The following is a 57671-nucleotide window of genomic DNA, read 5'->3' as shown; positions in this document are numbered from 1 at the left end:
TTCGCGTGTTAAGCAGGCGCAAAAAGAAGGTGCCACGGTGGGCGACATCGCGGCCGGTTTGTCCTATTCCGTCATTAAGAATGCCCTGTTCAAGGTCATTAAGCTGCGCGATCCCAAGGAGATCGGAAGCCAGGTGATCGTCCAGGGCGGCACCTTTATGTCCGATGCCACGCTGCGCGCGTTTGAGCAGCTCACCGGCGTTCACGCCGTGCGTCCCGACATCGCCGGCTGCATGGGCGCCTATGGTGCGGCCTTGCTCGCCCGCGATCGCGCTGGCGCCGACGGCACCTCGACCATCCTTTCGGCCGAGGACATCGCGCACCTCACTGTGACGCAAAAGCACGTCCGCTGCGGTCGCTGCTCCAACAACTGCCAGCTCACCGTCAATGACTTTGGCGGCGGTAGGCGCTTCATTACCGGCAACCGCTGCGAGAAGGGCGCCGGCCACAAAAAGCAAAAGACCGAGGCCCCTAACCTCTTCAAAAAGAAAAACGAGTTGCTCTTTAATCGCGAGGTGCTGAGCCCCGACGAGGCCCCGCGCGGCACCGTGGGTATCCCGCGCGCACTCAACATGTACGAGAACTATCCCTTCTGGCACGCGTTCTTTACGCGCTTGGGCTTTAGCGTGCAGCTGTCCGACCAGTCGAGCAAGAAGACCTACCAGGCGGGCATCGAGTCCATGCCGTCCGAGAGCGTGTGCTATCCGGCCAAGATGAGCCACGGCCACGTGATGAACCTTATCGACCGCGATGTCGACTTTATCTGGATGCCGTGCGTTCGCTGGGAGCGCAAGGAGGATCCGACGGCTGGCAATTGCTATAACTGCCCCATCGTCATGAGCTACCCCACGGCGCTGGCGCTCAACATCGACGAGATCCGTGAGCAGAACATCGAGTTCCTGTACCCGTTTGTGCCCTATCACGACAAGACCGAGCTCAAGCGCCGCTTGTACCAGGTGCTTGCCGTCGACCGCGTGGCCGATTCGCAAGCCGGTCGCGGTCGCGTGCGCGGTCCCAAGATCACGCGCTCCGAGGTCGATGCCGCCGTCAACGCTGCCTTTGAGGCCGATGCGCGTTTCCACGAGGACATCCAGACCATGGGCGAGGAGACCCTTAAGTGGGTCGAGGACCATGGCGGTCACGGCATCGTGCTCGCCGGTCGCCCCTACCACAACGACCCCGAGATCAACCACGCCCTGCCCGAGCTTATCTCGAGCTTTGGCTTTGCGGTCTTTACCGAGGATTCGCTTGCGCATCTCGTGAAGCCCGAGCGCCCCATCCGCGTCGTCGACCAGTGGATGTACCACAGCCGCCTGTACGCCGTCGCCCGTTTTGTGACGATGCGCAACGACCTGGACCTGATCCAGCTCAACTCCTTCGGCTGCGGCCTGGACGCCCTGACCACCGATCAGGTACAGGAGATCCTGGAGGCCAGCGGCAAGATCTACACCGTGCTCAAGATCGACGAGGTGTCCAACCTGGGCGCCGCGCGCATCCGCATCCGCTCGCTCATGGCCGCGCTTAAGGACCAGGAGGCCGAGCGCTTGGCCGAGGCCGCGGCCGCGGGCGAGACCTACGAGCAGGGCGATGCCGCGCCGGTGGCTCCCTCCACGGATGCCCCCGCATTCGCGAGCCGCAAGTACACGTTCGAGGCTCAGCGCGAGAGCGCATCGACCGCGTGGCCCAAGGTGCCCTTTACCGAGCAGATGCGCGAGGAGGGCTACACCATCCTGTGCCCGCAGATGGCGCCGATCCACTTTGACCTGGTCAAAGAGGTGTTCCGCGGTGCCGGCTACAACTTGGAGCTGCTGCCCTCGACCGATCACGACGCCGTCGAGGCCGGCCTGCGCTATGTGAACAATGACATTTGCTATCCATCCATTTTGGTGACCGGCCAGATTATGGAGGCCATCGAGAGCGGCCGGTACGACCTGTCCAAGACGGCCGTGGTTATCAGCCAGACCGGCGGCGGCTGCCGTGCCACTAACTACATCGCACTCATCCGCAAGGCCCTGCGCGAGAGCGGCCACCCCGAGATTCCGGTAATCTCGCTTTCGGCGGTGGCGCTCGGTGAGGACAACCCCGGCTTTAAGATTACGCCGGCGCTGCTTAAGCAGGCAGTCTACGCGGTGCTCTTTGGCGACGTGATGATGCAGATGCTTTATCGCTGTCGTCCATACGAGGCTACGCCCGGTGCCGCCAACGCACTCTACGAGGAGTACATGGCGCGCGCCCGCAAGCTGGCGCCCAAGTTCAACCGCCACAACTACACCAAGCTGTGCCGCGAGGCCATCCGCGCGTTTGACACCATGCCGCTCGTGGGTGAGGGCACCAAGCCGCGCGTGGGCGTGGTCGGCGAGATCTTGGTCAAGTTCCACCCCACAGCCAACAACCACGTGGTCGACGTTATCGAGCGCGAGGGCTGCGAGGCCGTGGTGCCGGGCCTGCTCGACTTCTTCCTGTACTCCATGAGCAACGCCGAGCTGCAGAAGGATGAGCTCGGAAGCTCTGCAACCACGCGCGCTGGTATGCAGGCGCTCATCAAGCTCGTGGACTGGATGCGTACGCCGGTGGAGGAGCTGCTCCAAAAGTCCCGCCGCTTTGAGGCGCCCGAGCGCATCGGCACCATGGCGGACAAGGCCCGTACGGTGCTTTCGGTTTGCAACAACATGGGCGAAGGCTGGCTGCTCACGGCCGAGATGCTCGACCTGATTGACCATGGCGCGCCCAACATCATCTGCACGCAGCCCTTTGCGTGCCTGCCTAACCACGTGGTGGGCAAGGCCGTGATCAAGGAGCTGCGCCGTCAGCACCCCGAGAGCAACATTGTCGCAGTGGACTACGACCCCGGCGCGTCCGAGGTCAACCAGCTCAACCGCATTAAGCTCATGATCAGCGTGGCCAAGGAAAACATGCGCGCCGGTAAGGGCTTTAAGCTCGAGAAGGTGGCGCCGCTCGCGATGGACGAGGTCACCGGCCAGATGCGTGACCATGATGGCTGCGTGAGCTGTGGCTCGGCCAGCGAGGAGGCCGTTGCATCGGTCGCCAAGCGTCTGGGACGCGGCATTAAGAAGTAGTTGGCCTGCCTATGTGCTAGATATGAGACAAACGGGTGGTAGTCGTGCCGGCTACCACCCGTTTTTGCTGGACATACGCTGCGTAAACGCCCCAACTATCACCTCTTCCGAATGCGACGTCTCAGTGGCACCAAAAATCGCTCTTGGAACCCTAAGATAATGAACATATGTAGCCGTTCGCCGCAAATTACCGTCCGTTTATGGAACCCACCCCCAGCGCGCGTCATCCTTACGGTTGAATAAATACACATCCATGGAATTACGTAAGAGAGGACTGTTCCTATGAGCTACAAGACCGTTTGTGTTGCCGGTGGCGGCGTGTTGGGAAGCCAGATTGCCTTTCAGGCTGCCTACTGCGGCTTCGATGTGACGATCTGGCTGCGCAGCGAGGGCAGCATCGGCCGCACTCAGCCCAAGATCGATCATGTGCGCGAGGAGTACATCGCGGCTATCGAGGGCATGGCGGACGGCACGGGCGAGTGGTGTGCCGGTATCGCCGATAGCGACCAGCCCTTCGACAAGGAGGCGGCGCTCGCCGCCGTCGAGCGTGCCTACTCCACACTCAAGCTAGAGCTCGATCTTGCCAAGGCAGTGGCCGACGCCGATCTGGTTATCGAGTCGATGGCCGAGGACACCCAGGCAAAGATCGACTTCTACAAGAAGCTCGCCCCGGTTCTCCCGCAAAAGACCGTTGTCGTGACGAACTCCTCCACGCTGCTGCCGAGCACCTTTGCCAAGTACACCGGCCGCCCCGAGAAGTACCTGTCGCTGCACTTTGCCAACTCCATCTGGAAGAACAACATGACCGAGGTCATGGCTCAGGACCAGACCGACAAGCGCTATTTCGATGAGCTCGTCGACTTTGCCAGCGATATCCGTATGCTTGCCCTGCCCGTCAACAAGGAAAAGAACGGCTATCTGCTCAATTCCATGCTGGTGCCGTGGCTGCTTTCGGGCCTTGATCTGTACGTCTCGGGCGTCAGCGACCCCAAGAGCATCGACCTCGCATGGACGCGCGGCACTGGCGCGCCCAAGGGCCCGTTCCGCGTGTTCGACACCGTGGGCATCCAGACGGCCTATAACATCGTCATGCAGTATCAGAAGGTGCCGGGCTTGGTGAGCCCGCTGCTCAAAAAGATGATGATGCCCTACAACTTTAAGGCCATGGCATCCGTCCTCAAGCAGATGCTCGACGAAGGCAAGTTGGGCGAAAGCTCGGGCGAGGGCTTCTTCAAGTACTAAAAAGATTCCTCGGCAACATTGAGAAACGTATCATTTGCAGCGTCAGTGCGCCGCAGCGCCGCTCGGCAACGGGACAATCCGCTTTATGCGCCAACGCGAACTTGTCGACTTTGCCGTGGACTGGATCGAGCACCATCGCGGCCGCCCCGATTGATCACTTGGGAGCGGAAGGGTTGCGGATTCCCTTCGCGCTCCGCGTTTCCGTATCGCTACAAGCTTAAACTTGCATTAAGGGGCGTTTGTTAAACTGCGAGTCATAATTAGACAGGGCTGGGCAAACGCCGTGGTATATGAGGGAACAACAATGGTATTCAAAGACGGTAACGATATGGAATTGAGTGACAAGGGCAGCAGGCTGTTTTCGCGTCGAGCGGCTCTTGCGGGTGCGGCGGGCACGCTGGCGCTTGCCGGGACAGGGCTCATGGGCTGCTCGGTCGGCGGGGCCGGCACGGGCGCCGCATCTACTGCGAGCAACGAGCTCACTGACGAGCAAAAGAAACTCCACAAGCAGATTGTCGCGACCTACGACGTCGAGAAGCAGGCGGCCATCAAGGAGCGGCTCGATGCCGAGTACGCTGACGGCGGCTACAACGAGACCACTCCGTTTATCGCGCAGGATCCCTTTGGCACCGATACCCTGAGCTGCTACGTTCGCTTTGCGACAACGGATTCCGTAACCGTCTCCTACAAGGTCGCCGGTCGCAAAAAGACTGGTGACACGCCCAAGGTCGCCGCGTTTTCCCATACGCCCCACGGCGGCGATGCGCCGGCCACGGAACACGAGTTCAAGGTCATCGGCCTCATTCCCAACCACAAAAACACGGTAACCATCACTTGCACGGCACAAGATGGTATCAGCCGCACCTCGACGTTCACGGTCAAGACGCCGGCTCTCAAAGGCGAGGAAGAAGAGCAGCTCGTCGTCACGTCGGGGGAGTCCAATACGCCGCTTGCCGATGGTCTCTTTGCCATCTTGGGCAACGACTCGTCCAAGCTCGACTTTATGTACCTCTACGACAACGACGGCCAGATTCGCGGCGAGGTGCCGATTGTCGGCTACCGCAGCCACCGCCTGCTGTTCCCGGGCGACGGTAGCATGATCATGAGCGTCTCGACTACCAAGATGGCCCAGATCAACGCCATCGGCCAGGTGGTAAACGTCTGGAGCACGGGCGACTACGAGCTACACCACGACTACGCTTTCGATGACGATGGCAACCTGCTGGTGCTGGCGAGTCACGCCGGCTCCGAAGCCGATTTGGACGTCGATCGCGCGGCTGCCAAAAAAGATAAGGATGATCGCGTTAATGTAGAGGACCTCATCATTAAGGTCGACATAACAACAGGTGACGTCTCTCTCGTCGTGGACCTGGGCGATATATTCCCCGACCTCAAGGCAAGTGCCAAGGTTGCCTCGGACGGCGACCTGGATTGGATTCACATCAACACGATCCAGTGGCTCGGCGGCGGCACCGTTTTGCTCAGCTCGCGCGAGACCTCAACGGTCATCAAGCTCACGGATATCTACGGTACGCCTACGGTCGATTGGCTTATGGGCTCGCCAGAGTTTTGGGCCGGCTCGGGCTTTGAGGACAAGTTGCTGCAGGCTCAAGGCGATTTTTCGCTCAACGCAGGCCAGCATAGTGTGACCTATCTGCCAAACGACGAGACGACCGCGACTGGTCGCTACCAGGTGCTGCTATACGACAACAACTTTGGTGTTGCCGAGAGCTATCCCAAGTTCGACTGGGGCCAGCTGGGCGCTGCGGTAGTGACCGACTACAGCAAGGGAACGCATTCGTTTGGGCGCATTTTTACGGTGGACGAGACCGCGCGCACCTACGAGCTTGTGGACCAGATCGCAGTACCGTTCTCAGGTTACGTAAGTAGTGCGCAGCGCGTCGGCGATTCGAATAGCATGCTCGTGGCATCGGGCATAGCCAAGACCTTTGCCGAGTACGATCGCTATGGACTGCCCATTGCCACGTACGAGATGGAAGCCGAGAAGTACATCTACCGCGTGTACAAGTACGAGCTGTAGCGCTGCGCTTGGCTGTGCCTGTGCTCCGTGGCTGCGCGCGCTCGTACCGGGCCTACCTCGCGTTCCGCATCACTTCACGTCAAACTCCACGCGATCGAGTTCGGGCACGTTGAGGTCGATGAGCTTGCGGGCAACACGGCGGTCGTGCGCCCCGAGCGTCTCGCTTGTCGTTACGCGAGCGACAGTCTGGCGCTCGACAACGCCCTCCTTGTCGCCCTCGGTAGCCGAGGTCTCGACGGCGACGGTGTAATCCTTAAAGCCCGGCAGCACCGCCGCAAGTTCGCGCGTGGTTTCAGTGACGCCGTAGCCGTCTTGCACGCCGGCCTGCGCCGAGCCAATAGACCCCGCCGTCATAATAATGCAGGGGATGGCAAAGATCACCGTGCCCACGATGATGCGGCGGCGCACCTTGCGCGATAGCTCGTTGACCTCGGCGTTTTCTTCAGCAGTCACAATACCGTCGCCGTTCAGGTCGCGCTTGAGCGGCACGCGCAAAAGAAGCAGCACGGCTTCGGCAGCCAGTGCGATAAAGACCACGTTGATGCCAAACTCATAAAGCGCCGAGAGAAACAGTGACCCGCTTGCAATGGCGATGCCATAGCCCGCCGCGCACAGGGGCGGCATGAGCGCGGTCGCCACGGCCACGCCGGCGATAAGCGTGGCAGGTTCCTGGTCACGCGAGTTGCCCAGCCCGCCCGCAAAGCCGCCCGCGAGCGCGACGGCAAGGTCCCACACAGTGGGCGTCGAGTTGTCGATGATGGCGGCCGTGGTGGTGCCAAGGGGCGAGAGCTTAAAATACAGCGTGGACGTGATCAGACAAAAGGCCATCTGTAGCGCGAGGCCGGCGACGGCCTCGACGGCAATCTCGCGGTCAAGCGTGGCGATGCCATATGCCATGGCAAGGACCGAGCCCATGAGTGGGCAGATGAGCATGGCGCCCACGATGGCAATGTCCGAGTCGATATCGAGGCCGATGCTCGCGATGAGCATGGCGATGATGAGGATGCATAAGTGCGAGCCGGTCAGCCGCGCCCCGTTTACAAAGCGCTTGCGAATCACGTGATAGGGCGCGCGACCCTCGCGAATGTTGAATGCGCGCTTTAGGAAGCGGCCGGTGTTCTCCAGGGCCTCACTATGGGCAGGTCGAATGCCGTGGCGCCGGTGATGGCGTTTGCGTAGTCGCTTGATCTGTTGTTTGTCGAGTTCCATGTCCACCTCGTATTGCCGCAGGAACGCGGGTGCGCTCGCAGCATGTACTCTACACCGTGGCGGGCGGGGCGGTCATCTTGACGTGAAACTTGGACGAGCAGGTAAGGGGGACGTCAAATGCGGTTGCGGCCGAGTGTTTCGACAGATACAGAGCGCGGGGCCGGATGGTCTCCGACCCTGCGCTCTGTACGGGTACGTTGTTGTTGGGTTTAGCCCAGCAGACTCAGGCCGACGGAGACAAACGCCAGGATAACGCCAACGACAGACTCGCCTCCCAACAGGCCGCTGGCGACGACCAGGCCCTGCTCCTGGAAGGCAGCATCCTTGGCAGCCTTCTCTTTGCCCGAAAGACCGGCGGCGTCGCGGTGTGCGGCCCACTTGTCGTAGGCGAGCTTGACGCAGGAGCCCAAGAAGGCCGTGAGCGACATGTAGAACGGCAGGTACACGCCCAGACCGATCATCATGGCCGGAATGCCGAGCCAATACATGACGATGCCGGCGATAAAACCGCCTGCGAACCACGGCACACTCGGGATGCCCGAGACCATGGTGGCGACTACGCTTGCCTGCGCGGCCACAAAGCTCTTGTCGGGACCAAAGGCGTCCGGACCATAGGCGGTGACGAGCGCGACCATGACGGCGGCAGCGACCAGTGCGCCCACGATGCCGCCGATGGCCTGGCCGATCCACTGTGCGCGCGGGTTGGTGCCCAGCACGGCGCCGGCCTTAAAGTCGTTCATGACGTCGCCCGCAAGGCCGCACGCCACGGCCACGATGCCGGCGATAAAGAACAGCTTGACCTGCGCAAGCTGCGCGAAGGCCGCTACGATGAGCATGACGATGAGGCCAAAGATCTCCATGGGGTCGATACCCGTCTGGCCGCAGCTCTGCGCACTCATGATGGTGGTGACAAAGGTGAACAGCGTGACGATGACGGCTGGGACGGCACCCAGGTCGAGCGCGACGGCGATGATCACGGCGATGGAGGCGGTACCCAGGCCGATGATGCCGGCGTCGAGCTTAAGCGAGCCCGAGATGAGCGACTGCTCGTCGGTGTCGGTGGAGCTGTCGGCGGCAAGACCGCGGACGATACCGCCGACCTGCGGCAGGATGTCTTTAAGGACGACGGCGACGCCAAAGCCCATCATAAGGCCCATACCTAAGGACTTGACGATACCCTGCGCGATCACAATATCGAACAGGCCGGCAGCGGTGCCGCCGACGATAATGCCAAAGTTGCCCAGCAGCGCGCCGGCAAACCAGAAGGCGACGGGGGCAAAGCCCACTAAAAAGCCGATGGACAGCAACATGGGCGAGTTGTAGATGGCAAAGGTCACGCCGGGGATATTGAGCGTGCACAGCATGCTGGGCACCACGCCCAGGGCGTCGCGCAGCACGCTATAGATGCCTGCGATGGCCATGGAGCCAAAGAGCTGCTTGCCGGTCTTGCCGCCGGCCTCGGTAGCACGCAGGGTCTGGGCTGCGGCGTTGCCGGTGGGAAACTCCAGCGCGGCGTCCACGATAAAGTGACGGTGGATGAGCGCCGTTGCCAGAAGGCCCAAGATGGTGCCGGCGAGCGCCACGATAAACATGTCGAGCCAGCTGATCTGGTCGGCATAGCCCAGCATCCAGGCGCCCGGGATGGTAAACGCCAGGCCGCCGGCGACCATGGCACCCGCGGACATGATAGTGTGGGTAACGTTGGCCTCGTTGAGGCTGGCATTGCCCATGAGCTTAAGGAAGAACAGCGAGATGACGGCAGCGAAAATGATCGGCCAGGGGAGGGCGCCCATCTTGAGGGCCGTGTAGGCCGAGCTTGCCGTGATAATCACGCAGCCAAGGACGCCGATGACGACGCCGCGCAGCGTGAGTTGACCGCGCATAGAAGTGCGGTTCGAGGGATTGCCCATATAGAACTCCTTTGCGTATATCCGCTTCCCCCGCAAGCGCCGCTACGGATACGGCGCGGGAAGTCGGGTTACCACGGGCCGCCGCGTGAGCTCGCGCACGACCGCGCATCAGTATAGCGGCAAGGTAGTCATTTTGGGACGGGGCTATTTTAGCTACCCTTTGACAGTCGACGAATTATCTGGGATTGGGGCAAATATCAACCGACATATTGGGGTAGCTAAAATAGCCCCGTCCCAAAATGACTACCTGGGATGGCTGGTTCGGGTAGGCGATATACTGCTGGGCAGACGAAAGGAGCGCCGACGATGCTTAATGGGTGCGCATATATATTGACGGTCGACGTGGGCAACACGTTCATTCGCTTTGGTCTGTTTGCCGAGGATTCGGCCGCGGCGCAGGAATGCCCGCTTGCGACGTGCGAGATCACGACGCCGCCGAGCATTACGGCCGATGAGGCGCGCATGAGGCTCGCGCGGGTCATGGGCGCACTGGCAGCCGATGCGGGCATGCCTGGTGTGCTCGTTCCCGCGGCAGCAGTGCTGAGCTGCGTGGTGCCGGCGCTCGAGCGCCCGTGGAAGGCGGCACTTTCCCGTACCTGCACGGGGCGCGTGCTCACCGTGGGGCCGGGACTTAAGACCGGCATGCCCGTGCACTACGACGACCCGGCCGAGATCGGTCCCGATCGCATCGCCGACGCCGTGGCGGCCCGTGCCGTCTACGGCTCTCCGTGCATCGTGATCGACCTGGGCACTACGACCAATATCGAGGTCATCGATGCGCGCGGAACCTTTGTCGGCGGTGTTATCGCGCCGGGGCTGGCGCTCGGCGCTCGCTCGCTCTCGGCCGCTGCGGCGCGCCTGCCGCAAGTCGAGCCCTCGGCACCCACGCATGTGATCGGTCGCAACACGCGCGAGGCCATGCGCTCGGGCGTGGTCTTGGGCGAGGTGGCCCGTATCGACGGCATGCTCGACATGGTGCTTGCCGAGATGCGCTCGACCAAGGCGGCAGGCGAGGGCAGCGTGCCCATTGTCATCACCGGCGACGATGCCGAGGCGCTCGCGGCGCTGGTCGGCCACAGCCTGACGGTAGACGACGCGCTGACGCTGCGGGGTCTCGCCGAGCTGTACCGCATCAACCAAAAGCCTCGCCGCGCATAAAGCCAAGGACGTCGGCGCCGGGAGGAAACAGCCCCACCTTTCACCTGCTACAATGGGCCAAACTATTTCGATTTCGGAGGTGTCTGCCATGTCGGACGATCTTCATCAAACCGCGTCGGGCAAGCGCCGCGACGTTATTAGCTGGGACGAGTTCTTTATGAGCGTGGCCATCGCCGCGCAGCGCCGCAGCAAGGATCCCAATACGCAGGTGGGCGCGTGCATCGCCAGCACCAACCACCGCATTCTTTCGGTGGGCTACAACGGTACGCCCTCGGCGCTCAACGACGACTTTTTCCCGTGGGGCACGAGCGATGACCCGCTGCAGGACAAGCATAACTACGTAGTTCATGCCGAGGCCAACGCCGTGCTCAACTACCGCGGCTCTCTCAAGGACCTTGAGGGTTCCACGGTCTACGTCACACTGTTCCCGTGCCACGACTGTGCCAAAATCCTGGCGCAGGTAGGTGTGGGCGAGGTTGTCTATCTGGACAATAAGTACGCCGACACCGACGACGGCCGCATCAGTCGCCGCATTCTCGACTCCTGTGGCATTAGCTTCCGCCAGGTTATCGTCGATGTCCACATTGGTACCGGGGAACAAACGCAGCAGTAGCGGCAGCGTGTACGAGCGCCGGGCGTTGGCAAAAGCGGCTAATTAAGCCCCGTCCCAAATTGACTGCTCGTGAAAGTCGTGTCCGCGCGCATGGACGGCTCGCGAGCGGGTACATGGCTGTAGTAACATAGCTCTGTCCGCGGGCGCGCCCGCGTTATTGTGAGAAAGGAGCCCCTGTGGCTGTTAACGAAGAGCTGCTTAAGAAGGTTCTTGAAGAGATTCGCCCCAACCTGCAGGCCGACGGCGGCGACATGGAGTATATGGGCGTTGATGACGAGGGCGTCGTCAAGCTGGAGCTCCAGGGCGCCTGCGCCGGTTGCCCCATGAGCGCTCTGACGCTTTCCATGGGCGTCGAGCGTATCCTCAAGGAGCACGTGCCCGGCGTTACGCGTGTCGAGCAGGTCAATGCCTCCGGCGAGGCCGAGGATCTGTACGACGAGTATGCGCCGTTCTGAGAAGCGAAAGCTGCGGGCGATGTGCTCCGCATAGACGTCATGCCCAAACGTGCGGCTGCGAGCGAAAGGCCCGCGGCCGCATTTGTATGTAGGGAACAGGGGGACCGATATGCTCAACGACCTCTACCATATGCTTGATCCTGTCGCCATTTCGGCGGGGCCCATCACCATCTACTGGTACGGCTTGGCCTATGTGGTCGGAGCTCTGCTCACGGCGGTCGTCATGTACCGCACGCAGCGTCGTTGGGGTTTTGACATTACGGTCGACGACCTGATGAGTGTCGTGGTTGGTGTGGTCTTTGGCCTCATCATTGGCGCCCGTCTGTTCTACGTCATCTTTTACGGTGACGGCTACTACTGGGCGCATCCGCTCGAGATCTTTGCCACCAACGAAGGCGGCATGAGTTTCCATGGCGGCCTGGTGGGCGGCATCATCGGCGGCGTGCTCGTGTGCCGCATGTACAAGCTCGACGCCTGGACCATCGCCGACCTTGCCGTTATCGGTGCTCCGCTGGCCCTGTGCCTGGGGCGCTGCGCCAACTTTGTCAACGGCGAGCTGTGGGGCAAGCCGACCGATCTGCCCTGGGGCGTGATCTTTGGCGGCACCGCGGGCGATATGCCGCGCCATCCATCCCAGCTCTACGAGGCATTTCTCGAGGGCATTGTGCTCTTTTGCATTCTGCAGGTGCTCAGCCGCAAAAAACCGCTGCTGCCCCAGGGTACGTTTATGGGCGTGTTCGTGATGGGGTACGGCATTGTCCGCTTTTTCGTTGAGTTCGTGCGCGTGCCCGATGCCCAGCTGGGCTATCTGCTGGGCGGCGTCATCACCATGGGCCAGCTGCTGAGTCTGCCGCTCGTGATTGCGGGCCTGGCGCTCATCATTTTTGCCCTCCGTCGCAACCGTCCCCAGCGCATCTATCTCGACGCCTAACCATCACATACCACCACAAAGGGGACAGGCGCCTTTGTGGCGGTTTTGCCAGGCAACGATGACAGAACCGTAACGTTTCCCCAGATAAAACCTGCCAAAATAAACCTGTCCCTTTTTGGCAGGTTTCTAGAAAGGCTTTTCGGACTGTGAAGGATTCCGATCTCTCCACAACGGCTGCACGCGACGCCGCCCGCATCGTTTGGTTTAAGCGCTATCCCGCCAAGCAGACGCTCGTCGCATTTTTGCTCGCCCTGCTGGCGACCACGGCGTTTTCCATCGATCCCGCCCCGGTGTCGAGCAACGCGGTCCTGGCGATCGATCCCAAGGCGACGGGCATGCTTTACGTGTGCTACGAGGTACTCCTCTCATTTGCCGGCCATACCGACGCTGTGATGCTGCTCGCGCTGGCCTGCCTGCTCACGCTGCCGTTTCGCTATGTGTTCTTTGGCCGCGGTGACGCTTGGCGCCCCTCGGTCGTGCTGCCGTCGCTGTTCTTTGCCGTCTGCATGGTGTTCGGCCGCAGTTACGACCTCACCGATTCGGCCGAGATTGTGCTGGGCGACAAGGCGCGCGTTATCTGCGCCTGGATTGGCGGCGCGGGCTGGATGCTTCTGGCGATTGTGTCCTTCTATCTGGCTTTTGAGTTTTTGGATTGGTTGAGTTCCCGCCGCATTCCGTTTTCGGAGGCGCATTTTGGCCGCGTGTGGCGTGTTACCCACGCCGTGCTCTCGGTCCATCCTTTTGTTGGGCCGTTTCTTGTACTCATGATTGTCTGGGCGCCCACGCTTATCGCCTCGCTGCCCGGCCTCTTTATGGGAGATACGGGCGCGCAGATTCGCCAATGGTTCAACTACCCCAATGGCACGAGCGACTACCTGCGCCTGCTTAACCCCAACGTGCTGCTCAACGGCCATCATCCGGTGGTGCACACGGCCATCATCGGCTCGTGTGTGCAACTGGGGTTTTCGCTATTCAATAGCGCCAATGCGGGTCTAGCCATCTACACCTGCGCCCAATTTGTCATCACGGCCGCCTGCGTGGCCTATTCCATATCGTCGCTGCGCAAGCTGGGCGTGAGCCTGCCGGTCCGCGGCGTCATCTTGCTGTTCTTTGCGTTTATGCCGATGTTCTCCAACTACGCGGCGCTGCTGACCAAAGACGTACTGTTTGCCGATGCGTTTCTGGTACTGCTCGTTCAGACCGTCAAGCTCGTGGCATGTGGCCTGCCCCGTCGTGATGTCAATGCCGAGCGTGCGGGCGAGCGCACGCCTGTGCTCTTTGCGCGCCACGACTGGCTGTTGCTCGTGCTGGGCGCCATGGGTTCCACGTTTTTGCGCAATGGCGGCCTGGTCTTTCCGTTGGCGGCCTGCGTGATCGCGGCGGCGTTTTGCGCCTGGGACGCGCATGTGGCCCGTCGCGTGGTCAAACAGTCTGGCGTCGCACCCTCATGCGCCACGCCGCGCTTCCGCTGGGCCGGCGTTCTCGCGGTGCTCGTGCTCTGCCTTGCCTCCAACATGTACTTTACCAAGGTCTTTATGCCCGCGCACGATATCACGCCGGGCTCCAAGCGCGAGATCCTCTCGATTCCGTTTCAACAGACGGCGCGCTTCGTCCAAAAGCACGACGGCCTTAATTCGGGCGTTAACCCCAAGGTCAAAGACGACGGCACGATTGAGGAAGCTCCCTGCGACGGTCTGGTGACCGATAAGGAACGCGCTGCGATCGATCGGGTGCTCAAGTACGAGAATCTGGGCCGCCGCTACAACCCCGACAAGTCGGATGCCGTAAAAAACTGTTTTAACGAGTACGCCTCACAGGAGGACATCAAGGCCTATTTTGAGGTGTGGGCCCAGATGTTCAAAAAGGATCCCGAGTGCTATATCTCGGCGCTCATCAATAACTACTACGGCTACTTTTATCCGAGTGCCCGCGATGCGTGGGTCTACAGCACGGCGCGCAGTGCCGAGATCATGGCGAAGCCCGATAACCTCAAGTACTTCGACTTCCATCCGGTCGATAGCAAGGTTGTGCGCTGGTGCGACCACCTGATCAACCTGTATCGCGTGGCAGTACAACGCATCCCGTTTATCTCGCTCACCATGAGCTCGGCCACCTATGTGTGGATCATGATCGCTGTGGTGGTCTATCTGCTACGTCGTCATTCGTGGCGCGGGCTGGCCATTTGGGTGCCGCTGCTGGGCGTGCTCGCCGTGTGCCTGATCGGTCCCTGCAACGGCTCGACCTACATGCGCTACCTGTATCCAGTCATCGCCTGCATGCCCTTTGCCATCGGCGCCACCATCACCCGCAGCGACCTCCTCTGGTCCTAACTTGGTGCAAAGGGGACAGGTTACTTTGCACCAAGGGGGGCTGCATCATCACGACGCCTTCATTTTGGGGTTTATCTCGCAGGCCACTAGGTATATCATAACGACGTTTGTTTATATTGCCCGAGCATCTGCGCTGGGCTTTAGGTCGAAACCGATAGGAGACACGTATGTCCGGACACTCTAAGTGGGCCACAACCAAGCATCGTAAGGGCGCGCAGGACGCCAAGCGTTCCGCCCTCTTCTCCAAGCTGAGCCGCAACATCACCGTTGCCGCCCGTCTCGGCGGCGACCCGCTGCCCGAGAACAACGCCAGCCTCGCCGCTGCCGTTGCCAAGGCTAAGGCTCAGTCCATGCCCAAGGACAAGATCAAGTCCGCTATCGACAAGGCCTTCGGTTCGGGTGCCGATGCCGCCGTCTACGAGAACATCGTGTACGAGGGCTATGGTCCCGCCGGCGTTGCCGTCTACGTCGACTGCCTGACCGATAACCGCAACCGTACCGCCGCCGATGTCCGTTCCGCCTTCTCCCACGCTGGCGGCAACCTGGGCACCTCCGGCTCCGTCGCCTTCCAGTTTGAGCGCAAGGGCCAGATCGTCGTCGCCAAGGAGATCCTGGACGAGAACGCCAAGAAGGAGACCATGATCGCCAACGGTGCTGCCGGTGACGAGGAAGAGTTCATGATGGCTATCGCCGAGGCCGGTGGCGACGACTACGAGGACGCCGGCGAGGAGTGGATCGTTTGGACCGCCGCCAACGACGTCATGGCTGTTTCCAAGGCGCTCGAGGAGCAGGGCATCCAGGTCAAGGGCTCCGAGACCACTATGGTTCCGAACACCCCGACCGAGGTCTCCGGTGCCGACGCCAAGAAGGTCCAGCGCCTCATCGACCGTCTCGAGGAGCTCGACGACGTTCAGGATGTTTACAGCACCATGGACATGACCGACGAGGTCATCGCTGCCCTCGAGGAGGAGTAGCGCCTGCACGGGTTAAGCTGTGCATATCTGGGCATAATGAAGCGAGCATACAAGCCTCGTGGAATAGATGAGCCGGATCCGCGTGCGTATGGCACCGGACCCGGCTCTTTTATAATGATGCGAATCGTTTTGCATTCTGTGGACCGAAACCTGAAGGGAGCGCGCGTGCGCGTACTCAAACGAGCCCTAGCAATCGTGTACCTTGCCGCCGCCATCGTGGCGCTGGGCACGCTTGTCTGCCAGTTCTGGGGACCGTATACGTATCGCTTTATGCTGCTGTTGCGTGACACCATGCCTCGCGTCGTCGTTACGGTGTGCGCCGCCATCGTGGCACTTGGCGTGCTCATCGGGTTTTTCCGCCTGATGTTCGCGCGTCGCGAGCCGTCCTGCGTACATCCGGCGGGGGAGCGCAACATCGAGGTCACCCTCGCAGCGCTTTCCTCGTGCGCTCGCGCTGCGGCAGAGCGCGACGACCGTGTGATGGTCGAGCATGTCGAGGCGCGCGTGCAGGGTTCCGACGAATCGCTCGTCCGTTTTAAGGTCGACGCCATCGCGCTCGATGACCGGGACGTGGCCTCCCTTGCAACCGCGATGCAGCAACGTATCGAGGAGGCCTGCGACACCATGCTCGGCACGCCGGGCACGACCGCGCGCGTCCGTTTTTTGCCGTCCAAGACTACCGTCCAGACCGTGGAGGTTTCCGGTGAGTGATACCAATCAAGACAAGACCGTCCGCACCCCGCGCCTGACGATCGACCAGAACGCTACGCCGGCAGGCGAGTCCGCCGACACCAAGCCCGAGGCCGGCGAGCACCACGACAGCGCCGCCAGCGACTTTGACGAGGCCATGGGTCTCATCAAGGGTACGGGGGCGGCCATCTGGAGCTATGCCGTCCGTCATCCCAACACCACGCTCGGAGCCGTCGCTGGTTTTGTGCTCGCCGTGCTGGTGCTCACGCTCGGCCTGTGGGACACACTCGTCATCGCATTCTTTGTGCTGATCGGCGCCGTGATTGGCCAGATCCGTGACGGCGAGAACGGGATCGTCAACTTCTTCGGCCGTCTGTTTAGCGGCCGCTAGTATGTATTCGACCGCCGCGTGTGCGGTGGGCATAAGGAGGAACCATGGCTTTTAACACGAAGGTCGATGTGGCCGATACCGAGCTCGAGGCAGACGAGACCGTCGCCGCCGAGGCTGAGGACGTAACGCTCGAGGACGGGGCGCTCGTCGAGGCCGAGCCCGCCGACGATGCGGACGAGGATGACGAGGAAGCGGACGAGTCCGAGGATTCGCTGACCTATTCCAACGGTGTGATCGAGAAGATCGTCGCCATGGCCACCCGCGAGGTGCCGCACGTCCTGGGCATGAAGGGCAACCTTATGCACTTTGTTCAGGAGCAGTTTGGTGCCGAGAACCTGACCAAGGGCGTGACGGTCGAGGTCACCGATGACAACCGCGTGGTCGTCAACATTTCCGTCATTATCGAGTACGGTGCCTACGCACCCGCGATTTTCGACGACGTTAAGGCGCGCGTGACCGAGCGTCTGGCCGCGATGACCGGCCTTGAGGTGGCAGGCGTCAACCTGCGCATCGAGGATGTCATCACCCCCGAGGAGTACGAGCACCGCACCAGCCAGCACGAGTAACCTACCAAATAGGGACAGGTTTGTTTCGATCGGTTTTACCTGCGAAAACGCTAAACGGTCGACCGCGCAAGCAAAAGTGCGGTCGACCGTTTTCTATATGCCCTCGATGTAGTCATACCGCTCGTCTAACTAGGGGTTGCAATCTTCGCGCTCCGCGTTACCCTAATGGGCGCATTGTTTCCAAATTGTTAACGAGGGGTTGCCGTAATGGCTGACGAGCACGAAACAGAAAGCAAGGCATGGGCGATTGAGGCCGCCGCGGCAGAGGCGGCATCGCGTGCCGCCGAGGAGGTGCATCGTCCTCCCGTGGTGCCGATGGAGCGCGTGGTCGATCGCGCCGATATCGAGCGCGGCGAGCGTGCCGGCCAAAAGCGCAGCCAGGAGCCGGGCTTCCCGCGCTTTTTCGCCGAGCTCAATCTGGGCCTGATCCTTACGGCCTTTGCCATCGTTGCGTTTAAAACCCCTAATCATTTTGCCTTCGGCGGAACCTCGGGCGTGTCGGTCATTCTTTCCACGCTGTTCCCGACTCTGCCCGTCGGCGTCTTTATGTGGATCATCAATGCGGTTCTCGTCGTCTTGGGCTTTATCTTTTTGGAGCGCAAGGCAATCCTTTGGAGCGTTTTTGCCTCGTTTGCGCTTTCGGCCTACGTCTCGCTGTTTGAGCTCTTCATTCCGACGGATGTTTCGATGACGGGAGATATGTGGCTCGACCTGTGCTTTGCCGTGATTTTGCCGGCGCTGGGCAGTGCCATTGTTTTTGACATTGGCGCCTCGACGGGCGGCACCGATATCCTTGCCATGATCCTCAAGCGTCGTACGACGCTCGAGATTGGTCGCGCCTTGCTACTGGTCGATATCGGCATCGTGACCATCGCGGCCTTTTTGTACGGTCCGCGCGTTGGCCTGTACTGCGTGCTCGGCCTGTTTGCCAAGACGCTTGTGGTCGACAAGGCCATCGAGAGCATTCACTTGCGCAAGGTCTGTACGATTATTTGCGCCGAACCGCGCAAAGTCGAGGAGTTTATCGTCAAGCATCTCAACCGCACGGCAACGATCAGCCGCGGCTACGGTGCCTTCTCGGGCAATTGCGTCACAGTGATCATGAGCGTGCTGAGCCGTCGCGAAGCAGTGCAACTGCGCCGTTATACCCGCGATATCGATCCAGATGCGTTTATCACGATCGTTGACAGCTCCGAGATCGTGGGCAAGGGCTTCCGCGGCACGAACTAGCGCGGATATACCCTTCGAACCATTGAATAAAGCCGCCTACGTTTCAAATCGGTCATCTTGGGGTATTTGTCCCCACATTGGGCGATAATGTTGCCAAAGACGTCGTTTGCGATCCAGGTAATTCGCTCTAGATACGAAGGGATGATTTCGATGTTCTGTTCGCAGTGTGGTGCCCCTATGGGCGATAACGACAAGTTCTGCGGCGTGTGCGGTGCCCCTAATGCCGGTGCTGCAGCCTCCGCTCCTCAGGGTCAGCCTCAGCAATTTGTCCCCCAGCCTTCCATGAACGTGCCCAAGGGCTGTGTGGCTCAGGCGTTCCAAGACATGACCAAGACTCCGGGCGTGCTGCAGCGCGTGTGCCAGATTGCTTTTTTGCCGGCGCTTATCTGTGTCGTGTCGGTGCTCGTGCTGTTCATTCCCGTTATCGGCGGTATTGCAGCTGCCATCGGCTTTTTGGCCGCCTGCGTGGCGAGTGTGTGCGGTTCGGGCTTTGGCATCGAGTGGGGTCGCGACCTGTCGCTTAAGATCGATGACGGCATGGATCGTCCGTTGATGCGTTCCACATCGTTTGGCCTCGGGGTCTTTTCGAGTGTTATTTCGGTCGTGCTCGAGATTATCGCTGCCATTCCCGTTATTGGCGTAGTGCTTTCGCTGGTGGAGAGCGTGGTAATTGGCGCGGCGGGCTCGTATTCGCATTACGGCTCTTATGCGCTCGAGACTGCGCTGTTTGGCTCGCTTGGCCTGCTTGTCCTGGCTATGATTGCCACGGCGGTCTTGGGAGTCTTTTTTAAGATGTTCGCCGATATTGCCGTGATGCACTTTGCGGTGACCGGTCGCGTCGAGAGCGCGTTTTCGCTCGACAAGGTCTGGGCGGCCTTTAAGAACAATAAGACCAAGCTGTTTTGCGCTTCATTCCTTCCCGAGTTTTTGACGGGCCTGGTTGCCAACGTTGTCACATGGATCTTGACGGCGGTCTTTGGCGCTATTGCCTCTGTCGGTATGTATAGCTACTACTATCGTCCTACGGGTATTGAGGCAATTGTTACCGGCGGTGGCATCTCACTCGTGCTGTTCCTGGTGCTGATCGCTTTCGTCACCGTATTTCTAACGGTCTTTGGCAAGATGCTCAAGCACCGTGCCGTTGGCTATTGGGTCGCACGTTATGCAAGCGAGTGGGCCGACGAGGATAAGGACGACGTCCTGACGTTTGTATTGCCCTTCGAGAAGAAGTCCGCTCCTTCGGGTTACAGCGCTCCGGATGTCGCGCCTGAGCCCGAGCCTGAGTCTGCCCCGGGATCTGCGCCGGAGTCCGAGCCCACGACGGAGTCCGAGCCCACGACGGAGCCCGCGCCAAGCTCCGACGAGGACCCGCAAGACGAGTAGCCCTGTCACCTGCCATTTGGGGACGGGGTGGAAATGGTAGAAATAGTGCTTGACGAATGAGCGGGGGCGGACGTGTCGAAACGTCCGCCCCCGCTTTGACATCGCGATGTGGCTACGGCTGCGAGATGGTCGCGATTCGACTACTCGTTGTGCTTCTCCTCGTGGCGAGCGGCGGCACGGGCATCGTGAATGCCCTTGATGGCGGCATGGCGGGCGGTGCGGGCGTCGTGCATGGCGTCGCGGGCCTCGGCGGCCGTTGCCTTGGCAGAGCGTAGCTTGGCTGCCAGATCGGGATTGGTCTCGGCAACCGCGGCGATAGCGGGGCCGTCGAGCTCCTCTTGCGTGGGCTCGGCCAAAAAGTCGATGGCATACTGAGCGGCTACCATGGAGCCCTTGGCGAGCACGCTCTCGTCGATCTTATAGAAGCAGGAGTGCTGGGCGTACGTGGCGCCGATCTGGGGATTGCGCGTGCCCACAAAGGCAAGCACACCCGGTACACGGCGCAGGTACTCCGAAAAATCCTCGCCCGAAAGCGTGCCGCGATAATGGCCTTCGCTGGCTGCACCCAGACACTTGACCACGGCCTGACGACAACGCTCACTCGAGGCGACGTCGTTTTCGACCTTGTAGTTGGCGATGGTGTAGTCGGTAAGTTCAGCCTCGGCGCCCAGGGCCGCCGCAGTGTGCTCTACGATGCGACGCATGAGCTCGGGCATTTCCTCGTGCGTCGAATCGCCATAGGTGCGCACCGTGCCGGCGAGGTAGGCGGTACCGGCGATAACGTTGCGCGCGGTGCCGCCGTGCAGCTCGCCGACGGTAATGACGGCCGGCTCGTAGGGGCTGATCTCGCGCGAAACGATGGTCTGCAGGGCGTTGACGATCTCGGCCGCCACCATGACGGCGTCGTGGCCGCGCTGGGGCATGGCGCCGTGGCACGAGGTGCCGCGGACATCAATGCGGAACCAGTCGGTATTGGCCATGCGCGGACCGGGCTCGCAGCTTACGGTGCCGGCGTCGACCTCACTCCAGATGTGTGCGGCGTAGGCGCCATCGACGCCGTCGAGCACACCCGTGCCGATCATGAGTTTGGCGCCTTGGCCGTTTTCCTCACTGGGTTGGAAGACGATGCGGACCTCGCCGTGGATGTCGTCGGTCATATGGCGCAGGATCTGTAGCGTGCCGAGCATCATGGCAATGTGGCAGTCGTGGCCGCAGGCGTGCATGCAGCCCTCGTTGACGCTGGCGAACTCCTCGCCGGTCTGCTCGGTGACGGGTAGGGCGTCGATATCCGCGCGCAGCAGGATGCGGCGGCGCGGCGTGCCGTCCTCGCGGTAGGCGTCGGGTGCGGTGCCGCGAAGGGTCGCCACCAGGCCCGTCTTAAGCGGGCGCTCGTAGGGGATATTCATGGCGTCGAGCTGGTTGGCGATGTCGGAAGTCGTGCGCTCTTCGGCGAGGCTCAGCTCCGGGTGCTTATGGAAGTGCCGGCGCTGCTTGATGATGTAGGGCTCAAACTCGGCGGCGATATCTTGGATGGCTGCGGTGACGTCATCAGCCGCGCGGGCCTCGGTCGCTGCCATAATCTGCTGTGCCTTGGTCTTCGTCATGGTCGATTTGCTCCTTGCTGGTTTATCGCAAAATCGTACAGGCTCTTTCCAGTATGCCACCTGCCACTTGGGGACGGGGCAGAAATGGTAGAAATGGATACCTCCGTAACCTTGACAGGTCCAAATTGCTTGTGCACGCAGCCTTGGATGCGGCTTTCAAGCTTGAAATCTACCATTTCTACCCCGTCCCCAAGGGGCAGGCGGGGCCGTTGGGGTTGGGAAAGGTGCCGTTTACCGCTTGACGTTTTGCAGCTGTGGCGGTGGAGTACACTCGGGGGTGTTGAATTTCCTGCCAGAGATGGGGATGCCCATGCAACATATCGATCGGATTATCCGCTCTAAGAACGTCTTTACCTCGCAAGATGGCATCGATACCGCCCGTGAGCTGGCGATTGCCATCGCAGGCGACCGTATCGTCGCAGTCGGCAAGCCCGATGACGTGATCGCCGCCGCGCCTGCCGCCACGCCGGTTATCGACTACGGCGAGCAGTTTGTCTGCCCCGGTTTCCATGACGCTCATCTGCACTTCTTTCATACCTCGGTCGGTTCCTCGCCGTATATGCTCATGGATGGGGGCACGTCCGAGGTGGCGCTGGTACAGCACGCGCTCGAGTTTTCCCAGGATCTGCCCGACGACGCTTGGGTTGTGACGCAGGGCTGGCGCGACTACCGTTGGGACCCGCCCGAGCATCCTACCAAGGCGTCGCTCGATGCGGTATTTCCCGATCGTCCCTGCGTTATGTACTCGGGCGACGGCCACACGCTGTGGCTCAACAGTCGCGCTCTCGAGGCGCTCGGCGTCACGCGCGATAGCGAGCCGCCAGCGGGCGGCAGCTACGACAAGGACGCAAACGGTGAGCTCACGGGCATTGCTCACGAGGCGGCTGCCATGCAGCTGTTGCCGCGCTGCCTTGAGTGGCTGGGCGAAGATCGCATCGCAAGCGCTTACGCCGATCAAATGAGGCGCATGGCCGAGCAGGGCATCACCTCGATCTGCGACATGTCGCTCATGCCCATGCCGGGCTGCGATTTTATCCGCGACGACGTCTACGACAAACTGCAGACAGCCGGCAAGCTGGGCATTCGTGCCCATCTGTTCCCCACGCTGCTGGATGACCAGTCGCGTCTAGAAGAGCTGCAGGCACGTTACGCGAACAACGCACTGCTTTCGGCGCCGGGCTTTAAGCAGTTCTTTGACGGCGTGTCGAGCGAACATACGGCATATCTCACCGAGCCCTATACCAATCCGCGCTTCCCGGGCGACCAAGGCCGTCTGACGGTTTCCGCCGAGCGCATGCGCAAGCTGGTTCTGGCGGCTGCGGAGCGCGGCCGCGCCGTGCGCATCCACGTTATCGGCGACGGTGCGATTCATGCCGCGCTGGATATCTTCGAGGAAGCCGCCGGTCTGTACGGCCTGCCCCAGCACGGCCACAACACGCTCGAGCACCTGGAGAACCTCCTGCCCGAGGACATCGACCGCCTGCGCAAGCTCAACGTCGTCGCCTCGAGCCAGCCCTGCCACATTACGCTCGACCCGGGTGGACCGGAGCGCGATTTGGGCTTGGAGCGCAGCCGCATCATGTGGCCGTTCGCAACCTATAAGCAGCGCGGCATTCGCCAAGCCTTCGGTACCGACAGCCCCATCACGCCCGTTACCAGCATGGACGTGCTCTACACGGCTATCACGCGCCAGGACCCCAAAAGCCACTGGCCCGAGGGCGGCTGGTTGCCGAGCGAGCGCATCGACGCGGCAACGGCTTTGCGCAACTACACCTTGGGCAGCGCCTATGCAGCAGGCGACGAGCAAAACCTCGGCAGCTTGGAGCCCGGCAAGTATGCTGACCTGGTAGTCCTGGACCAAAACCCGCTCACTGTTGACCCCCAAGAGCTTCAGGCCACCAACGTTCAGGCCACCTACCTGGCAGGTAACGTAATCTACGAGCGCTGATGCTCATGCCGTGTCGTTAAACGCGGCCCGGGCGACTTATTTTGGGATGGCGCTCGAGCCACGTCTGCATATCGGTGGGGACTCGTTATGAGCGTCCCTGCTCTGTCGGATTTGTGCGTGGGGTGGAGGCGCTGCTGCCTCGCGCGTTCAAATTGGACATTTGCAATGCTGCCTCATGGTGTTTTGCATACTTCCCATTACAGATTGCATAAAAAGGTTGGGATGTTCTTTCTGGCCCTGATGTACCCCCGCCTGGGCCGTGCAAAAAACGGAGTATTCAGCACTGCGAGCTCTGCCGGCGCCGTTGCGGTTGGGTAATGTCATGGGGATTGACGTCATTTTGGCGTCCGGGCAGGCACGAGGCATGCCTTTATGCCCTGATGGGGTCTGCCTGCCGACCCAAATCGCCGGTCGAAGGCGTCCTTGGGACCAATAAGATGTGTCTGGCGCGTATACAGCCATCCTGGTCTGCTGAATACTCCCAAAAATGCACGGTGCTCCCCAGGGGACCCGTGCGTGCAGCGAAAGCCATGCCCATGTTCCCATCTGCATCGCCATTTTGCTGCACTGACGTTTCTGAATGCCGCGCCCGAACTAGTTAACTTGGCTCCCGTGTGGCGCCGGAGGGGCGGGATATAAGGTTTATCGCGAGTTCCGCACGAGCCGAAGGCCACTTAATGTGGCCTTCGTGCGAGCAGGACTGCCCGAGCAGGAAACCTTATGCCCCGCCCCTCCGGCGCCACACGGGAGCTGCGCACAAGTTATCCCCCCGGCATTCAGAAAATCTAAGTGCCAAAAAATAAGATTTTTTGACTCTGTGTTGTATAACCCGCCATTCGTGGGTACCATTCAACGCGTACGCAAACAAATAGGGTTAATTCGCGTGGCATAACCACGCGGCCCAAAAAGGAGGAGACAAGCATGTCGTCTTTGAAGCCGCTTGCAGATCGTGTTCTGGTCAAGCCCGACGAGGCCGAGCAGAAGACCGCTTCTGGTCTGTATATCGCCAGCAACGCTCAGGAGAAGCCGCAGCGCGGCACCGTCATTGCCGTTGGCGCTGGCAAGGTCAACGACAAGGGTGAGCGCATCCCCATGGACGTCAAGGAAGGCGACGTTGTCATCTACGGCAAGTTCGGTGGCAACGAGGTTAAGGTCGACGGCGAGAAGTATCTGCTGATGCGCGCCGACGACATTTACGCCGTCGTCGAGGCCTAGTCTCATCAGGCTCTCTGATTCGTCTTTGAACGCGGTCGCCGCATAGGACTCGGAAGCGGCGACGTGAGTCACATTTCTTTTGGAGGATTACCTACCATGGCAAAGAACATTACGTTCAATACCGATGCCCGCGCTAAGCTCGCCAAGGGCGTCAACACTCTGGCCGATGCCGTTACCGTCACCATGGGCCCCAAGGGCCGCTATGTCGCCCTGCAGCGCACGTTCGGTGCCCCGACCATCACCAACGACGGCGTTTCCGTCGCCAAGGAGATCGAGCTCGAGGACAACATCGAGAACATGGGTGCGCAGCTGGTGAAGGAGGTCGCCACCAAGACCAACGACACCGTGGGTGACGGCACCACCACCGCAACCCTGCTCGCTCAGGCCATCGTTAACGACGGTCTTCGCAACGTCGCCGCTGGCGCCAACCCGCTGGCCATCCGTCGCGGCATCGACAAGGCCGTCAACGCCGCCGTCGCCGAGATGAAGAAGCAGGCCAAGCCGGTCGAGACCAAGGAGCAGATTGCTTCCGTCGGTACCATCTCCGCCGGTGACCCCGAGGTCGGCGAGAAGATCGCCGAGGCCATGGAAGTCGTGGGCAAGGACGGCGTCATCACCGTCGAGGATTCCCAGACGTTCGACATCACCATCGACACCGTCGAGGGCATGCAGTTCGATAAGGGCTACGTCTCCGCTTACTTCGTCACGGACAACGACCGCATGGAGGCCGTGATGAAGGATCCGTACATCCTCATCACCGACCAGAAGATCTCCAGCGTCCAGGACATCATGCCTGTTCTCGAGGCTGTCCAGCGCGCTGGCCGTGGCCTGCTCATCATCGCTGAGGACATCGACGGCGAGGCTCTGCCCACCCTCGTCCTCAACAAGATCCGCGGCGCCCTCAACGTCTGCGCCGTCAAGGCTCCGGGCTACGGCGATCGCCGCAAGCGCATTCTCGAGGACATCGCCGTCCTCACCGGTGGTCAGGCTGCTCTGGACGAGCTGGGCGTGAAGGTCGCTGACATCACCGCCGATATGCTCGGTACCGCTAAGTCCGTCACCATCTCCAAGGACAACACCGTCATCGTCGGCGGCGCTGGCTCCAAGGAGGCCATCGACGCCCGTATTGCTCAGATCAAGGGCGAGATGGAGAACACCACCTCTGACTTCGACCGCGAGAAGCTCCAGGAGCGCCTGGCCAAGCTCTCCGGTGGCGTTGCTGTCATCAAGGTCGGCGCTGCCACCGAGTCCGAGCTCAAGGAGATCAAGCATCGCGTCGAGGACGCCCTGCAGGCAACCCGCGCTGCTGTCGAGGAGGGCATTGTCGCTGGCGGCGGTGTCGCCTTCATGGACGCTGTGCCTGCGCTCGATGCAGTCGAGATCGACGACCCCGAGGAGAAGATCGGCGTCGACATCGTCAAGAAGGCTCTGACCGCTCCGGTCGCAACCATTGCCAAGAACGCTGGCTTTGAGGGCGCTGTCGTGGTCGACAAGGTCGCCGAGCTGCCCGCTGGCCAGGGTCTCAACTCTGCCAGCGGCGAGTGGGGCGACATGATCGAGATGGGCGTCCTCGACCCCGTCAAGGTCAGCCGCGTCACCCTGCAGAACGCTGCTTCTGTCGCCAGCCTGATCCTCATCACCGAGGCCACGGTTTCCGATGTGCCCAAGAACACTCAGCTTGAGGATGCTATCGCTGCTGCTACCGCTGGTCAGCAGGGCGGCGGTATGTACTAAGGCCGACAAGGTCTAGAACTCCCACCGGGAATCCCGGGGGCGTGACGGGGTTTCTCTCCGGAACGTCCTCGGACATGCAAAGAGGCTCCGCATCGCGCTTCGCGCTGCGGAGCCTCTTTGCGTCCTGCGGAATGTTCCGGAGAGAAACCCCGTCACGCCCCCCGGATCCCCTGCGTTTACGGCCTTGAAGTCGGCTCGCGGAGAAGGACGTGGTTGTTGGGGATACGTATCCCGGACGCTGTTTCGCGGCTTTGCCGCGAAAAGCGCGTTACTTTGGGGAGGGTGGGGAACGTGGTTATTGCGGCAACTGATCCCCACCACAAATTACCTTTGGCGTACTTGCGCGAAAGCCTGCCCGTGCTAGACTTGGAATTGCTGTTTCAGGGCGGGGTGAAATTCCCCACTGGCGGTAAATCGGACGGTGCCAGAGGGGCGCCGTGGCGCAGGCGAGGTACCTGCGTCCGAGCCGATGAGTCCGCGACCCGTGCGTGCGTTGGTTCGCATGTCGGCTGAACTGGTGAGATCCCAGTACCAACGGTTAGAGTCCGGATGAAAGAGGCAGGTGATCTTATGTCTGAACAGTCGCAGCATATCCATTTTGAGAACACGAATAGGTGGAGCACCAAACAGCTCGTTACCATGGCGCTGATGTGCGCCTTGGGCGCCCTGTTTATGTACGTGCAGCTGCCCATCCTTCCTTCGGCGCCGTTTTTGACCTACGACCCGTCGCTGGTGCCGGCGATGGTGTGCGGGTTTGCGTATGGTCCCGGCGCCGGTACTGCTGTTGCCGCTATGGCTATCGTTATTCACGCGCTCACCACGGGTGACTGGGTCGGTGCGCTTATGAACCTGGTTGCCACGCTGGGCTACATTCTGCCCGCGGCTATCGTCTACCAGAAGATGCATACCTATAAGGGTGCCGTGATTGGCCTGGTGTTCGGCGTCATTGCCGCTACGGCGCTGTCTATGGTTGCAAACCTTACCATTGGCGTATGGTTCTGGTATGGCTCGGTCGATGCGATCGCTCCGCTCATGGTTCCTGCCGTGCTGCCGTTCAACCTTATCAAGACCGTGCTCAACTCGGTGCTCACGCTTGCAGTGTACAAGGCGGTCTCCAACCTCATCACGCCTAAAAAGAACCAGGTCAAAGGCCGCGCATGATTGATTGTCGAGGCGTTTCCTTTAGCTATGACGGTGTCACGCCGGCGCTCGACGGTATCGATCTGAACATCGAGGATGGCGAGTTTTTCTGCATCCTCGGCGGCAATGGGTCGGGCAAGTCGACGTTTGCCAAGCATCTGAATGCGCTGCTGCAGCCCGATGCAGGAACGGTGCGTATCAACGGCATGGACGCGTCCGATCCCGAGCTGGTCTACGACATCCGCTCGACTGCGGGCATGGTGTTCCAGAATCCCGACGACCAGATTGTGGCGACGCTTGTCGAGGACGATGTTGCGTTTGGTCCCGAAAACCTTGGCGTGCCATCGGCGCAAATTGCGCAGCGCGTACGCGAGGCGCTGAAGGGTGTGGGCCTGGTGGGCTTTGAGCGCCACGAGACCCATGCACTTTCGGGCGGCCAAAAGCAGCGCGTGGCGCTTGCCGGCGTGCTCGCCATGGAACCGCGCGTGCTCATATTGGACGAGGCTTCCTCGATGCTCGATCCGCGTGGACGTAAGGGCCTCATGAAGGTTTGCCGCGCGTTGCACGATCGCGGCATGACCATCGTGATGATTACGCACTTTATGGAAGAGGCCGCCGAGGCCGATCGTGTCGCGGTGTTTCGGGCGGGGCGCGTTGCCATGCTCGGTGCGCCCGAGGAAATCTTGACGCGGGCGGACGAACTTGCCCAGCTCAACCTGGATATGCCGGCGTCGTGCTGTCTAGGTAGGGCACTCCGCGCGAAGGGCGTACCCGTTTGCGCGCAGGTGCGTGAGGCGGATATGGTCGCCGAGATTGCACAGGTTTATGCTGAGCGGAGCGGGGCGGACGTCGCTGGGCGGCCCTCCGCATCCGATTCTCGTGTGCTTGACCATGCATCCTCTGCAGCCGACGGGATGGTCGCGTCGGAACCCGTCATCGAGATTTCGCACCTCTCGCATAGTTGGTCGCTGAGCGCCCGCGAGCGCCGCCGATGGCGCAAGCGCTCGACCACTGTGGGCGCATCGGGCAAACAGGCTCTTTGGGGCAACGATCCAAACAGCCCCTGGGCGCTACGTGATGTTTCGCTGACGGTGCGTCGCGGCGAGTTTCTGGGCCTGGCGGGTCATACCGGCTCGGGTAAATCAACGCTGGTTCAGCATCTCAACGGGCTGATTCGTCCACAGGAGGGGAGCGTTTGCGCACTGGGGCTCGACCTATCAAGCAAGAAAGGCGCCGCCGCGGTTAAGGCCAAGGTCGGCGTGGTGTTTCAGTATCCCGAGCGCCAGCTATTTGCCGAGACCGTGGCGCAGGACGTGGCGTTTGGCCCGCGCAACCTTGGCCTGCCGCAAGACGAGGTTGTTCGCCGTGTCACAACATCGCTTGCGCGCGTGGGCCTCGACCTTGCCGCGATAGGCGACAAGAGCCCCTTTGAGCTTTCGGGCGGTCAGCAGCGCCGCGTGGCGTTTGCCGGCGTGCTCGCCATGGAGCCCGAGGTCCTGGTGCTCGACGAGCCCATGGCGGGGCTCGATCCGGCTGCGCGCAGGGATTTCCTGGAGCTCATCGATCGGCTCCATCGTGAGGGCCTGACCGTTGTCATGGTTTCGCACAGCATGGATGACCTGGCAAATTGTTGTGACCGTATCGTTGTGATGAACGAGGGCGCGGTGTTTGCCGATGGAACGCCCGCACAGGTTTTTGCGCACGCGAACGAGCTCAAATCGATCGGTTTGGGCGTTCCCGCTGCGCAGCGCATGGCATTGTCGCTCGTGCAAGCCGGTGTGCCGCTCCGCTGCGACAAGCTTTATACGGTTGAGTCGCTGGCCGACGAGCTGTCCGGCATGCTGCTAGGCTGCGCGGACGGACCTTTGAGGGCGTCGCGTCAGGCTGGTTTCAAGATGGCCACGCAAGAGGAGGGCTGCTAATGGAGGCATTCTCATTTGGCAGCTACTATCCGGGGGAAAGCGCAGTGCATCGCCTGGATCCGCGCACTAAGTTGCTCCTAGGTTTCGCATTTCTGATCACTGCGCTCACCGTCGGCAGCTTCCGCGGGCTGGTTCCGGTCGAAATTTTTGTCGTGCTGGTCTATGTCGCGGCCCGGGTTCCGTTGCGTCGGGTCCTATCGTCGATGGCACCACTGCTGGCGATTGTCGTGGTGGTCGCGGTGCTCAACCTGTTTTCCGATCAGAGTGGCCGCATTTTGTGGCAGTTTGGCTTTTTGCAGGTGAGCGAGGGCTCGCTGCGTTCTGCGACGTTTATGGCGTGTCGTCTGACGATGATGATGGCCGGCATGAGCGCCATTACGCTCACCACGCCGACGCTCGACCTCACCGCGGGTTTTGAGCGCCTGCTCGCACCATTCGCGCGCGTGGGGCTTCCGGCGCACGAGCTCGGCATGATTATGGGTATCGCACTGCGGTTTATGCCACAATTTGCCACCGAGATGAAACAGACGGCCGATGCACAGGCAAGCCGTGGCGCGCGCGTGACGGGCGGTCCGCTCGGTGGCGTGCGCATGCTCGGCAGTGTGGCGATTCCGCTGTTTGCTGGCGTGTTCCGTCATGCCGAGACGCTTTCGGCCGCCATGGATGCGCGCTGCTATCACGGCGAGCGGGGACGCACGCGTCTGCATGCGCTTACGTTTGGCCGCGGGGATGCACTGGCCGCGGTGGCGATGGCGCTGCTGGTGGCATGCGTTGTCGTTATCAATCTTCAACTCGTCTAAGCTCGATTCGAGCGCAAGAAAGGGGTCTCTATGACCGACATCGATCGCACGGCTCAGCTCGAACGCGTCTGCTCGTATCTCAGGCGCATTCCGGCGTGGTATCTTGCCACGACCGATGCAAACGACGGGCATCAGCCCCGCGTGAGGCCGTTTTCGTTTGCCATGGTCGATAACGACAAGCTGTGGTTTTGCACGTCGCGCGACAAGGACGTGTGGGCGGAGTTGAGCAAGAATCCCAAGTTTGAGGTGTCGGGCTGGAAGCCGGGGGAGTGCTGGATCGTGTTAACTGGCGAGGCCGCACTCGAGGACGATGCATTCGTGAGTGACAAGGTGCGCCAGACGGGCTTTAAGCACATGGTGGGCATTGGCGAGCAACACGATAGTGCCAACGATGACCGCCTTGCGTTCTTCTCGGTCCGCAACATCGCCGCGCGGTTCTGCGATATCGACGGCAGCGAAGAGCTCCTCGAGCTTTAATTTCCCAAATTGGCTGCCCATTCCAAAAAGACTGGTCAGATGACAGGAGGAAACGTGGACGGATTGAATACGGTGCTGGAGTATCTGACGTCGGTGCCGGCGTGGTACCTAGCGACGAGCGTGGACGGGCAGCCGCATGTGCGTCCGTTCTCGTTTGCGCAGATTCAGGACGGCAAACTGTGGTTTGTAACGGCGCGCACCAAAGATGTGTGGCAAGAGCTGCTGCAAAACCAGCGCTTTGAGGCCACGAGTTGGTGGCCGGGCCATGGTTGGTTGATCCTGCGCGGACGTGCGGGTCTGGACGACCGGGCTTCGGATGAAATGCGCGAGGCCGGGTGGAAGCATCTTGAGCGCTTGAGCGAGCACTATGAGGGGCCTAACGATCCCACGCTTGTCTTCTTTAGCGTCGAGGACCCCGAGGCTTTTATCTGCAATCACGACGAATGGGTTCCGGTCGAGCTCTAGGCTGCTCTGGGCGACCCTTAAGTTTGGTATTCCGTATAAGGTGGGCTCCGCATTGGCCAGCAGTATGATGCGCTGCGGCTAATGCAGAGCTCGCTTATTTTTTGTCAATTCTTTCAAGCGAATGTGTCGGGTATGCTTCAATGCATGAAGACACAAATTATTTGCGTAAATATGCATTCTCGGGTGCTAAAGTTTCAACCTACCTCATAACGACGGCTGCGGAATGCGCAACGACGCATAAGACCGCAGACAAGGAGTCCGATATGTCTTTAAAGGTTGGAATCGTCGGCGCGGCTGGATATGCCGGCGCCGAGCTTATTCGCCTCGTGCTCGGCCATCCCGAGTTTGAACTTGTTGCCATTACGTCCAACGCCGATGCCGGCCAGCTGCTGTCCGCGGTGTATCCGAGCTTTGCTGGCGTGAGCGATCTGGTTTTCACCACGCATGACGCCCCTGAACTCAAGAGCTGCGATGCGGTATTTCTCGCCGTGCCGCACACGGCTGCCATGGCACAGGTGCCCGCTCTGCTTGCGTCGGGTGTCTCTTGCTTTGATCTTTCGGCCGATTACCGTCTGAGCGACGCGTCCGTCTTTGAGACATGGTATGCCGCCGAGCACACGAGCCCCGAGTTGCTTAAAACACGTGCCTTCGGTCTGCCCGAGTTGTTCTGCCAGGACTTAGAGACCGCTGCATCCGACCACGCCGACGGCAAGCCCGTACTGGTCGCCTGCGCCGGTTGCTATCCCACCGCAACGAGTCTTGCTGCCGCGCCTGCCGTGCGTGCGGGCTGGGTGGCCCAGAGCGGCCCCGTAGTCGTCGACGCCATCAGTGGCGTGACGGGTGCCGGTAAGTCGTGCAACACCCGCACCCATTTTTGCAGCGCGGACGAGAATCTGGAGGCCTATGGCGTAGGAAAACATCGCCATACGCCAGAAATCGAGCAAATTCTGGGCCTTACCGATCGCGTCGTCTTTACTCCGCACCTGGCACCGCTCAAGCGCGGCCTGCTCTCTACGGTGACGCTGCCGCTCGCAACGCAGGCTCTCGAAGCGCTGACTCTTGAGGATGCCGTCGACCATTACAAGAAGTTCTACGCCGGTCGTACCTTTGTGCGCGTGCTCGATGCCGGCCAGCAGCCCAAGACGGCTTCGGTTGTCGGTACCAATGCCGCCCAGATCGGCCTTGCGCTCAACAAGCGTGCGGGCGTGCTGGTGGCGACGGGCGCCATCGACAATTTGTGCAAGGGCGCTGCGGGCCAGGCGGTCCAGTGCGCCAACATCGTCTTTGGTTTTGACGAGCGACGAGGCTTGCCCACAGTGGCGTGCCCGGTGTAGCACATTCGATTATTAACGATTTGGTAGTCGGGTATCGAGTTTGGCGCCACTTTTAAGCTGGTCTCATGATTGTGGCTGGCATGGCGCACCAACCGATGCCCATTTTTTGTTTGACATAAGGAGTCGTAAAGACGATGAATGCTGAGCAGTTCGATATCAAGATTCGTGCCGTAGAGGGCGGCGTAACGGCGGCAGCCGGCTTTAAGGCGGCGGGCATCCATGCCGGATTCCGCAAGAATCCCGAGCGCCTGGATTACGCGCTCGTTGTGCCCGATAAACCCTGTCCCGGGGCCGGCGTGTTTACGACTAACCGCTTTTGTGCGGCGCCCGTGCAGGTGAGCCGTGCCAACCTGGGCGGTACGGACAAGGGCTATGGCATCATCGCCGGTGTTTCAATCAACTCCGGCAACGCGAACGCCGCCACGGGCGAGACCGGCCTTGCCTGTGCGCGTGAGACGTGCAATATCGCCTCGCAGGTCATTGGCTGTGAACCCCAACAGATTTTAGTTGCCTCCACGGGCGTGATCGGACAGATTCTGCCGATCGACACGTTTGAGACGGCAATTCCGTCCGCCTACGAGGCACTCTCTGCCCATGGCGGCGCCGATGCAGCCCGTGCCATCATGACGACCGATACGCATTCCAAGGAGTATGCCGTTCGCTACAGCAGCGAGGCCGCGGGGCACGCAGGCAATACCTATACGGTGGGCGGCATGTGCAAGGGATCGGGCATGATCATGCCCAATATGGCCACCATGATCGCGGTCATTACTACCGATGCCCCCGTCGAGTCGGCGGCGCTCCACACCCTACTGCTCTCGACCGTTAAACAGACCTTTAATAAAGTGACGGTCGATTCCGATACCTCGACCAACGACACCTGTATCATGCTGGCTTCTGGCGCTGCCGCCGTGGATGCCGAGGCCATCGTCGAGGGCACTGACGCCTTTGACGAGCTGGCCTTTGCCGTGCACGAGGTGTGCGAGAGCCTGGCACGTAACATCGCGGCCGATGGCGAGGGTGCGTCAAAGCTCGTGACGGTTAACGTCACCGGCGCCGCCAACGACGAGGAAGCCGATATCGCCGCCCGTGCCGTCGCCAACTCGCCGCTCGTCAAGACCTGCATCGCTGGCCACGACTGCAATTGGGGTCGCGTTGCCATGGCGCTCGGCAAGTGCGGCGTAAAGTTTAATCAGGAAGACGTTTCCATCGACATGATGGGCATGCCCGTCTGCCGCGATGGCCTGACTGTTCCTTTTGACGAGGACGAGGCCCTGCGACGTTTTGAGGCGCCCGAGATCGTGATTTCGGCCGACCTGGGCGCAGGCGACGCGGCAACGACCGTGTGGACCTGTGACCTCACGCACGAGTACATCTCAATCAATGGTGACTACCGCTCCTAGACTCCAGGCACGCTGCGCATCTCGCCGCGATTGCGGGCAGCGGAGCACAGCGCGATAACGATACGAAAGACGAGGTAGATTATGAAATTCGCACGCGATTGTCGTTCGGGCGAATCCAACGAAGCAACTGCGCAGCTGCTGTTCGAAGCGCTGCCGTGGATTAAAAACCTGACCGGCAAGACGGTCGTTATCAAGTATGGCGGGGCCGCCATGGTAGACGAGCAACTGCGTCGCGACGTGATGAGCGACATCGTTTTGCTCAAGATTATCGGCATGCGCCCCGTCATCGTGCATGGCGGCGGTAAAGCCATCAACGAGGCGCTGAGCCATTACGATATGCCCGTCGAGTTTAAGAACGGCCAGCGCGTGACCACGCCGGCGACCATGGATATCGTGCGCGAGGTGCTGGGCGGCAAGGTTAACCAAGAGCTGGTGGCGGCAATCAACCACCACGGTAACTTGGCCGTGGGCGTATCGGGCAGCGACGCCGGCACGCTCATCGCCGAGCCGCTCGACCCCGAGCTCGGACGCGTGGGCAAAGTGACGCATGTCAACACCGACTACATCGAGAACTTGCTCGATAGCGAGTATATTCCCGTCATCGCTACCGTCGCGGCGGGGGAGGACGGTGGCTTCTTCAATATCAACGCCGACACCGCCGCCGGTGCCGTTGCGGCGGCGCTCCACGCGCACAAGGCGATCTTTTTGACCGACGTCGACGGCCTGTACAAGGACTTTAGCGATAAAGACTCGCTCATCTCCAACCTAACGCTCGACGAGGTTAATGAGATGCTCTACGGTGGCGAGGTCGATAAGGGCATGATTCCCAAACTGCGCGCGGCCGTCGATGCGCTTGTCGGCGGCGTATTTCGCGCTCACATCATTAACGGTACCACGCCGCATTCGCTGCTCCTGGAGCTGCTGACCGATGCCGGCGTCGGCACCGTGATCCACTCTACCGAGACGGCCTACGAATTTGATACGCACCCGCACCCGCTTTCGACCTTTGCGGCGCGCCTGACCGAGAACCTCGACGAGGTCGAGAAGCTCCAGACGGTCTAGCTGGTTAGAAATCGTCACACCGTTACACCCACAGTCCGCGCCACCTGGCGCTTAACGAAAGGCATCTCATGTCACTTGCAGCTCAACAATCGCTCGAATCCCACTACGTTATGCAAACCTTTGGCCGCTCGCCGGTCGAGTTTGTCGAGGGCCACGGCATGAAGCTCACCGGCGACGATGGTCGCGAATATCTCGATTTTCTTGCAGGTATTGGCGTATGCAGCCTAGGCCACGGCAATCCGGCGGTGCTCTCGGCGCTCGAGGCCCAGGCCAAGAAGCTCCTGCATGTCTCCAACTACTTCTACATTGAGCAGCGCGGCCAGGTCGCGGCGTTGCTGTCCAAGCTCGCCAACGACGATGCGGACGGTGCGCGCGTGCTTGCCGACGCGATTGCCGCTGGCGACGAGACCACGGCGGCGGCGCTTGGCGCTCCGACTGCGGGCGAGCAGGTGTGGGAGACGTTCTTTGCCAATTCCGGTGCCGAGGCCAACGAGGGCTCTATGAAGCTCGCGCGTCTGTATGCCAAACGTGCTGGCAACGGTGGCAACACCATCGTGTGTATGCGCGGCGGATTTCATGGTCGTACGCTCGAGACCATTGCGGCGACCATGCAGGATTGGCTGCAGGACAGTTTCCGCCCGCTGCCGGGTGGCTTTGTGGCATGCACACCCAACGATGTAGATGAACTGCACGCAATCTTTAAGCAGCTGGGAAGCGAGATTTGCGCTGTGATGCTCGAGCCGATCCAGGGCGAAAGCGGTGTGCATCCCATGACCGAGGAGTTTATGGCTGCGGCACGCGACTTGGCACACGAGGTGGGTGCCGTGCTTATCGCCGACGAGGTCCAGTGTGGTATTTTCCGCTCCGGCAAGCCGTTCGCGTTCCAGACTTATGGTGTGGAGCCCGATATCATGAGTCTTGCCAAGGGCATCGCCGACGGCGTGCCCATGGGTGCCGTGGTGGCAAAGAAAGAAATCGCTGACATCTTTAAGCCCGGCGACCATGGTTCGACCTTCGGCGGCAGCTGCTTGGCCATCGCGGCGTGTGCCGCGACGCTCTCCGCGCTTGTGCGCGGTGACTACGCATACCATGCCGCCAAGGTGGGTACCTATATGGAGGCAAGGCTCGCCAAGCTGCCGCATGTTACCGAGGTGCGCGGTCGCGGCCTAATGCTCGGCTGCGATTTGGACGATGCTGCGGGTGATGCGCACGACGTTGTGGCTCGCGCATTGGTGGCTGGTGCGGTGATTAACGCTACGGGTGCACATACACTGCGCTTCTTGCCGCCGCTCGTGTGCGAGGAAGCCGACGTGGACAGCTTAATCGAGATCCTGGCGGGTGTTTTTGCTTAGCGTCATCAGGCATAGCAATTTGAAGCGGGTTCCAGACCGTCACGTGCCGTTTGGCGCACGATTGGGCGAACTGGAGCCCGTTTTGCTATCGATTTGCCATGGCTGGGATAGGCCGTGTGCATAAAAGAAAGGCCCCCATCGCTGGGAGCCTTTTCAATCAAGTGGTGGGCGATGAGGGATGTCCGCGTGCGGCTGGCGCCGCCCGCGCCCCGCTTCGTCGCTCCGCTCCTCGCGTGCTGCGCTGGAAAACGCTTCGCGTTTCCTCAGCTCCGCACCCTTGCGGGTTCGAATCCCATGCACCGGGCGCAAACAAAAACGGTCCCCTTGCGAGGACCGTTTCCAATTCAGTGGTGGGCGATGAGGGATTCGAACCCCCAGCCTTGTGCGTGTAAAGCACCTGCGCTAACCGTTGCGCCAATCGCCCGCGGGAATTGAGTATAGCGGAAACCCTGCGGGGTTCACCGCTAATTCATAACGAAATCTAAGCGGCGACTTCGGTGCCCTTGTTCTCGTCGATAAAGAAGCGCTTGTACCAAATGAGGAACGTCAGCGTGGTATAGATCTTGCGCTGGTTGAGCGCGCGGCCCTCAAAGTGATCGTCGAGCAGCTTCATGAGCGCATCGGTGTCAAAGAAATCGGCAGCCCACGGTGCGGTGAAGTACTCCTTGACGTAGTCGTAGTACTTCTGCTCGCGCAGCCAGAACTTAACTGGCACCGGGAAGCCAACCTTCTTGCGTGTTGCCCACTCATCGGGCAGCGTGCGATTGGCGGCGTGGCGCAGGACAAGCTTGCAGCCCTCTTCGTTGACACGGTAGTTGGCGGGAATATGCTCGGCGAACTCCATGACCTTTTTGTCCAGGAACGGAACGCGGAGCTCCAGGGAGTGCGCCATGCACATCTTGTCTGCCTTGAGCAGAATGTCGCCCGGAAGCCACATGTTCATATCCAGATATTGCTTCTTAGAGAGCTCGCAGCAGTCGGGGACCTGCTTGTAGTACTCTGCGCACATTTCGGAGGCGTTCTTGCCGGTGTCGTAAGCTGGCTTGAGAACCTCGTCAACCTCGGACGGGTCGAACACCTTTGCCTGGCCCACGTACCAGCGCTCGGGGACCTCGGCGCACTTGGTCAGGAAGTTGTGACCCTTAAAGTAGGGGAGATGCTGAACGAGCGAGCCCAGGGCACGGCGCACGCCGAGCGGCACGCGCTTCTTGAAGGATCGCATCTCGGGGGTGTCCTCGTACCACTCGTAGCCGGCAAACAGCTCGTCGGCGCCCTCGCCCGAAAGGACGACGGTAACTTCCTCGGCGGCCATCTGTGCCAGATAGTACAGCGGTACGCTGGAGAGGTTCGATTGCGGCTCGTCCATGTGGTACTGGATATCGGGTAGCGCGTCGAAGAACTCGTCGGCGGTGATCATCTTGCGCACGTTCTTAATGCCAAGCTTGTCGGAAAGCTCGGCGGCGTAGTTGGTCTCGTTGAAGTTCTTGTAGTCAAAGCCGACGGAATACGTGGTGTCGGGCATGAGGCAGGCGGCAATGTAGCTGGAGTCGACGCCGCCGGAGAGGAATGAGCCAACTTTAACATCGGCGATGCGGTGCGCGGCAACGCTCTCGTGCACGACCTTGTCGCACTCGTCCACGTACTCCTCGAAGCTCTTGGAGTTGTCATCGGTAAAGTCGCAGCTCCAGTAGCGCTTGATGTCCATAGTGTTGGTCGTAAGGTCGTACGTAAAGCAATGCGCGGGGGCAAGCTTGAACACGCCCTTAAAGAACGTCTCCTCCGTGGCAGGGAACTGCAGCGTGAGGTAGGGACGCAGCGCGTCGCGGTTGACGGCCTTCTCAAACTTGGGGTGGTCCAGGAAGCTCTTGATCTCGGAGCCAAACAGCAGCGAGCCGTCGGAGGCCCGGTAGTAATAGAACGGCTTGATGCCAAAGATGTCACGGGCGCCGAAGAGCTTGTTCCTGTTCTGGTCGTGAATCACGAACGCATACATGCCGCGCAGGCGGTTGACCAGGTCCTCGCCCCACTCCTCGTAGCCGTGCACCAGGACCTCGGTGTCGGCGTTGCAGTGGAAGACGTAGCCGGCAGCCTCGAGCTCGGCGCGAAGCTCCTGGAAGTTGTAGATCTCGCCGTTGAAGACGATGGTGACCTTGCCGTCATCGCTCGACATGGGCTGAGCGCCAGCCTCGGAAAGGTCGAGAATCGAAAGACGGCGGAAGCCGAGGGCGACGTTATCGACGATGTGCTGGCCACCCATATCCGGCCCGCGATGGATGATGCGATTCATCATGGCCGTGAGAACCAGCTCACTCTGTTCATCTGTACCGGTAAAACCGACAAAACCGCACATGCAAGATCCTTTCTGCTGACGGCTTAGGTGCGCTGCCGCAAGGTTTGCAGCAGTCGATATCAATCAATCCTTACTATCATGCCAATCTTTTGCTTCGTGATGGGGCATAAGCGCCGAGGGGACCGAAAAACCACGGCCCGCACGTTGGGTGAAGCGGCGGGCCGTGACTGCGACGATTACTGTGTGCGAGAGCGCGAGAGGGGCTAGCGCTTGCCGCGCTTGGCAAGGCGGTGCTCTACCTTGGCGACGACGTGGATGAGCGGAATCGTCACAACCAGATAGTAGAGTGCGGCGCAAATGTAGGGTGTGATGTTGCCCGTGGTGGCCGTGAGGTTTTTGGAGAACAGCATGAGTTCCATGACGCCGACGCTCGAAAGCAGCGACGTGTCCTTGTAGAGCATGACAAACTCACTGGTCATCCCCGCATCGCGCGCATTTGTAGGGCGGGGGTTTTGTTATTTCGAATTAACCGTGCGCTGGTCCTTGCAAGTTTTTAGGGTGCTGAGACACTCGCAAGGTCAGGTGGCATATTAGGATGGTTGATAATACAGGGGCGCGACCGGATTCATCTGGGACGGTTTTTGCTCTTTTAAGGTTAGGTTTAGCGAGAAAGGTCGTTATATGTCGGGTACGACGAAGGAGAAGCTGGCTTTGATGCGCTATGTGGAGCTGCTCGAGGCCGAGGCCCTTGTTGTTTCCAAGCCGGATACTCTTTGCGACCAGCGCATCGAGTTTGCGACCGACGACTCGCGCCAGGTACGTCCGGGCACATTGTTTGTCTGCAAGGGCCGTGCGTTCAAGCCCGAGTATCTGGTCTCGGCGATTGCCGAAGGCGCCGTGGCGTACGTGTCCGAGGTTGATTACGACGTCGATATTCCCGCTGTGATCGTCAACGATATCCGCCGTACGCTCGCTGTGGTGGCGGACGCCTATTACGGTCATCCCTCGGGCAAGGTGAAGGTCTGCGCTTTTACGGGCACCAAGGGCAAGTCGACCTGCAGCTTTTATCTGCGTGGCATTCTCGCCAACGAGGCTAAGCTCACGGGCCGTCATCGACCAGCCCTCAACACGGGTATCGAGTTCGATGACGGTATCGAGGCCGGTCCTTCTAAGCTAACGACCCCCGAGTCCTTCCTTTTGCAGTCGCGTATCGCACATGCCGCCGAGGCGGGCGCTCCGTGGCTGGTCATGGAGGCGTCGAGCCAGGGCCTCAAATACGAGCGTACGGGCAAGATTGACTTTGAAGTGGGCGCCTTTACCAATATCGGTGAGGACCATATCTCGCCGATCGAGCACCCCACGCTCGAGGATTACTTTGCCAGCAAGCTCAAGATTTTTTCGCAGAGCCGCTTTGCCGTGGTCAACCTCGATATGGACCACGTCGACCGCGTGCTCGAGGCGGCGTCCCGCTGCGAGCGCACGGTGACGTTCTCGCTGACCGATGGACGCGCCGACGTGCGTGCGTTGGCCATTCGCAACGGCGATTGCGGCGTGATCGCCACGGTCCGCACGCCGCGCTTTACGCGTGACATCGTGATCCCCACGCCCGTCAAGTTCAACGTGTCCAATGCGCTTGCCGCTATTGCCTGCGCCGAGGCCCTCGGCATTTCCGAAGAGGGCATCGTCCATGGCTTTGAGGGCGTCTTTGTTCCCGGTCGCATGGAGCTCTATCCGTCTGCATCGGGCAAGATTTTGGGCGTCGTTGACTATGCGCACAACGGCATGAGCCTCGAGACGCTTTTGCGCGACCTGCGCGAGAACTATCCCGAGCGCGAGCTGGCGGTTGTCTTTGGTGCAACGGGAGGCAAGGGTGTCGATCGCCGTACTACGATGGGTATCGCTGCCGGCAAATACGCCGATCGCATCGTGATTACCGAGGATGACCCGGGCCCCGAGGACGTCGAGGACATCTGCGCCGAGATTGCGCGCAATGTCCAGGCGCAGGGAAACGATAACTGGCAGATCGTGTGCGACCGCGCCGCCGCTATCGAGACGGCCGTGCGCGAGACCGACCGCCCCGCTGTGGTTATCGTGACCGGCAAGGGCGAGGAGGAGTGCATGCTGCGCAAGAACGGACCCGAGCCCTGCGAGCGTGATGGCTCGGTTCTCAAGCGCATCCTTGCGGCGTACGACGCCTAAGCGCCGCTGCCTTTAGGATGGCGTTTGCGAATCATCGACGCCCGATGATGCGGTGCCTCTCAAGCGTGTTCACCTTAGGGAAAACGCGGTACCAAGATTAAGTCTTTTCTACGTAATAAATGGAGTGACCATGTCCCACAACACCCTGCCGACCGTTGCCGAGCTTTCGGGCGAGATGCGCGAGCGCCTTGCCAAGGTCAAGTACGTCTTTACCGATCTGGACGCCACGATGCTCGCGCCCGGCTCGTGCGTGCTGCGCGACAACGACGGCAATCCCTCGACCAAGCTCGTCGAGGCCGTCGTGGCGCTTGCCCGCGCTGGCATCCAGGTAATTCCCACCTCGGGTCGCAACCGCACCATGATCCACGAAGATGCCCGCGTGCTCGGCCTCAACTCCTACATTGGCGAGATGGGTGGCCTGGTCATGTACGACCTCAAGGCCAACGACTGGGAGTATCTGACCGGCGACATGCCTTACGACCCCGCCTGCGGCCTTACGCCGCACCAGGTGATTGAGCAGACCGGCGTGTGCGAGAAGATTCTCGCTCGCTGGCCGCACAAGATCGAGTACCACAACGACATGTCGACTGGCTATAAGTACCGCGAGGTTACCGTCGGCATGCGCGGCGATATTCCCGATGACGAGGCGCAGGCCATCCTCGACGAGGCCGGCTGCGGTCTGGTCTGGGCCTGCAACGGCCACTTGACTCATCTGTCCAAGCCGACGACCCTCGAGCTCGATCGCGTCGAGGACGGTCGTGCCTTTAACATCAATCCGTCGGGTCTCGACAAGGGCGTGGCGGTCGCGCGTTTCTGCGAGCATCTGGGCATCGAGCGCGACGAGACGCTGGCACTCGGCGATTCCGAGTCTGATTTCTACATGGCCGACCACGTGGGCACGTTCTGCCTGGTCGAGAACGGTCTGACCAGCGCCGGCGCGTCCGAGTTTCTTGCGTCCTGCGATAACGCCTTTGTCACACGTGGCAGGATCGTTGACGGCTGGGCGGCGACGGCGGAGCTGCTCGTCGCGGCCCGTTCATAGCGCGGTGCCGTTACGCTTGGCCATATCTTTTCGAGAGAGAATCTGGTGAGGTAATGTCCGATATCGAGAATCTGGCCGGTGATACGCGCCCCATCGGCGTGTTCGACTCGGGCCTGGGCGGCTTGACGGTTGCGCGCGCGATTGCGACGGCGCTTCCGCACGAGTCCGTCTACTACTTTGGCGATACCAAGCGCTGCCCTTACGGCACCCGCACCGAGGACGAGGTGCGCTCGTTTGCGCTACAGGCGGGGCGATGGCTTTCGAGACACGACGTCAAGATCATGGTCATCGCCTGTAATACGGCGACGGCAGCGGCGCTTCGTCTGGCTCAGCAGGTGCTCGATGCCCCCGTGATTGGCGTAATTGCGCCGGGCGCGCGTGCCGCCATCAACAGCACCCGCACGCGCCGTGTGGGCGTGCTCGCCACCAACCTCACCATCCGCTCGGGCGCCTACACGCGCGCCATCCAGGACTTGGATGCCGGCGTGGACGTGTATGGCTGCCCTGCCTCGAGCTTTGTCGAGGTTGTCGAGCACGAGCTCGCCTCGGGTGCGCATCTGCAGGAGCAGTGGCTCGAGAACGAGGATATTTTTGATACGCCAGCCGTTCGCGCGCTGGTCAACGCCACAGTCGAGCCACTGCACGATCGTGGCATCGATACCGTGGTGCTCGGCTGTACGCACTTTCCGTTGCTGGTGGGCCCCATCCGTCATGCGTTGGGGCCCGGGGTGCGCGTGGTGAGCTCCGCCGAGGAGACCACCCGCGAGCTGACCGATATCCTCACGCGCCGTGAGCAGCTGGCGGGCAACACCGCCGAGCCGCAGCATCGCTTTGCCACCACGTCCGACAACATTGCCGAGTTTGCGGTGGCGGGCAGCTTTATCTTTGGCCAGCCGCTCAAAAGCATCGAGCATGTCGATATCGACGAACTCGGTTAGGCACGCAATGTCGCCGGAGTCTTCGCCACTCTTTTGCCGAAAGGATAGTTCCATGGAATATATGCAGGTCAACCGCGCCAACGGCCGCGCCGCAAACGAGCTGCGTCCCGTTAAGCTCACTCGCGGCGTCATGAAGCACGCCTACGGCTCGTGCCTGGCAGAGTTTGGCGACACGCGCGTGCTGTGCGCCGCCACCATCGAGGAGGGCGTTCCGGGCTGGCGCAAGGGCGCCAAGGCCGGTTGGGTAACGGCGGAATATGCGATGCTGCCGGCGTCGACCGGCAAGCGCTGCAAGCGCGAACATGCCAACCGCAAGGGCCGTTCCATGGAGATCGAGCGCTTGATCGGCCGCAGCCTGCGCACCGTTGTCAACATGAAGGCGCTCGGCGAGTACACCGTTACCGTTGACTGCGATGTGATCCAGGCCGATGGCGGCACGCGTACGGCGAGCATCACCGGCGCCTGGGTGGCGCTGCACGACGCCCTTGCCATGTGGGTCGAGGCGGGCAAGCTCGAGCGCATTCCGCTTACCGGTCAGGTTGCCGCTATTTCCATGGGCGTCGTCGACGGCAACACCCTGCTCGACTTGGATTATTCCGAGGACAGCCACGCCGAGGTCGACATGAACCTCGTCGCCACCGACTCCGGCGAGATGATCGAGCTCCAGGGTACCGGCGAGCAGGCGCCCTTCGACCGCAAGCGTCTCAACGCCCTGCTCGATCTGGGCGACAAGGGCATCGCCGAGCTCATCGAGCTTCAGCGTCAAGCCCTCGCCTAACCTGCCAAAAGGGGATGTTGATTTTGGCAGGTTTAATCTGCGAAAACGCCGAAGTATAAGACTGCCGTTGATTGAGAGGGGAGAGGCCGAGGCCCTCGTCGTCCTCTACACGGCATTGCTATAAGAGACAAGGAGGCCAGCTATGGCACTTGAGAAGATTGACATCGACACCCTCGACCCGGCGGCGACCATTGTTGTGGCCACGGGTAACGCCCATAAGCTCACCGAGATCGAGGCCATTTTGGGCAAGGTCATGCCCGAGGTGCGCTTTGTGGCGCTCGGCCAGCTGGGCGATTTTGAGGACCCCGAGGAAAACGGCACGACGTTTTTGGAGAACGCCATCATCAAGGCGCAGGCTGCGGTCGAGGAGACGGGCCTTATGGCCATCGCCGACGATTCCGGCTTGGTCGTCGATGCGCTGGACGGCGAGCCGGGTGTGTATAGCGCGCGTTATGCGGGCGTACACGGCGATGATGCCGCCAACAATGCCAAACTTCTCGTTAATCTGGAAGGCGTGGCAGACGAGGATCGCACCGCACGCTTTATGAGTGTCGTTGCGCTCATCGACCAAGACGGCCTGGTCACCTATGGCGAGGGCGCCTGCGAGGGCGTTATCGCACACGAGGGCCGCGGCGACCACGGCTTTGGCTACGACCCGCTGTTCCTGCCGGTCGATACGCCGGGCAAGACTATGGCCGAGCTCACAGCGGACGAGAAGAACGCCATCAGCCATCGTTTCCATGCACTCGAGCACCTGTCCGCCAAACTCACGGGCGAGGAGTAGGCCGTGCGTGCGGTGGTGCAGCGCGTGCTCAACGCCGGTGTGACGGTCGACGGCGAGTGCGTGGGCCGCATTGGGCGCGGCTATCTGGTATTGCTGGGCGTGGGCCATGGCGATACGCGTGCCGAGGCCGATAAACTATGGGGCAAGCTCCGCGGGCTGCGTATCAACGAGGACGAGAACGGCAAGACTAACTTGGCGCTTGCCGATGTCGACGGCGAGGTGCTCGTGGTGTCGCAGTTTACGCTGTTTGCCGATTGCCGCCACGGCCGTCGTCCGTCGTTTACGGATGCTGGCGCGCCCGATGTCGCCAACGAGCTTTATGAGTACTTTCTGACGCTCGTCGCCCAGGACGTCGACCACGTGGCGCACGGCATCTTTGGCGCCGACATGAAAGTCGACCTGGTCAACGACGGCCCGTTCACCATTGTCCTCGATACCGACAATCTGTAAGTAGCCTAATTAGCTACTTGCGTGGGGTTGTAACAGGGTGCTATAGTATTAGAGTTTTGTCTATCTTAGGGGTATTATCCCCTTTTTGAATTGCACCTTCTGGAGGCCCTGTTCATGGAAGAGATGGAAGTCAATTACGTCGACGACATCCACGAGAAGCTGACCGATATGGTGGGCGATCGCGTCAAGGTGAAGGCCAACATGGGCCGTACCCGCGTTGTCGAGCGCATGGGTACCATCAAGAGCGTCCACCCGGCTGTCTTTATCGTCGAGGTTGACGAGCGCCGCGGCCGCAAGTCGCGTCAGTCCTACCAGTACATCGACGTCCTTACCGGTCAGGTTGAACTGTTCGACCCCGAGAGCGGCGAGCACATCTTTACTCCGCTCGGCAACCAGCTCGAGGAGCATTAACGGTGACCGATCGGTCCCTCATCCTTACTGCGCCGGCAAAGATTAACCTCTACCTGGGGGTTCATACCGAGCGCGATACCCGCGGCTACCACAAAGTCGATTCCCTGATGGCAGCTGTCGGCCTAGCCGATACCGTGACGGTCACGCCGGCGCAGGCGTTGACCGTCCAGACGGTTCCGGCATCAGATTTTCCCATGCAAAAGAATACTGCCTACCGCACCGCCGTCGCCATGGCCGATCATTTCGGGCGCGAGGCAAATGTGTGCGTGACGATTGAGAAGCGCATCCCGCTGTGCGCCGGCCTGGGCGGCCCCTCGACGGATGCCGCGGCGGTTATCGTTGCCCTGGCTGAGCTGTGGGGCATCGACCGCACTGATCCTGCGCTGGATGAGATTGCGCGTGGCATCGGCGCCGACGTGCCGTTCTTTTTGCATACGAGCCCCGCATTCTACGTGGGTGGGGGAGACGTTCTGGCAACTGAGTACCCCGCGCTTCCTGTGACGCCCGTTGTGCTGGTCAAGCCGCGGGAGGCGAGCGTTTCTACAATTGAGGCCTATCGACGTTTTGACGAGGCCCCGGTGCCCGCGACTGCGCCCGGTGCCATTGCATCGGCTCTTAGCGTGAGTGATGCAAAGATGGCGTATTCGCTCATCCATAACAACTTGGGCGTCATTTCTGCTTTGATGGAGCCGCAGATCCAGGCGGTTCTCGACTGGCTGAGCGAACAGGAGGGAACCGTTGCCGTGGACGTGTGCGGGTCGGGTGCCTGCTCGTTTGCCATTTGCGACACCGCCGCCACGGCCGAAAGGCTTGTCGACGCCGCCCAGCAAAATGGCTGGTGGTCCTGCGCGACTGAGCTTATTCCCAAAACGGTTCAAATCGACGCGCCAAAGAAATAAAAATTTCTCTAGCACGCAGCGAAAATCTTTGTTACTATAGTCGAGCTAACGGGTTGTGGCTCAGTTTGGTAGAGCACTGCGTTCGGGACGCAGGGGTCGCTGGTTCAAATCCAGTCAACCCGACCAGAGCATGAGGAGGGACCGCTTCTTGCGGTCCCTTTTTTTAGCTATTGTTGTGATACCGCGATACCCGCGGTATACTCATTCGAGCTTGTCTCGCTGTTTTGTGGAGGTCTACATGTTTGGACTGAGGGCTCCTGAGCTCATCATTATTCTCGTCGTTGTCCTGATTATCTTCGGGCCCAAGAACCTGCCGAAGCTCGGCAAGTCCCTCGGCTCTACCGTCAAGAATATCCGCGAGGGTATGGAGGGCGACGATAAGGACGAGACCAAGCAGGCCGAGGACGTTGTGGTCGAGGAGTCCGAGGAGGACAAGAAGATCGCAGAGCTCGAGGCCCAGCTCGCCGCCGCCAAGAAAAAGAAGGCAGAGGACGGCGACGCGGACGCAGAGTAGTCCCATCCCTTTGGGGTGAGCACCTGACCGGCTTGCCCGCAGGCTAGCCGGTCTTTTTCGTTATGTTGACAGTTGATTGTTACATCATAGTTGGGGAGATATCCGTATGGACGCAAGCCAGATCGTACTGACCGCTGAGGGCCGCCAGAAGCTCGTCGAGGAGCTCGCTTGGCGTGAGGGCGATTACGCCAAGGAGATCGTCGAGGACATCAAGGAAGCCCGCGCGTTTGGCGACCTTTCGGAGAACTCCGAGTACGATGCCGCCAAGGACAAGCAGGCTCAGAATGCTGCCCGCATTGCCGAGATTCAGGCTATTCTCGCCAACGCTCAGGTTGCTGCCACCACGGGCGATCTGACCGTCTCCATCGGTTCCACCGTTTCGCTGATTGATCCCAACGGTGAGGTCATGGAAGTCACGCTCGTCGGTACCACCGAGACCAACTCGCTCGAGCACAAGATCTCCAACGAGTCCCCGGTCGGCCACGCCATCATCGGCCACGGCGAGGGCGACTCCGTCGAGGTCGTTACGCCTTCCGGCAAGACACGCGTCTACACCATCGCCAAGATCGCACGCTAGACCACGGTCCCGCGTAAAGGTATGTTTTCGCTCCCTGGGACCGAATCCTGGGGAGCGTTTTAGTTTGAGGAGCTAACTTATGGCAGAGAACCAGAACGCCGCCGAGCAGGCATCGACGCTCAACGACGAGCGCGCCACGCGCCTGGCCAAGCGCGCCGCCCTGTTCGAGGCGGGCCAGAACCCCTATCCCGAGCACTCCGAGATCGAGGACTACGTTGCCGACATCGAGGCTAAGTATGCCGATCTTGCCGATGGCGAAGACACCGAGGACGTCGTGAAGATCGGCGGCCGCGTGGTCGCCAAGCGTGGTCAGGGCAAGATCATGTTCATCGTCGTGCGCGACGCAACGGCCGAGATTCAGCTGTTCTGCCGCATCAACGACATGGATGAGGCAGCCTGGAATACGCTCAAGGCCCTCGACCTTGGCGATATCCTGGGTGTGACCGGTGTGGTTGTGCGTACTCAGCGCGGCCAGCTCTCCGTCGCCCCTAAGAGCGCGACCCTGCTCTCCAAGGCCGTTCGCCCGCTGCCCGAGAAGTTCCACGGTCTCTCCGACAAGGAGACCCGCTATCGTCAGCGCTATGTCGACCTGATCGCCAACGACGATGTCCGCGAGACCTTCCGCAAGCGCTCGCAGATCCTCTCCACCTTCCGTCGCTTTATGGAGTCCGACGGCTACATGGAGGTCGAGACCCCCATCCTGCAGACCATTCAGGGTGGCGCTACGGCTAAGCCGTTCATCACGCACTTTAACGCTCTCGATCAGGAGTGCTACCTGCGCATTGCTACCGAGCTGCACCTCAAGCGCTGCATCGTCGGTGGCTTTGAGCGCGTCTTCGAGATCGGTCGTATCTTCCGTAACGAGGGCATGGACCTCACCCACAACCCCGAGTTCACCACGATGGAGGCCTACCGTGCCTTCTCCGATCTCGAGGGTATGAAGGCGCTCGCCCAGGGCGTCATCAAGGCTGCCAACAAGGCCATCGGCAACCCCGAGGTCATCGAGTACCAGGGTCAGACCATCGATCTTTCCGGTGAGTGGGCAAGCCGCCCCATGACTGATATTGTCTCTGACGTGCTCGGCAAGAAGGTCACCATCGACACGCCTGTCGAGGAGCTTGCTGCCGCCGCGCGCGAGAAGGGCCTGGAGATCAAGCCCGAGTGGACTGCCGGCAAGATCATCGCCGAGATTTACGATGAGCTGGGCGAGGACACCATCGTCAACCCGACCTTCGTGTGCGATTACCCCATTGAGGTCAGCCCGCTCGCCAAGCGTTTTGAGGACGATCCGCGTCTGACCCACCGCTTTGAGCTGGTCATCGCCGGCCACGAGTACGCCAACGCATTCTCCGAGCTCAACGACCCGGTCGACCAGGCTGAGCGCTTTGCCGCCCAGATGGCCGAGAAGGCCGGCGGCGACGATGAGGCCATGGAGTATGACGAGGACTACGTGCGCGCCCTCGAGTACGGTATGCCTCCCGCGGGCGGCATTGGCATCGGTATCGACCGCGTGGTCATGCTGCTCACCAACCAGGCTTCCATCCGCGATGTCCTGCTGTTCCCGCACATGAAGCCCGAGAAGGGTTTCCAGTCCGGTGCCGCTGCCGCCAAGGCTGCCGAGGCCGGCAACGCCGCGAGCCCGTTCGTTAAGTCGCTCAAGCCCACGCTCGATTACTCCAAGATCGCCGTTGAGCCGCTGTTTGAGGAGTTCGTCGATTTCGATACCTTCTCCAAGAGCGATTTCCGCGCTGTGAAGGTCAAGGCATGCGAGGCCGTCAAGAAGTCCAAGAAGCTGCTGAACTTTACGCTCGACGACGGTACCGGTGCCGACCGCACCATCCTCTCCGGCATCCACGAATACTATGAGCCCGAGGACCTGGTCGGCAAGACCCTGCTTGCCATCACCAACCTGCCACCGCGCAAGATGATGGGCATCCCCAGCTGCGGCATGCTCATCAGTGCCATCCACGAGGAGGAGGGCGAGGAGCGCCTCAACCTGATCCAGCTCGACGCCTCCATTCCCGCCGGCGCAAAGATGTACTAATTGGTTCCGCCGTTCTACCGAACGGCGGACCAGCCGACGCTGCGCGCCGCCCAGGGCGACAATTTGTCATTCAAAAGGCAAGGCATGACCAGAAGGTCTATGCCTTGCCTTTTTCATGCCAACTTGTTCGCCCTGGACGTCGCTCGCTGGCGTTGCCAATACATCGACGTTGTCGGAGTGGTCATTGGGGACGTTCATAAACGACTAGTCATTCAAGAACGTCCCCAATGACTACCCAATGGCTATTGCACGCATGGCTCGCATGACAGCCGTCTCTTTTATGTTTCCTTTAGCCGTCGCTGTCTAGGATGGGGGTTAGTCGATAGGAAGGGAGCACCGGGATGGACGATGCGAGCGAGCGCGCAATCGAAGAGGACATGCTCGATCAGTTCAATTACTTTGATGATGAGGACGAGGAGCTGATCGACCGTCGCGAGCCAGCGCCGCTTGATTCCTTTGATCTGGTCGATGAAGAGACTGATGAGGTTGAGGACGAATCAACGGAGTCCCCACAGTCTTCGCGCCTTAACTCGCTGCTTTCGAGAGCCCCCATGCACCACGGCGTTCGTGCCGGCGCGCTCTATATGAAAACTGACTGGCACCAGATCGTGACGGCAGGCGATGAACTTGCCGTCGATGCGCCGCTCACCGATAAATCATCCATCGTCTGCCGCACCGGTATGCTTATGCTCGCGAGTGGAACGGGTGCCTGGCGCGTACGCGATACCATGAATCGAGTCGCCGCCGTACTCGGTGTCACCATCCATGTTGACTTAAGTCTCCTGTCGTTTGAGTGTACTTGCATCGAAGATGGCCACTGCTTTAACGAGGTCGTCAGTCTGCCGACAACCGGCGTCAACACCCATCGCATTTGGATGATGGAGAGTTTCCTCAAGGAAATCGAGACCTATGGTCGTCGCTTCACGGTGCACGAGTATCACGAGATGCTCAAGACCGTTGAGAGTTCAAAACCTGATTACGCGCCCTGGCAACAGGGCCTTGCGGCAGCCTGCGCCTGTGGCGCCTTTGTCTTTTTACTTGGTGGCGGTCCCATTGAGATGGCATGCGCGTTCGTGGGCGCGGGCGTCGGCAACTTTGCCCGCTCCCATATTCTCAAGCAAGGCCTTGGTCAGTTCAGCGCTTTGACGCTCGGTGTCGCACTGGCCTGTATCTCATATTTGCTGGCATTGCTCGGCCTCGCCCAGGTTGTTCCGGGTGCAATGTCGCACCAAGAAGGCTATATCGGCGCCATGCTCTTTGTGATTCCTGGCTTTCCGCTTATTACGGCAGGTCTCGACATCGCTAAGCTCGACATGCGAAGCGGTATCGAGCGTCTTTCGTATGCTGTGTCGATTATTGTGATGGCGACCCTCGTAGGTTGGATGGTTGCCGAGTGTGTGGGACTGGCGCCGGACGACTTTGCCCCATTGGGCCTTTCGCCGCTTGCCCTTACGCTCCTGCGCGTGGTGATGAGCTTCGTTGGCGTATTCGGCTTCTCGGTGATGTTCAACAGCCCGGTAAAGATGGCCGCGGCAGCTGGGTTGATCGGCGCCGTGTCCAATACCCTGCGTCTGACCCTTGTCGATGCGCCGACGATGATTCCCTTCCTGGGCCTCAGCACGGGAATGCCTCTCGAGGCAGCAGCGTTTATCGGCGCGCTGGTATCGGGTCTGCTGGCAAGCTTGGCCGAAGTCAAGCTCACCTACCCGCGCATCGCCCTCACGGTGCCTTCGATTGTCATTATGGTGCCCGGTCTGTATCTCTATCGCTCTATGTATTACATGTGCACCTTCGACACAGTCAATATGCTCGGCTGGTTTGTGCGCGCAGTGCTCATCGTAGCGTTTCTGCCCGTTGGGCTGGGTGTGGCGCGTACGCTCACCGACCCTCGCTGGCGCTACACCAGCTAATTGGTACAAGGGGGACAGGTTACTTTGCACCAAATGAGTTGCGGTGAAATAGGGACTGAATTGCTGCTTAAAGGGTCAAAACAGTCCGTATTCCACTGCAACTTATGGGGTCGGGGGATTATCGGTGCCCTGCATCTTCATAAACTCAACGCTTACGAAGCGTTTGCTGTTCGTGTTAGGGTAGTTCCACCACATAAGTAGTCGCAGACGCACGTACCACGGGCGGGCGAGATGAAGTCCCAGTAACTCCATCTCGCCCGCCCGTTTTTGTTGGCGGCGCCGCGGCGCAACACAGAAAGGACCATGCCCTTTATGCCTATCAATAAACGAGAGAGCCTGCTGTTTACCTTTATCATGTGCTTTTGCATGGTGCTCTGGATGAGCATCTACAACGTTGCCTTGCAGCATAGGGCCATCAACGGCGAGGTCATTGCCGCCGCGTGGCTCGGCTTCCCCGTTGCCTACATTTTTGCCATGTGCTGCGACTGGTTTGTTGCCAGCCCCCTTGCCAAGGGTTTCGCTTTTAAATTCCTGGTCACGCCGGGGTTGCTCGCTTTGTCTTCCGACGCGCCTTCCCCATGGGAACCGTCTTTGAAGAGCAGCATATGGAGCTCGTACGTATGCCGGGCGCTCCCGCTGCCGATGTCGACGATGACGATGCCGAGAGCATGGACGCCGAGCCCGCCTCTAGGCAAGAGCCTCTAACCTAGAGCGCCCGCCGCACCCGGCGATTCCTTTTTTGTAGACGTTGTCGTATGGCTGCACGCGGAAAAGGCCACAGCGGTTAACATATACTCCATATGGGTAAAGAGACCAAAGCGCCGCCACGAGTGGCGCTTTGCGTTTGAAAAACTAGCTCGTCTAAGAGGAACTAGCATGTTGGACCGTTTTACCGATCGCGCGCGCAAGGTCATGTCCATGGCCAAGCAGGAGGCGCTCGATCTTCACTCAAATAAGGTGGGTACCGAGCATCTGCTGCTCGCGCTCGCCAAGGAGGACGAAGGCATTGCCGCCGAGGCACTGCGCTCACTCGATATCTCCTACGATGACATCATGGACACGCTCAAGGAGGTCCAGACCACCGTTCCCGAGCCCAGCGAGGAGACCGAGGCAGCTAAGCTCGCTTTTACGCCGCTCGTCATCAGCGTGATGGAGCGTTCCTTCCGCGTGGCGCGCGAGAACAACCAGACCTATGTGTCGACCGAGCACCTGCTCATCGGTATCGTCGAAGAGGGCAACGGCATGGCCATGGACATTCTCATGCGCCTGGGTGTTTCGTCCGCTTCCATTAAAAAAGCCATCGAGAAGCTTACCGCCAAGGATCAAGACAAGAAGCGCCCGCTCGCCGGTGCCGGTGCCGGGCGTCCCGGTGCAGGCCTGCCGTTCTTTAGCGGCTCGGACGCCTCACAGCAAAAGGGGGACGGCACCGACACGCTCAAGCAGTTCGCCACCAACCTTACGCAGAAGGCGCGCGACGGCGAGCTCGACCCGGTGATCGGTCGCGAAAAGGAAGTCCAGCGCATGATGGAGATCCTTTCGCGCCGCACCAAGAACAACCCGCTTATCTTGGGTGACCCCGGCGTGGGCAAGACGGCCATCGTCGAGGGCCTGGCGCAGCAGATCGCTGCCGGCAACGTGCCCGAGAACCTTATGAACCAGAACATCTGGACGCTCGACCTGCCGGGTCTTGTCGCGGGCGCCAAGTATCGCGGTGAGTTTGAGGAGCGTCTCAAGAACGTGATCCAGGAGGCAACCGAAGCCGACGACGTCATCCTGTTTATCGACGAGATGCACACCATCATCGGTGCCGGTTCTGCCGAGGGATCCATCGATGCAAGCTCCATGCTCAAGCCCGTGCTCGCGCGCGGCGCTTTCCAGATCATCGGTGCCACCACGGCCGAGGAGTTCCGCAAGTACCTCACCAAGGACCCGGCCTTCGAGCGCCGCTTCCAGACCATCGATGTTGAGGAGCCAAGCGTCGAGGACACGGTCAAGATCCTGACCGCGCTCAAGCCGCGCTACGAGGAGCACCACCACGTGCGCTATACGCAGGGTGCCATCGAGGCTGCCGCGAACCTCTCCAACCGCTACATCCAGGATCGCTTCCTGCCCGATAAGGCCATCGACCTCATCGACGAGGCCGGCGCCCGCGCCCGCATTGCCGCCAACCGTGCGCCTGAGCCGGTGCGCGAGGCCGAGCATCGCGTGGAGGAGCTCAAGGCTGCCGCGCAGGAGGCCACCGAGGGCGACGACATGAACAAGGCCGCCGAGATTACCGAGCAGCAGAAGGCTGCCGAGATTGAGCTCGCCGAGGCCAAGGCAGCTTGGACGGCCGAGCTCGACGCCAGCCCGCTCACCATCGATGTCGCCCAGGTTGCCGACATCGTGTCCGTGACCTCGGGCGTGCCGGTGTCTTCGCTCACCGAGAGCGAAAGCCGTCGTCTGTTGCAGACCGAAAGCGTGCTCAAGACCCGCATTATCGGCCAGGATGAAGCTGTCGAGGCCGTGGCCAAGGCAGTGCGCCGCAGCCGCTCGCCGCTCAAGGACCCGCGTCGTCCCGGCGGCAGCTTCATCTTCTTGGGTCCTACCGGCACAGGCAAGACCGAGCTCGCCAAGACGCTCGCCGAGTACCTCTTTGGCAGCAAGGACGCGCTCATCAGCTTCGACATGTCGGAGTTTGGCAGCGAGTTCGAGGTCTCCAAGCTTATCGGTAGCCCCCCGGGCTACGTGGGCCACGACGAGGGCGGTCAGCTCACCAAGGCCGTTCGCCGTCACCCGTACTCGGTCGTGCTGTTCGACGAGATCGAGAAGGCGCACCCCGATATCTTCAACATCTTGCTGCAGGTGCTTGAGGAGGGTCGCCTGACCGATAGCCAGGGCAAGACGGTCGATTTCCGCAACACCGTGATCATCATGACGTCCAACGTGGGCGCCCGCGAGATTGCGCAGGATGCGAGCGTTGGCTTTGGCACCACCGGTGAGCAGGGTCTTACCTCGAGCGAGATTAAGGGCCGTGCGATGGGCGAACTCAAGCGCCTGTTCCGCCCCGAGCTGCTCAACCGTATCGATGACATCGTGGTGTTTCAGAAGCTTTCGGGCGAGAACCTGACCAAGATCGCTCACCTGCTGGTGGACGACTTGCGTCAGCGCCTGATTGCCAACGGCATGAACATCAAACTCACCGATGCGGCCTACGACAAGATCGTAGCCGAGGGTACCGACCTCACCAACGGCGCACGTCCGCTGCGCCGCGCCATCCAAAAGCTCATCGAGGATCCGCTGTCCGAGGAGCTGCTGGCCGGCGAGTGGGGCAGCGGCGATACCGTCCTATGCGACGTGGCCGACGGCAAGTTCGTCTTTAGCCACGGTACGGGCGAGATTCCAGCGCCGCGTCCGGCAGGTGCGCTTGGGGGCGATACCGCTCCGGAAGCGCCGCACACCGGAAACGCCGCGCCTGTGAGCAGTGGCGTAAGCTCGGGCCCCGGCGGCATGATGCAAGCCGGTTCCGGCGCGCTGTAGGGCGTGACAAAACCTTGTGTCCACGAGGGCGTTCCAAAGGAGCGCCCTTTTTTCTGTTGGAAAGGCCCTCGTTCAAAGTAAATCTCATTAAACATACCAACGGTGTATGCATAAGCGTTGATCAAGCGTTGAAGTTGGTTGAAGGGTCCAACGTCCCTTCGGCGCGGTCCGTCTACCTGCTTTATCTTAATAAAGTGGCGTTTCTCCGCCGTTAGCCGATGATGCGAGAGCGCTCGGCGTTTTCGACTGGTTTATGCAAACGAAGTCTGGGAATATACAAGGCGCATGTCTTATTGTCTAACCAGTTGCGCCAAGGAGGCACCATGGACTACAAGATCACCGGCTATGAGCCCGCCCAGCTGTTCCATTTCTTTGAGGAGGTCAGCGCGATCCCCCGTGGGTCTGGCAACGAGAAGGGCATCAGCGATTTCCTGGTTGCGTTTGCCAAGGAGCGCGGCCTCGATGTGTACCAGGACGAGGTCTACAACGTCATCATTCGCAAGCCCGCATCTGCCGGTGCCGAGAATGCCCCGACCGTAATGCTTCAGGGCCACATCGATATGGTGTGCGACAAATTGGGCTCCGTTGAGCACGACTTTACGACCGATGGTATCGACCTGCTCGTCAAGGACGGCGTTCTCACCGCTAACGGCACCACGCTGGGCGCCGACAACGGTATCGCCGTTGCTCTGATGCTCACTGTTCTCGATGACGATTCGATTGTTCACCCCGCCCTGGAGTGCGTATTCACCACCGATGAGGAGACTGGCCTGGTCGGCGCCGAGACGCTCGACAAGTCCCAGATTAGCGCCCGCACCATGATCAACCTTGACTCCGAGGAAGAGGGCGTTGCCACCGTCAGCTGCGCCGGCGGCGTCGTCGTTACCTACACCTGCCCGATCGCGCGCGAGCACAAGACCGGTAGTACCCTCACGTTCGACATCTCCGGCCTGCTAGGCGGTCACTCCGGCAGCGATATCCACCTGGAGCGCGGCAACGGCAACCTCATCATGGCCCGCATCATCGACCGCCTGATGGTTGCCGGCGAGCCCGCCATCGTTAGCTTTAACGGCGGCACCAAGGACAACGCCATCAACCGTGAGTGCAAGGCTGTTCTGGTCTACGCCGACCACGCTGCCGCCGAGGCCGCGGCCCAGATCGCAAAGGGCATTATCGCCGACGTCACTGCCGAGCTCGAGGTCTTCGACCCCGGCTTTACCTGCACTATCGAGATTGCCGACGACGCCGAGGTCGAGGCCATGGACGAGAAGTCCGCGCTTGCCCTCATCCGCGCCCTGCGTCTTGCCCCCAATGGCGTGATCCGCCGCAACGTTGCTACCGACGGCTCCGTCGAGGTTTCCTCCAACATCGGTGTGGTTGCCACTTCTGACGACGAGGTCAAGATCATGCTGTCCCCGCGTTCCTCGATCACCTCGCTGCAGAACGAGTTCAAGGACCGCCTGCAGACGCTGGCCGATGTCCTGGGCTTCGACGCCAAGTTTGAGTTCGAGTATCCCGGCTGGAGCTATGCCGAGCATTCACCGGTCCGCGACGTCTTTGTCGAGAGCTATCGCGAGCTCTTTGGCTCCGAGCTGCGCATCGAGTCCATTCACGCCGGCCTTGAGTGCGGCCTGTTTGCCGAGGCCCTGCACGGCCTGGACGCCATCGCCGTGGGCCCGACGCTCTCCGATGTCCACACCCCGGACGAGAGCATGGAGCTCGCTTCTGCCGAGCGCTTCTACGAGCTGCTCATCGACGTCCTCAAGCGCCTTGCCGCGTAAAGGTCGCCTTGGTTAAGCCGCTCTAAAACGGCTGGCTATGAAAACGGCCGCCTGGCGTAATGCCGGGCGGCCGTTATTCGTCACAGTGCGAGGATCCCAAGGTGCTCAAGCAGGATCTTAAGCCCGATGAGGACGAGTACGACGCCACCCACGATGGTGGCGGGTTTTTCGTAGCGCGCGCCAAAGGTGTGTCCGATCGCTACGCCGGCGACGGAGAAGATAAACGTTGTGACGCCGATAAGTGATACAGAGGGCACGATATCGACCGAGAGCGCGGCAAACGAGATGCCCACGGCGAGCGCGTCAATCGAGGTGGCGATGGCAAGGATTAGGTACTCGCCCAGGTCGATCTTTTCGGCATCCTTGCCGTCGCCTTCGTCCTCATTCTCGTCTTCGGTAAAGGTTTCCCACAGCATCTTGCCGCCGATAAAGGCCAAAAGGATAAAGGCGATCCAATGGTCGATGGGACCGATGATGCCCATGAACTGGCTGCCGAGTGCCCAACCGATTGCGGGCATGCCGGCCTGAAAGCCGCCAAAGAACAGGCCGAGCACAACGGCGACTTTAAGGTTGATCTTTTTCATGCCGAGACCCTTGCAGATGGAAACGGCAAAGGCGTCCATCGAAAGGCCAACGGCGAGCAACACGAGCTCTGCGAGTCCCATAGTCTGGCCCCCTCTCTGCGGGCGAACCCGATTACACGACCACTCCCTCATTTATATGAGACCCGATGCTACCACATGAGCAGCCAAAAGAGCCCCGTCCCAAATTGAACTGCACCCCAAAACCTGGACGGCTTAAATAAGAACTACGCCGCAAGGGACTGTCTCCGGAACTCCTCCGGGGTCAGTCCCTTCAGTTTAACCTGGCGCCTCCTCGT

48 protein-coding genes, 2 tRNA genes and 1 riboswitch (1 of these 51 running past the window's edge) are annotated in these 57671 nt (G+C 60.7%); of the genes, 42 read left to right on the top strand and 8 right to left on the bottom strand.

Annotation, left to right across the window (positions count from 1 at the left end; genetic code table 11):
* From ACTNBY_RS05115 to ACTNBY_RS05105, 3 genes are all read left to right on the top strand, one after another.
* Positions 1–3076: the 3' portion of an acyl-CoA dehydratase activase-related protein gene (locus ACTNBY_RS05115; RefSeq protein ID WP_441063658.1), read on the top strand. 1688 nt of this gene lie to the left of the window's left edge; only the last 3076 of its 4764 coding nucleotides appear in the window; the start codon falls outside the window, past its left edge; it ends in the stop codon at positions 3074–3076.
* Positions 3077–3358: 282 nt separating this feature from the next.
* Complete coding sequence (locus ACTNBY_RS05110; RefSeq protein ID WP_154514839.1) at positions 3359–4318, top strand: 3-hydroxyacyl-CoA dehydrogenase; 960 nt, start codon at positions 3359–3361, stop codon at positions 4316–4318.
* 304 nt (positions 4319–4622) lie between these two features.
* Positions 4623–6359 (top strand): aryl-sulfate sulfotransferase, encoded by a 1737-nt coding sequence (locus ACTNBY_RS05105; RefSeq protein ID WP_441063656.1) that lies wholly within the window; start codon positions 4623–4625, stop codon positions 6357–6359.
* Between the two features lie 69 nt (positions 6360–6428).
* Here ACTNBY_RS05105 and ACTNBY_RS05100 read toward each other — a convergent pair whose 3' ends face one another.
* Positions 6429–7568: a DUF389 domain-containing protein gene (locus ACTNBY_RS05100; protein WP_441015161.1), complete on the bottom strand. Its 1140-nt coding sequence runs from the start codon at positions 7566–7568 to the stop codon at positions 6429–6431.
* Between the two features lie 209 nt (positions 7569–7777).
* Positions 7778–9478: an OPT/YSL family transporter gene (locus ACTNBY_RS05095; protein ID WP_441063654.1), complete on the bottom strand. Its 1701-nt coding sequence runs from the start codon at positions 9476–9478 to the stop codon at positions 7778–7780.
* Positions 9479–9784: 306 nt separating this feature from the next.
* Here ACTNBY_RS05095 and ACTNBY_RS05090 point away from each other — a divergent pair, with 306 nt between their 5' ends.
* The 11 genes from ACTNBY_RS05090 to ACTNBY_RS05040 all read left to right on the top strand — a co-directional run bounded on the left by ACTNBY_RS05090 (position 9785) and on the right by ACTNBY_RS05040 (position 20199).
* The gene (locus ACTNBY_RS05090) at positions 9785–10636 is read left to right on the top strand and encodes a type III pantothenate kinase (RefSeq protein ID WP_154514831.1); all 852 of its coding nucleotides are present in this window, start codon (positions 9785–9787) and stop codon (positions 10634–10636) included.
* Between the two features lie 88 nt (positions 10637–10724).
* Complete coding sequence (locus ACTNBY_RS05085; RefSeq protein ID WP_154514829.1) at positions 10725–11249, top strand: deoxycytidylate deaminase; 525 nt, start codon at positions 10725–10727, stop codon at positions 11247–11249.
* A gap of 176 nt (positions 11250–11425) precedes the next feature.
* Complete coding sequence (locus tag ACTNBY_RS05080) at positions 11426–11704, top strand: NifU family protein (protein ID WP_370450539.1); 279 nt, start codon at positions 11426–11428, stop codon at positions 11702–11704.
* Between the two features lie 109 nt (positions 11705–11813).
* Positions 11814–12635: a prolipoprotein diacylglyceryl transferase gene (gene lgt / locus ACTNBY_RS05075; RefSeq protein ID WP_427747670.1), complete on the top strand. Its 822-nt coding sequence runs from the start codon at positions 11814–11816 to the stop codon at positions 12633–12635.
* A gap of 146 nt (positions 12636–12781) precedes the next feature.
* Complete coding sequence (locus tag ACTNBY_RS05070) at positions 12782–14965, top strand: DUF6020 family protein (protein ID WP_441063652.1); 2184 nt, start codon at positions 12782–12784, stop codon at positions 14963–14965.
* Between the two features lie 167 nt (positions 14966–15132).
* Positions 15133–15939 carry a YebC/PmpR family DNA-binding transcriptional regulator gene (locus tag ACTNBY_RS05065; RefSeq protein ID WP_441063650.1) on the top strand — a complete coding sequence of 269 codons (807 nt, stop codon included), beginning with the start codon at positions 15133–15135 and terminating at the stop codon, positions 15937–15939.
* A gap of 165 nt (positions 15940–16104) precedes the next feature.
* Positions 16105–16650 (top strand): hypothetical protein, encoded by a 546-nt coding sequence (locus ACTNBY_RS05060; protein ID WP_195838499.1) that lies wholly within the window; start codon positions 16105–16107, stop codon positions 16648–16650.
* Entirely contained in the window at positions 16643–17020 is a 378-nt protein-coding gene (locus tag ACTNBY_RS05055) for a DUF2273 domain-containing protein (RefSeq protein ID WP_441063648.1), read from the top strand. Before ACTNBY_RS05060 ends, ACTNBY_RS05055 begins: the two co-directional genes overlap by 8 nt.
* Before the next feature lie 44 nt (positions 17021–17064).
* Positions 17065–17586 (top strand): Asp23/Gls24 family envelope stress response protein, encoded by a 522-nt coding sequence (locus ACTNBY_RS05050; RefSeq protein ID WP_154514821.1) that lies wholly within the window; start codon positions 17065–17067, stop codon positions 17584–17586.
* A 207-nt stretch (positions 17587–17793) separates the two neighbouring features.
* Positions 17794–18816 carry a YitT family protein gene (locus tag ACTNBY_RS05045; RefSeq protein WP_427718279.1) on the top strand — a complete coding sequence of 341 codons (1023 nt, stop codon included), beginning with the start codon at positions 17794–17796 and terminating at the stop codon, positions 18814–18816.
* A gap of 87 nt (positions 18817–18903) precedes the next feature.
* Positions 18904–20199 carry a zinc-ribbon domain-containing protein gene (locus ACTNBY_RS05040; RefSeq protein WP_441063647.1) on the top strand — a complete coding sequence of 432 codons (1296 nt, stop codon included), beginning with the start codon at positions 18904–18906 and terminating at the stop codon, positions 20197–20199.
* A 140-nt stretch (positions 20200–20339) separates the two neighbouring features.
* Here ACTNBY_RS05040 and ACTNBY_RS05035 read toward each other — a convergent pair whose 3' ends face one another.
* Positions 20340–21803, bottom strand: coding sequence for a M20 family metallopeptidase (locus tag ACTNBY_RS05035; RefSeq protein WP_441063646.1), 1464 nt, complete (start codon positions 21801–21803; stop codon positions 20340–20342).
* Positions 21804–22107: 304 nt separating this feature from the next.
* Between ACTNBY_RS05035 and ACTNBY_RS05030 the strand changes: the two genes are divergently transcribed.
* The 12 genes from ACTNBY_RS05030 (at position 22108) to ACTNBY_RS04975 (ending at position 36655) form a co-directional block, all read left to right on the top strand.
* Positions 22108–23751 carry an amidohydrolase gene (locus ACTNBY_RS05030; protein ID WP_441063645.1) on the top strand — a complete coding sequence of 548 codons (1644 nt, stop codon included), beginning with the start codon at positions 22108–22110 and terminating at the stop codon, positions 23749–23751.
* A 921-nt stretch (positions 23752–24672) separates the two neighbouring features.
* The gene (groES, locus tag ACTNBY_RS05025) at positions 24673–24966 is read left to right on the top strand and encodes a co-chaperone GroES (protein ID WP_154514813.1); all 294 of its coding nucleotides are present in this window, start codon (positions 24673–24675) and stop codon (positions 24964–24966) included.
* Between the two features lie 96 nt (positions 24967–25062).
* Positions 25063–26700 carry a chaperonin GroEL gene (gene groL / locus ACTNBY_RS05020; RefSeq protein ID WP_154514811.1) on the top strand — a complete coding sequence of 546 codons (1638 nt, stop codon included), beginning with the start codon at positions 25063–25065 and terminating at the stop codon, positions 26698–26700.
* A gap of 372 nt (positions 26701–27072) precedes the next feature.
* A riboswitch (FMN riboswitch) is annotated at positions 27073–27265 on the top strand.
* Between the two features lie 5 nt (positions 27266–27270).
* Entirely contained in the window at positions 27271–27861 is a 591-nt protein-coding gene (locus ACTNBY_RS05015) for an ECF transporter S component (RefSeq protein ID WP_229770605.1), read from the top strand.
* Positions 27858–29762: an energy-coupling factor transporter ATPase gene (locus ACTNBY_RS05010; protein WP_441063644.1), complete on the top strand. Its 1905-nt coding sequence runs from the start codon at positions 27858–27860 to the stop codon at positions 29760–29762. The genes ACTNBY_RS05015 and ACTNBY_RS05010 overlap by 4 nt, the downstream gene beginning before the upstream one ends.
* On the top strand, positions 29762–30562 hold the full coding sequence (locus ACTNBY_RS05005) for an energy-coupling factor transporter transmembrane component T family protein (protein ID WP_441063643.1): 801 nt from the start codon (positions 29762–29764) through the stop codon (positions 30560–30562). Before ACTNBY_RS05010 ends, ACTNBY_RS05005 begins: the two co-directional genes overlap by 1 nt.
* A gap of 30 nt (positions 30563–30592) precedes the next feature.
* Positions 30593–31039, top strand: coding sequence for a pyridoxamine 5'-phosphate oxidase family protein (locus ACTNBY_RS05000; protein ID WP_441063642.1), 447 nt, complete (start codon positions 30593–30595; stop codon positions 31037–31039).
* A 54-nt stretch (positions 31040–31093) separates the two neighbouring features.
* A complete protein-coding gene (locus tag ACTNBY_RS04995) occupies positions 31094–31504 on the top strand; it encodes a pyridoxamine 5'-phosphate oxidase family protein (protein WP_427718303.1) in 411 nt (136 codons plus the stop codon).
* A gap of 263 nt (positions 31505–31767) precedes the next feature.
* A complete protein-coding gene (gene argC / locus ACTNBY_RS04990; protein WP_427795080.1) occupies positions 31768–32838 on the top strand; it encodes an N-acetyl-gamma-glutamyl-phosphate reductase in 1071 nt (356 codons plus the stop codon).
* A gap of 134 nt (positions 32839–32972) precedes the next feature.
* Positions 32973–34241, top strand: coding sequence for a bifunctional glutamate N-acetyltransferase/amino-acid acetyltransferase ArgJ (gene argJ / locus ACTNBY_RS04985; protein ID WP_441063640.1), 1269 nt, complete (start codon positions 32973–32975; stop codon positions 34239–34241).
* An 81-nt stretch (positions 34242–34322) separates the two neighbouring features.
* Entirely contained in the window at positions 34323–35303 is a 981-nt protein-coding gene (gene argB, locus ACTNBY_RS04980; protein ID WP_441054886.1) for an acetylglutamate kinase, read from the top strand.
* 68 nt (positions 35304–35371) lie between these two features.
* Positions 35372–36655 (top strand): aminotransferase class III-fold pyridoxal phosphate-dependent enzyme, encoded by a 1284-nt coding sequence (locus ACTNBY_RS04975; protein ID WP_441063639.1) that lies wholly within the window; start codon positions 35372–35374, stop codon positions 36653–36655.
* 348 nt (positions 36656–37003) lie between these two features.
* On the opposite strand, the gene ACTNBY_RS04970 is transcribed toward ACTNBY_RS04975, so the two are convergent.
* The 3 genes from ACTNBY_RS04970 to ACTNBY_RS04960 all read right to left on the bottom strand — a co-directional run bounded on the left by ACTNBY_RS04970 (position 37004) and on the right by ACTNBY_RS04960 (position 39424).
* Positions 37004–37079, bottom strand: a tRNA-Val gene (locus ACTNBY_RS04970).
* 57 nt (positions 37080–37136) lie between these two features.
* Positions 37137–39005, bottom strand: a complete 1869-nt coding sequence (asnB, locus tag ACTNBY_RS04965) for an asparagine synthase (glutamine-hydrolyzing) (protein WP_441042422.1) — start codon at positions 39003–39005, stop codon at positions 37137–37139.
* 203 nt (positions 39006–39208) lie between these two features.
* On the bottom strand, positions 39209–39424 hold the full coding sequence (locus tag ACTNBY_RS04960; RefSeq protein WP_441063638.1) for a hypothetical protein: 216 nt from the start codon (positions 39422–39424) through the stop codon (positions 39209–39211).
* Between the two features lie 202 nt (positions 39425–39626).
* Between ACTNBY_RS04960 and ACTNBY_RS04955 the strand changes: the two genes are divergently transcribed.
* The 16 genes from ACTNBY_RS04955 to ACTNBY_RS04880 all read left to right on the top strand — a co-directional run bounded on the left by ACTNBY_RS04955 (position 39627) and on the right by ACTNBY_RS04880 (position 56791).
* Positions 39627–41144: a Mur ligase family protein gene (locus tag ACTNBY_RS04955; protein WP_441063636.1), complete on the top strand. Its 1518-nt coding sequence runs from the start codon at positions 39627–39629 to the stop codon at positions 41142–41144.
* 130 nt (positions 41145–41274) lie between these two features.
* Positions 41275–42186 carry an HAD family hydrolase gene (locus ACTNBY_RS04950; RefSeq protein ID WP_427793596.1) on the top strand — a complete coding sequence of 304 codons (912 nt, stop codon included), beginning with the start codon at positions 41275–41277 and terminating at the stop codon, positions 42184–42186.
* Between the two features lie 53 nt (positions 42187–42239).
* The gene (gene murI / locus ACTNBY_RS04945; RefSeq protein WP_441063635.1) at positions 42240–43124 is read left to right on the top strand and encodes a glutamate racemase; all 885 of its coding nucleotides are present in this window, start codon (positions 42240–42242) and stop codon (positions 43122–43124) included.
* A 52-nt stretch (positions 43125–43176) separates the two neighbouring features.
* Positions 43177–43902 (top strand): ribonuclease PH, encoded by a 726-nt coding sequence (gene rph / locus ACTNBY_RS04940; RefSeq protein ID WP_441039003.1) that lies wholly within the window; start codon positions 43177–43179, stop codon positions 43900–43902.
* Between the two features lie 142 nt (positions 43903–44044).
* Positions 44045–44686 (top strand): RdgB/HAM1 family non-canonical purine NTP pyrophosphatase, encoded by a 642-nt coding sequence (gene rdgB, locus ACTNBY_RS04935; RefSeq protein ID WP_118206636.1) that lies wholly within the window; start codon positions 44045–44047, stop codon positions 44684–44686.
* 3 nt (positions 44687–44689) lie between these two features.
* Complete coding sequence (dtd, locus tag ACTNBY_RS04930) at positions 44690–45136, top strand: D-aminoacyl-tRNA deacylase (protein WP_117797049.1); 447 nt, start codon at positions 44690–44692, stop codon at positions 45134–45136.
* Positions 45137–45250: 114 nt separating this feature from the next.
* On the top strand, positions 45251–45547 hold the full coding sequence (locus ACTNBY_RS04925) for a Veg family protein (protein WP_118206416.1): 297 nt from the start codon (positions 45251–45253) through the stop codon (positions 45545–45547).
* A gap of 2 nt (positions 45548–45549) precedes the next feature.
* On the top strand, positions 45550–46446 hold the full coding sequence (gene ispE / locus ACTNBY_RS04920; protein WP_441063633.1) for a 4-(cytidine 5'-diphospho)-2-C-methyl-D-erythritol kinase: 897 nt from the start codon (positions 45550–45552) through the stop codon (positions 46444–46446).
* A gap of 49 nt (positions 46447–46495) precedes the next feature.
* Positions 46496–46572 (top strand) — tRNA-Pro (locus ACTNBY_RS04915).
* A gap of 112 nt (positions 46573–46684) precedes the next feature.
* Positions 46685–46960, top strand: coding sequence for a twin-arginine translocase TatA/TatE family subunit (tatA, locus tag ACTNBY_RS04910; RefSeq protein WP_195838497.1), 276 nt, complete (start codon positions 46685–46687; stop codon positions 46958–46960).
* Between the two features lie 106 nt (positions 46961–47066).
* Entirely contained in the window at positions 47067–47537 is a 471-nt protein-coding gene (gene greA / locus ACTNBY_RS04905) for a transcription elongation factor GreA (RefSeq protein WP_006234960.1), read from the top strand.
* A gap of 79 nt (positions 47538–47616) precedes the next feature.
* The gene (lysS, locus tag ACTNBY_RS04900) at positions 47617–49581 is read left to right on the top strand and encodes a lysine--tRNA ligase (RefSeq protein ID WP_154514782.1); all 1965 of its coding nucleotides are present in this window, start codon (positions 47617–47619) and stop codon (positions 49579–49581) included.
* 341 nt (positions 49582–49922) lie between these two features.
* On the top strand, positions 49923–51491 hold the full coding sequence (locus ACTNBY_RS04895) for a threonine/serine ThrE exporter family protein (RefSeq protein ID WP_441063631.1): 1569 nt from the start codon (positions 49923–49925) through the stop codon (positions 51489–51491).
* Positions 51492–51803: 312 nt separating this feature from the next.
* Positions 51804–52196, top strand: a complete 393-nt coding sequence (locus tag ACTNBY_RS04890; RefSeq protein WP_441063630.1) for a hypothetical protein — start codon at positions 51804–51806, stop codon at positions 52194–52196.
* Between the two features lie 171 nt (positions 52197–52367).
* Positions 52368–55010, top strand: a complete 2643-nt coding sequence (locus ACTNBY_RS04885) for an ATP-dependent Clp protease ATP-binding subunit (RefSeq protein WP_441063629.1) — start codon at positions 52368–52370, stop codon at positions 55008–55010.
* A 323-nt stretch (positions 55011–55333) separates the two neighbouring features.
* Positions 55334–56791 (top strand): aminoacyl-histidine dipeptidase, encoded by a 1458-nt coding sequence (locus ACTNBY_RS04880; protein WP_441063627.1) that lies wholly within the window; start codon positions 55334–55336, stop codon positions 56789–56791.
* A gap of 80 nt (positions 56792–56871) precedes the next feature.
* On the opposite strand, the gene ACTNBY_RS04875 is transcribed toward ACTNBY_RS04880, so the two are convergent.
* Both ACTNBY_RS04875 and ACTNBY_RS04870 read right to left on the bottom strand, forming a co-directional pair.
* Positions 56872–57456: a manganese efflux pump MntP gene (locus ACTNBY_RS04875; protein WP_441063625.1), complete on the bottom strand. Its 585-nt coding sequence runs from the start codon at positions 57454–57456 to the stop codon at positions 56872–56874.
* 143 nt (positions 57457–57599) lie between these two features.
* Positions 57600–57671: IS3 family transposase (locus ACTNBY_RS04870; RefSeq protein ID WP_441015707.1), on the bottom strand; the 72-nt coding region annotated here is incomplete at its 5' end.

Source organism: Collinsella sp. HCP28S3_E12 (genome assembly GCF_052065595.1).
Lineage (GTDB): Bacteria > Actinomycetota > Coriobacteriia > Coriobacteriales > Coriobacteriaceae > Collinsella.
This window is presented reverse-complemented; position numbering and strand designations above follow the sequence as displayed.

Bases quoted from the DNA above. Each gene is read 5' to 3' on its own strand.
- ACTNBY_RS05110 (WP_154514839.1), top strand. From the start codon at position 3,359: ATGAGCTACAAGACCGTTTGTGTTGCCGGTGGCGGCGTGTTGGGAAGC.
- ACTNBY_RS05105 (WP_441063656.1), top strand. From the start codon at position 4,623: ATGGTATTCAAAGACGGTAACGATATGGAATTGAGTGACAAGGGCAGC.
- ACTNBY_RS05100 (WP_441015161.1), bottom strand. From the start codon at position 7,568: ATGGAACTCGACAAACAACAGATCAAGCGACTACGCAAACGCCATCAC.
- ACTNBY_RS05095 (WP_441063654.1), bottom strand. From the start codon at position 9,478: ATGGGCAATCCCTCGAACCGCACTTCTATGCGCGGTCAACTCACGCTG.
- ACTNBY_RS05090 (WP_154514831.1), top strand. From the start codon at position 9,785: ATGCTTAATGGGTGCGCATATATATTGACGGTCGACGTGGGCAACACG.
- ACTNBY_RS05085 (WP_154514829.1), top strand. From the start codon at position 10,725: ATGTCGGACGATCTTCATCAAACCGCGTCGGGCAAGCGCCGCGACGTT.
- lgt (WP_427747670.1), top strand. From the start codon at position 11,814: ATGCTCAACGACCTCTACCATATGCTTGATCCTGTCGCCATTTCGGCG.
- ACTNBY_RS05065 (WP_441063650.1), top strand. From the start codon at position 15,133: ATGTCCGGACACTCTAAGTGGGCCACAACCAAGCATCGTAAGGGCGCG.
- ACTNBY_RS05050 (WP_154514821.1), top strand. From the start codon at position 17,065: ATGGCTTTTAACACGAAGGTCGATGTGGCCGATACCGAGCTCGAGGCA.
- ACTNBY_RS05045 (WP_427718279.1), top strand. From the start codon at position 17,794: ATGGCTGACGAGCACGAAACAGAAAGCAAGGCATGGGCGATTGAGGCC.
- ACTNBY_RS05040 (WP_441063647.1), top strand. From the start codon at position 18,904: ATGTTGCCAAAGACGTCGTTTGCGATCCAGGTAATTCGCTCTAGATAC.
- ACTNBY_RS05035 (WP_441063646.1), bottom strand. From the start codon at position 21,803: ATGACGAAGACCAAGGCACAGCAGATTATGGCAGCGACCGAGGCCCGC.
- ACTNBY_RS05030 (WP_441063645.1), top strand. From the start codon at position 22,108: ATGCCCATGCAACATATCGATCGGATTATCCGCTCTAAGAACGTCTTT.
- groES (WP_154514813.1), top strand. From the start codon at position 24,673: ATGTCGTCTTTGAAGCCGCTTGCAGATCGTGTTCTGGTCAAGCCCGAC.
- groL (WP_154514811.1), top strand. From the start codon at position 25,063: ATGGCAAAGAACATTACGTTCAATACCGATGCCCGCGCTAAGCTCGCC.
- ACTNBY_RS05015 (WP_229770605.1), top strand. From the start codon at position 27,271: ATGTCTGAACAGTCGCAGCATATCCATTTTGAGAACACGAATAGGTGG.
- ACTNBY_RS05010 (WP_441063644.1), top strand. From the start codon at position 27,858: ATGATTGATTGTCGAGGCGTTTCCTTTAGCTATGACGGTGTCACGCCG.
- ACTNBY_RS05005 (WP_441063643.1), top strand. From the start codon at position 29,762: ATGGAGGCATTCTCATTTGGCAGCTACTATCCGGGGGAAAGCGCAGTG.
- ACTNBY_RS05000 (WP_441063642.1), top strand. From the start codon at position 30,593: ATGACCGACATCGATCGCACGGCTCAGCTCGAACGCGTCTGCTCGTAT.
- argC (WP_427795080.1), top strand. From the start codon at position 31,768: ATGTCTTTAAAGGTTGGAATCGTCGGCGCGGCTGGATATGCCGGCGCC.
- argJ (WP_441063640.1), top strand. From the start codon at position 32,973: ATGAATGCTGAGCAGTTCGATATCAAGATTCGTGCCGTAGAGGGCGGC.
- argB (WP_441054886.1), top strand. From the start codon at position 34,323: ATGAAATTCGCACGCGATTGTCGTTCGGGCGAATCCAACGAAGCAACT.
- ACTNBY_RS04975 (WP_441063639.1), top strand. From the start codon at position 35,372: ATGTCACTTGCAGCTCAACAATCGCTCGAATCCCACTACGTTATGCAA.
- asnB (WP_441042422.1), bottom strand. From the start codon at position 39,005: ATGTGCGGTTTTGTCGGTTTTACCGGTACAGATGAACAGAGTGAGCTG.
- ACTNBY_RS04960 (WP_441063638.1), bottom strand. From the start codon at position 39,424: ATGACCAGTGAGTTTGTCATGCTCTACAAGGACACGTCGCTGCTTTCG.
- ACTNBY_RS04955 (WP_441063636.1), top strand. From the start codon at position 39,627: ATGTCGGGTACGACGAAGGAGAAGCTGGCTTTGATGCGCTATGTGGAG.
- ACTNBY_RS04950 (WP_427793596.1), top strand. From the start codon at position 41,275: ATGTCCCACAACACCCTGCCGACCGTTGCCGAGCTTTCGGGCGAGATG.
- murI (WP_441063635.1), top strand. From the start codon at position 42,240: ATGTCCGATATCGAGAATCTGGCCGGTGATACGCGCCCCATCGGCGTG.
- rph (WP_441039003.1), top strand. From the start codon at position 43,177: ATGGAATATATGCAGGTCAACCGCGCCAACGGCCGCGCCGCAAACGAG.
- rdgB (WP_118206636.1), top strand. From the start codon at position 44,045: ATGGCACTTGAGAAGATTGACATCGACACCCTCGACCCGGCGGCGACC.
- ACTNBY_RS04925 (WP_118206416.1), top strand. From the start codon at position 45,251: ATGGAAGAGATGGAAGTCAATTACGTCGACGACATCCACGAGAAGCTG.
- tatA (WP_195838497.1), top strand. From the start codon at position 46,685: ATGTTTGGACTGAGGGCTCCTGAGCTCATCATTATTCTCGTCGTTGTC.
- greA (WP_006234960.1), top strand. From the start codon at position 47,067: ATGGACGCAAGCCAGATCGTACTGACCGCTGAGGGCCGCCAGAAGCTC.
- lysS (WP_154514782.1), top strand. From the start codon at position 47,617: ATGGCAGAGAACCAGAACGCCGCCGAGCAGGCATCGACGCTCAACGAC.
- ACTNBY_RS04895 (WP_441063631.1), top strand. From the start codon at position 49,923: ATGGACGATGCGAGCGAGCGCGCAATCGAAGAGGACATGCTCGATCAG.
- ACTNBY_RS04890 (WP_441063630.1), top strand. From the start codon at position 51,804: ATGCCTATCAATAAACGAGAGAGCCTGCTGTTTACCTTTATCATGTGC.
- ACTNBY_RS04885 (WP_441063629.1), top strand. From the start codon at position 52,368: ATGTTGGACCGTTTTACCGATCGCGCGCGCAAGGTCATGTCCATGGCC.
- ACTNBY_RS04880 (WP_441063627.1), top strand. From the start codon at position 55,334: ATGGACTACAAGATCACCGGCTATGAGCCCGCCCAGCTGTTCCATTTC.
- ACTNBY_RS04875 (WP_441063625.1), bottom strand. From the start codon at position 57,456: ATGGGACTCGCAGAGCTCGTGTTGCTCGCCGTTGGCCTTTCGATGGAC.